This is a genomic window from Actinomadura sp. NPDC000929, from assembly GCF_040492065.1.
GTDB classification, from domain to species: Bacteria; Actinomycetota; Actinomycetes; order Streptosporangiales; family Streptosporangiaceae; genus Spirillospora; species Spirillospora verrucosospora.
Genome location: NZ_JBEUPA010000013.1, coordinates 1 through 55655, shown reverse-complemented (window position 1 = coordinate 55655; position 55655 = coordinate 1). Strand labels below are relative to the sequence as shown.

The 55655-nt window shown below is 72.8% G+C and carries 55 protein-coding genes; 34 read left to right on the top strand and 21 right to left on the bottom strand.

What is annotated here, in order from left to right; translation table 11 throughout:
• Positions 1–94 precede the first annotated feature (94 nt).
• A complete protein-coding gene (bagB, locus tag ABWI04_RS07645) occupies positions 95–1252 on the bottom strand; it encodes an ATPase BagB (protein ID WP_345178934.1) in 1158 nt (385 codons plus the stop codon).
• Positions 1253–1328: 76 nt separating this feature from the next.
• Entirely contained in the window at positions 1329–2324 is a 996-nt protein-coding gene (gene bagA / locus ABWI04_RS07640; protein WP_345178936.1) for an ATPase BagA, read from the bottom strand.
• A gap of 238 nt (positions 2325–2562) precedes the next feature.
• Between bagA and ABWI04_RS07635 the strand changes: the two genes are divergently transcribed.
• Complete coding sequence (locus ABWI04_RS07635; RefSeq protein ID WP_353831881.1) at positions 2563–3609, top strand: slipin family protein; 1047 nt, start codon at positions 2563–2565, stop codon at positions 3607–3609.
• A 10-nt stretch (positions 3610–3619) separates the two neighbouring features.
• On the opposite strand, the gene ABWI04_RS07630 is transcribed toward ABWI04_RS07635, so the two are convergent.
• A complete protein-coding gene (locus ABWI04_RS07630; RefSeq protein ID WP_353831880.1) occupies positions 3620–4858 on the bottom strand; it encodes an MFS transporter in 1239 nt (412 codons plus the stop codon).
• An 82-nt stretch (positions 4859–4940) separates the two neighbouring features.
• Here ABWI04_RS07630 and ABWI04_RS07625 point away from each other — a divergent pair, with 82 nt between their 5' ends.
• A complete protein-coding gene (locus ABWI04_RS07625; RefSeq protein WP_353831879.1) occupies positions 4941–5459 on the top strand; it encodes a MarR family winged helix-turn-helix transcriptional regulator in 519 nt (172 codons plus the stop codon).
• A gap of 15 nt (positions 5460–5474) precedes the next feature.
• On the opposite strand, the gene ABWI04_RS07620 is transcribed toward ABWI04_RS07625, so the two are convergent.
• The gene (locus ABWI04_RS07620; RefSeq protein WP_353831878.1) at positions 5475–6422 is read right to left on the bottom strand and encodes an NADP-dependent oxidoreductase; all 948 of its coding nucleotides are present in this window, start codon (positions 6420–6422) and stop codon (positions 5475–5477) included.
• 128 nt (positions 6423–6550) lie between these two features.
• On the opposite strand from ABWI04_RS07620, the gene ABWI04_RS07615 reads away from it, so the two are divergent.
• Complete coding sequence (locus ABWI04_RS07615; protein ID WP_353831877.1) at positions 6551–7015, top strand: winged helix-turn-helix transcriptional regulator; 465 nt, start codon at positions 6551–6553, stop codon at positions 7013–7015.
• Here ABWI04_RS07615 and ABWI04_RS07610 read toward each other — a convergent pair.
• A complete protein-coding gene (locus ABWI04_RS07610; protein WP_353831876.1) occupies positions 6966–8165 on the bottom strand; it encodes an FAD-dependent monooxygenase in 1200 nt (399 codons plus the stop codon). The two genes, ABWI04_RS07615 and ABWI04_RS07610, sit on opposite strands and share 50 nt — an antisense overlap.
• Positions 8166–8326: 161 nt before the next feature.
• Between ABWI04_RS07610 and sp36 the strand changes: the two genes are divergently transcribed.
• Genes sp36 through ABWI04_RS07590 form a run of 4 tightly spaced genes read left to right on the top strand, consistent with a single transcriptional unit; the run spans position 8327 to position 10829 of the window.
• Positions 8327–8482 (top strand): Sp36 family protein, encoded by a 156-nt coding sequence (gene sp36, locus ABWI04_RS07605; protein ID WP_345178951.1) that lies wholly within the window; start codon positions 8327–8329, stop codon positions 8480–8482.
• Positions 8483–8536: 54 nt separating this feature from the next.
• Entirely contained in the window at positions 8537–8998 is a 462-nt protein-coding gene (locus tag ABWI04_RS07600) for a RidA family protein (RefSeq protein ID WP_345178953.1), read from the top strand.
• A gap of 48 nt (positions 8999–9046) precedes the next feature.
• Complete coding sequence (locus ABWI04_RS07595; RefSeq protein ID WP_353831909.1) at positions 9047–9901, top strand: NUDIX hydrolase; 855 nt, start codon at positions 9047–9049, stop codon at positions 9899–9901.
• Between the two features lie 4 nt (positions 9902–9905).
• A complete protein-coding gene (locus ABWI04_RS07590; RefSeq protein ID WP_353831875.1) occupies positions 9906–10829 on the top strand; it encodes an MBL fold metallo-hydrolase in 924 nt (307 codons plus the stop codon).
• Positions 10830–10855: 26 nt separating this feature from the next.
• Here the strand turns inward: ABWI04_RS07590 and ABWI04_RS07585 are convergent, their stop codons facing one another.
• The gene (locus tag ABWI04_RS07585) at positions 10856–11542 is read right to left on the bottom strand and encodes a Crp/Fnr family transcriptional regulator (protein WP_067483689.1); all 687 of its coding nucleotides are present in this window, start codon (positions 11540–11542) and stop codon (positions 10856–10858) included.
• A gap of 231 nt (positions 11543–11773) precedes the next feature.
• Here ABWI04_RS07585 and ABWI04_RS07580 point away from each other — a divergent pair, with 231 nt between their 5' ends.
• A complete protein-coding gene (locus ABWI04_RS07580) occupies positions 11774–12466 on the top strand; it encodes a TetR/AcrR family transcriptional regulator (protein ID WP_345178958.1) in 693 nt (230 codons plus the stop codon).
• Here ABWI04_RS07580 and ABWI04_RS07575 read toward each other — a convergent pair.
• From ABWI04_RS07575 to ABWI04_RS07565, 3 genes are read right to left on the bottom strand one after another with little or no spacing between them, the layout of a single operon-like run.
• Positions 12453–13817 (bottom strand): alpha/beta hydrolase, encoded by a 1365-nt coding sequence (locus ABWI04_RS07575; RefSeq protein WP_353831874.1) that lies wholly within the window; start codon positions 13815–13817, stop codon positions 12453–12455. The two genes, ABWI04_RS07580 and ABWI04_RS07575, sit on opposite strands and share 14 nt — an antisense overlap.
• Positions 13818–13841: 24 nt before the next feature.
• Entirely contained in the window at positions 13842–14399 is a 558-nt protein-coding gene (locus ABWI04_RS07570) for a carboxymuconolactone decarboxylase family protein (protein ID WP_345178961.1), read from the bottom strand.
• Complete coding sequence (locus ABWI04_RS07565) at positions 14396–15277, bottom strand: SDR family NAD(P)-dependent oxidoreductase (RefSeq protein WP_345178962.1); 882 nt, start codon at positions 15275–15277, stop codon at positions 14396–14398. Before ABWI04_RS07565 ends, ABWI04_RS07570 begins: the two co-directional genes overlap by 4 nt.
• A gap of 148 nt (positions 15278–15425) precedes the next feature.
• On the opposite strand from ABWI04_RS07565, the gene ABWI04_RS07560 reads away from it, so the two are divergent.
• A complete protein-coding gene (locus ABWI04_RS07560) occupies positions 15426–16868 on the top strand; it encodes a sigma-70 family RNA polymerase sigma factor (protein WP_353831873.1) in 1443 nt (480 codons plus the stop codon).
• A 12-nt stretch (positions 16869–16880) separates the two neighbouring features.
• Here the strand turns inward: ABWI04_RS07560 and ABWI04_RS07555 are convergent, their stop codons facing one another.
• Positions 16881–18146, bottom strand: a complete 1266-nt coding sequence (locus ABWI04_RS07555; protein WP_345178964.1) for a PucR family transcriptional regulator — start codon at positions 18144–18146, stop codon at positions 16881–16883.
• Positions 18147–18266: 120 nt separating this feature from the next.
• On the opposite strand from ABWI04_RS07555, the gene nth reads away from it, so the two are divergent.
• The 3 genes from nth to ABWI04_RS07540 all read left to right on the top strand — a co-directional run bounded on the left by nth (position 18267) and on the right by ABWI04_RS07540 (position 21177).
• Positions 18267–19007, top strand: a complete 741-nt coding sequence (gene nth / locus ABWI04_RS07550) for an endonuclease III (RefSeq protein WP_345178966.1) — start codon at positions 18267–18269, stop codon at positions 19005–19007.
• 56 nt (positions 19008–19063) lie between these two features.
• Positions 19064–19765, top strand: a complete 702-nt coding sequence (locus ABWI04_RS07545) for an NUDIX hydrolase (RefSeq protein WP_345178967.1) — start codon at positions 19064–19066, stop codon at positions 19763–19765.
• 215 nt (positions 19766–19980) lie between these two features.
• The gene (locus ABWI04_RS07540; RefSeq protein WP_345178968.1) at positions 19981–21177 is read left to right on the top strand and encodes a MarP family serine protease; all 1197 of its coding nucleotides are present in this window, start codon (positions 19981–19983) and stop codon (positions 21175–21177) included.
• Here the strand turns inward: ABWI04_RS07540 and ABWI04_RS07535 are convergent.
• The 5 genes from ABWI04_RS07535 to acs all read right to left on the bottom strand — a co-directional run bounded on the left by ABWI04_RS07535 (position 21174) and on the right by acs (position 26450).
• Positions 21174–21626 carry a DUF309 domain-containing protein gene (locus ABWI04_RS07535; RefSeq protein ID WP_353831872.1) on the bottom strand — a complete coding sequence of 151 codons (453 nt, stop codon included), beginning with the start codon at positions 21624–21626 and terminating at the stop codon, positions 21174–21176. The genes ABWI04_RS07540 and ABWI04_RS07535 overlap by 4 nt on opposite strands.
• 19 nt (positions 21627–21645) lie before the next feature.
• On the bottom strand, positions 21646–22569 hold the full coding sequence (locus ABWI04_RS07530; protein ID WP_353831871.1) for an alpha/beta fold hydrolase: 924 nt from the start codon (positions 22567–22569) through the stop codon (positions 21646–21648).
• A gap of 8 nt (positions 22570–22577) precedes the next feature.
• Positions 22578–23009, bottom strand: coding sequence for a phage holin family protein (locus ABWI04_RS07525; RefSeq protein WP_345178972.1), 432 nt, complete (start codon positions 23007–23009; stop codon positions 22578–22580).
• A 13-nt stretch (positions 23010–23022) separates the two neighbouring features.
• The gene (gene nhaA, locus ABWI04_RS07520; RefSeq protein WP_353831870.1) at positions 23023–24246 is read right to left on the bottom strand and encodes a Na+/H+ antiporter NhaA; all 1224 of its coding nucleotides are present in this window, start codon (positions 24244–24246) and stop codon (positions 23023–23025) included.
• Positions 24247–24482: 236 nt separating this feature from the next.
• Positions 24483–26450 (bottom strand): acetate--CoA ligase, encoded by a 1968-nt coding sequence (acs, locus tag ABWI04_RS07515; RefSeq protein WP_345178975.1) that lies wholly within the window; start codon positions 26448–26450, stop codon positions 24483–24485.
• A gap of 250 nt (positions 26451–26700) precedes the next feature.
• Between acs and ABWI04_RS07510 the strand changes: the two genes are divergently transcribed.
• The 11 genes from ABWI04_RS07510 (at position 26701) to ABWI04_RS07460 (ending at position 36499) form a co-directional block, all read left to right on the top strand.
• Positions 26701–27492 (top strand): Fic family protein, encoded by a 792-nt coding sequence (locus ABWI04_RS07510; RefSeq protein WP_353831869.1) that lies wholly within the window; start codon positions 26701–26703, stop codon positions 27490–27492.
• A 31-nt stretch (positions 27493–27523) separates the two neighbouring features.
• The gene (locus ABWI04_RS07505) at positions 27524–28141 is read left to right on the top strand and encodes a pentapeptide repeat-containing protein (protein WP_353831868.1); all 618 of its coding nucleotides are present in this window, start codon (positions 27524–27526) and stop codon (positions 28139–28141) included.
• Positions 28142–29050: 909 nt separating this feature from the next.
• Positions 29051–30124: a septum site-determining protein Ssd gene (gene ssd / locus ABWI04_RS07500; protein WP_345178979.1), complete on the top strand. Its 1074-nt coding sequence runs from the start codon at positions 29051–29053 to the stop codon at positions 30122–30124.
• Positions 30121–31290, top strand: a complete 1170-nt coding sequence (locus tag ABWI04_RS07495; RefSeq protein WP_345178980.1) for a TadA family conjugal transfer-associated ATPase — start codon at positions 30121–30123, stop codon at positions 31288–31290. Before ssd ends, ABWI04_RS07495 begins: the two co-directional genes overlap by 4 nt.
• A gap of 338 nt (positions 31291–31628) precedes the next feature.
• Complete coding sequence (locus ABWI04_RS07490; RefSeq protein ID WP_353831867.1) at positions 31629–32324, top strand: type II secretion system F family protein; 696 nt, start codon at positions 31629–31631, stop codon at positions 32322–32324.
• 317 nt (positions 32325–32641) lie between these two features.
• Positions 32642–33226 carry a type II secretion system F family protein gene (locus ABWI04_RS07485; RefSeq protein ID WP_353831866.1) on the top strand — a complete coding sequence of 195 codons (585 nt, stop codon included), beginning with the start codon at positions 32642–32644 and terminating at the stop codon, positions 33224–33226.
• A gap of 86 nt (positions 33227–33312) precedes the next feature.
• On the top strand, positions 33313–33507 hold the full coding sequence (locus ABWI04_RS07480; protein WP_173394687.1) for a DUF4244 domain-containing protein: 195 nt from the start codon (positions 33313–33315) through the stop codon (positions 33505–33507).
• An 11-nt stretch (positions 33508–33518) separates the two neighbouring features.
• Positions 33519–33863: a TadE family type IV pilus minor pilin gene (locus ABWI04_RS07475; RefSeq protein WP_345178985.1), complete on the top strand. Its 345-nt coding sequence runs from the start codon at positions 33519–33521 to the stop codon at positions 33861–33863.
• Positions 33864–33934: 71 nt separating this feature from the next.
• On the top strand, positions 33935–34450 hold the full coding sequence (locus ABWI04_RS07470) for an Rv3654c family TadE-like protein (RefSeq protein WP_353831865.1): 516 nt from the start codon (positions 33935–33937) through the stop codon (positions 34448–34450).
• A gap of 161 nt (positions 34451–34611) precedes the next feature.
• Complete coding sequence (locus ABWI04_RS07465; RefSeq protein ID WP_353831864.1) at positions 34612–35877, top strand: hypothetical protein; 1266 nt, start codon at positions 34612–34614, stop codon at positions 35875–35877.
• 250 nt (positions 35878–36127) lie between these two features.
• Entirely contained in the window at positions 36128–36499 is a 372-nt protein-coding gene (locus ABWI04_RS07460; protein WP_353831863.1) for a hypothetical protein, read from the top strand.
• A 5-nt stretch (positions 36500–36504) separates the two neighbouring features.
• On the opposite strand, the gene ABWI04_RS07455 is transcribed toward ABWI04_RS07460, so the two are convergent.
• Complete coding sequence (locus ABWI04_RS07455; protein ID WP_353831862.1) at positions 36505–38814, bottom strand: DEAD/DEAH box helicase; 2310 nt, start codon at positions 38812–38814, stop codon at positions 36505–36507.
• A gap of 247 nt (positions 38815–39061) precedes the next feature.
• On the opposite strand from ABWI04_RS07455, the gene ABWI04_RS07450 reads away from it, so the two are divergent.
• The 6 genes from ABWI04_RS07450 (at position 39062) to ABWI04_RS07425 (ending at position 44317) form a co-directional block, all read left to right on the top strand.
• A complete protein-coding gene (locus ABWI04_RS07450) occupies positions 39062–39415 on the top strand; it encodes an STAS domain-containing protein (RefSeq protein WP_021597910.1) in 354 nt (117 codons plus the stop codon).
• Positions 39416–39431: 16 nt separating this feature from the next.
• The gene (locus tag ABWI04_RS07445; RefSeq protein ID WP_345187320.1) at positions 39432–39881 is read left to right on the top strand and encodes an ATP-binding protein; all 450 of its coding nucleotides are present in this window, start codon (positions 39432–39434) and stop codon (positions 39879–39881) included.
• 387 nt (positions 39882–40268) lie between these two features.
• Complete coding sequence (locus ABWI04_RS07440) at positions 40269–40460, top strand: hypothetical protein (RefSeq protein WP_353831861.1); 192 nt, start codon at positions 40269–40271, stop codon at positions 40458–40460.
• Positions 40461–41040: 580 nt separating this feature from the next.
• On the top strand, positions 41041–43566 hold the full coding sequence (locus ABWI04_RS07435) for a sodium-translocating pyrophosphatase (RefSeq protein WP_353831860.1): 2526 nt from the start codon (positions 41041–41043) through the stop codon (positions 43564–43566).
• 129 nt (positions 43567–43695) lie between these two features.
• Positions 43696–43836, top strand: coding sequence for a hypothetical protein (locus tag ABWI04_RS07430; protein ID WP_345187328.1), 141 nt, complete (start codon positions 43696–43698; stop codon positions 43834–43836).
• A gap of 10 nt (positions 43837–43846) precedes the next feature.
• Positions 43847–44317 carry a SixA phosphatase family protein gene (locus ABWI04_RS07425; protein ID WP_345187330.1) on the top strand — a complete coding sequence of 157 codons (471 nt, stop codon included), beginning with the start codon at positions 43847–43849 and terminating at the stop codon, positions 44315–44317.
• 4 nt (positions 44318–44321) lie between these two features.
• Here the strand turns inward: ABWI04_RS07425 and ABWI04_RS07420 are convergent, their stop codons facing one another.
• The 5 genes from ABWI04_RS07420 to ABWI04_RS07400 all read right to left on the bottom strand — a co-directional run bounded on the left by ABWI04_RS07420 (position 44322) and on the right by ABWI04_RS07400 (position 50963).
• Positions 44322–46571, bottom strand: a complete 2250-nt coding sequence (locus ABWI04_RS07420; protein ID WP_353831859.1) for an FUSC family protein — start codon at positions 46569–46571, stop codon at positions 44322–44324.
• Positions 46572–46633: 62 nt separating this feature from the next.
• On the bottom strand, positions 46634–47836 hold the full coding sequence (gene serB / locus ABWI04_RS07415; protein ID WP_345187334.1) for a phosphoserine phosphatase SerB: 1203 nt from the start codon (positions 47834–47836) through the stop codon (positions 46634–46636).
• 63 nt (positions 47837–47899) lie between these two features.
• Complete coding sequence (locus ABWI04_RS07410; protein WP_345187337.1) at positions 47900–48943, bottom strand: S-adenosylmethionine:tRNA ribosyltransferase-isomerase; 1044 nt, start codon at positions 48941–48943, stop codon at positions 47900–47902.
• Positions 48940–50271 carry an MFS transporter gene (locus tag ABWI04_RS07405; protein WP_345187339.1) on the bottom strand — a complete coding sequence of 444 codons (1332 nt, stop codon included), beginning with the start codon at positions 50269–50271 and terminating at the stop codon, positions 48940–48942. Before ABWI04_RS07405 ends, ABWI04_RS07410 begins: the two co-directional genes overlap by 4 nt.
• A 23-nt stretch (positions 50272–50294) precedes the next feature.
• A complete protein-coding gene (locus tag ABWI04_RS07400; RefSeq protein WP_353831858.1) occupies positions 50295–50963 on the bottom strand; it encodes an SDR family NAD(P)-dependent oxidoreductase in 669 nt (222 codons plus the stop codon).
• Positions 50964–51177: 214 nt separating this feature from the next.
• Between ABWI04_RS07400 and ABWI04_RS07395 the strand changes: the two genes are divergently transcribed.
• From ABWI04_RS07395 to ABWI04_RS07375, 5 genes are all read left to right on the top strand, one after another.
• Complete coding sequence (locus ABWI04_RS07395) at positions 51178–52317, top strand: GAF domain-containing sensor histidine kinase (RefSeq protein WP_353831857.1); 1140 nt, start codon at positions 51178–51180, stop codon at positions 52315–52317.
• Positions 52314–53015 carry a response regulator gene (locus ABWI04_RS07390; protein WP_345187347.1) on the top strand — a complete coding sequence of 234 codons (702 nt, stop codon included), beginning with the start codon at positions 52314–52316 and terminating at the stop codon, positions 53013–53015. The genes ABWI04_RS07395 and ABWI04_RS07390 overlap by 4 nt, the downstream gene beginning before the upstream one ends.
• Positions 53016–53051: 36 nt before the next feature.
• Complete coding sequence (locus ABWI04_RS07385; protein WP_345187349.1) at positions 53052–53837, top strand: PP2C family protein-serine/threonine phosphatase; 786 nt, start codon at positions 53052–53054, stop codon at positions 53835–53837.
• A 530-nt stretch (positions 53838–54367) separates the two neighbouring features.
• Positions 54368–54712 carry a DUF2752 domain-containing protein gene (locus ABWI04_RS07380; protein WP_345187352.1) on the top strand — a complete coding sequence of 115 codons (345 nt, stop codon included), beginning with the start codon at positions 54368–54370 and terminating at the stop codon, positions 54710–54712.
• A gap of 88 nt (positions 54713–54800) precedes the next feature.
• Positions 54801–55517 carry an RDD family protein gene (locus tag ABWI04_RS07375; protein WP_345187354.1) on the top strand — a complete coding sequence of 239 codons (717 nt, stop codon included), beginning with the start codon at positions 54801–54803 and terminating at the stop codon, positions 55515–55517.
• Positions 55518–55655 lie beyond the last annotated feature (138 nt).

Below are 55655 nucleotides of genomic sequence, written 5' to 3'. Positions count from 1 at the left end.
CGAACCGCCGCCGTTCCGGATCGAACCGCGAGGAGCCGGATTCCGAGGCCGGTGAAAGCCTCGGATACGGCGAACGGGCCAGGGTCCCCCGGCGTCAGGCGGCGCTGGGAGACGCGGCGGGTCCGGCGAGGTCCTCGCCCACCTGGCGCAGGCCGTCGAGGTCGTGGACGTCCTCCGCCTGCGCCGGGACGGCCGTGACCGGCACGGTCGGGTGCGTGGACGCGAAGTGGTCGCGGAGGCGCTCCTCGCGGGCCGCGAGCTGCAGGCGGTCGGTGTGCAGGCGCAGCAGGGCGGCGGTCAGCGCGTGCTCGCCGCGCTCGTCCAGCGTCTCGGCGGCGGCCTGGCTGCGGGCCGCGGACAGGACGTCGCCGGCGGACTCGTGGACGCGGTTGACCACGAGGCCGGCGAGCGGCATCCGCTCCTCGGCGAGGCGCTCGACGAAGTAGGACGCCTCGCGCAGGGCGTCGGGCTCGGGCGCGGCGACGACGAGGAACGCGGTGCCCGGGGTCTGCAGGAGCTTGAACGTCTTCTCGGCGCGCTCCCGGAAGCCGCCGAACATGGTGTCGAAGGCGGCGACGAACGTCTGCACGTCGCGCAGCAGCTGGACGCCGAGGACCTTGTTGATGACGCCGGTGAACACGCCGAACCCGGCGCTGATCACCTTGACGCCGAAGCGGCCGCCGGTCTTGGCCGGGGCGGCGAGGAGCTTCATGAAGCGGCCGTCGAGGAACCGGCCCATGCGCTCGGGGGCGTCCAGGAAGTCCAGCGCGTTCCGGGACGGCGGGGTGTCGACGATGATCAGGTCCCAGGCGCCGGAGCGGTGCAGCTGCCCGAGCTTCTCCATCGCCATGTACTCCTGCGTGCCCGACAGGCTGGACGACAGCGACTGGTAGAAGGGGTTGGCGAGGATCTGCTTGGCCCGGTCGGGGTCGGCGTGCGCCTCGACGATCTCGTCGAAGGTCCGCTTCATGTCGAGCATCATGGCGTGCAGCTCGCCGTCGCCGTCGATGTCGATCCGGCGGGGGTTGTTGTCGAGCTCGGACAGGCCCATCGACTGCGCGAGGCGGCGCGCCGGGTCGACGGTGAGGACCACGACGTCCCGGCCCCGCTCGGCGGCGCGGACGCCGAGCGCGGCGGCCGTGGTGGTCTTGCCGACCCCGCCCGACCCGCAGCACACGATGATCTTCGTGCGCGGGTCGTCGAGCAGCCCGTCGACGTCGAGCACCGGTGGGGTCCTGCTGGTCTGGCTCATCGGTTCACCTCTGCCGGTCGGTCCCCGCCCGCGCGGGGGGTCAGCCTCACCCAGGAGACGCCGCGGACGGGCGCGGTCATGCGGCGCCCTGGTCGCGGAGGGCGGCGGCCAGGTCGTAGAGGCCGGCCAGGTCCATGCCGTCGGAGAGCAGGGGGAGGGTGTAGCGGGGCCGGTCGACCGAGTCCAGGCGCTCCTTCTCGCGGCGCTGGAGGGCGGTTCGGCGGGCGTGGTCGGCGGCCTCCCCGGCGAGGACGGCGGCGATCGCCTCGGCGTCGTGCTCCAGGCCGGCGGCCTTCACGCCGCGGACGATCTCGTCGGTGTCCAGGGACCCGGCGGCGGCGACGGCGAGGTCGTCCTCGCTGAGGACGGGCTGGTGCTCCATGTTGACGATCACGCCGCCGACGGGGAGCCCGACCGCGGTGAGGTCGCGGATGCCGTCCATCGTCTCCTGGACGGGCATCTCCTCCAGGAGCGTGACGAAGTGCACGGCGGTCTCGGGGCTCCGGACGACCTTCATCACGGTGTCGGCGTGGTTGCGGACGGGGCCGACCTTGGCGAGGCCGGAGACCTCGTCGTTGACGTTCAGGAACTTCGTGATGCGGCCGGTGGGCGGGGCGTCCATCACGACGGCGTCGTAGACGAACGAGCCGTCCTTCTTCTTGCGGCGCACCGACTCGGACGTCTTGCCGGTGAGGATGACGTCGCGCAGGCCGGGGGCGATGGTGGTGACGAAGTCGACGATGCCGAGCTTGGTCATCGCCTTCCCGGCGCGCTTGAGGTTGTAGAACATCTCGAGGTACTCGATGAGCGCCTCTTCGGTGTCGATGGCGAGCGCGTGGACGTCCCCGCCGTCCGGGGCGACGGCGACGCGGCGCTCCTCGTAGGGCAGCGGCGGGCAGTCGAAGAGCTGGGCGATGCCCTGGCGCCCCTCGACCTCGACGAGCAGCACCTTGCGGCCGCCTGCGGCCAGGGCAAGGGCGAGGGCGGCGGCGACGGTCGTCTTTCCCGTGCCGCCCTTGCCGGTGACCACATGGAGGCGTACGCCGTCCCAGTCGGTGTCTCTCGCGCTCACCCGATCGACCATATCGTTCACTCGTCAAACACTTGAGAGGGCGGTCGCCCTCATGCAAGTGATCCCTGACACGGTTCCCCCCGCCCCGACGCTGTCATTCGGCCTGCCCGCGCGGTTAGCTTGAAAACGTGAGCCGTGCGATGGACGGTTCCGTCCGGACCCTGACGGGTCCGGACGCCCGCCGGAGCTCCGGGGGCGCCTCCCCGGGCCCGGGCCCTCATGGGAAAGAGGTGCCGTGATGATAGCGGTAGCCCTGGTCATCCTGCTCGTCGTCGTTGTCGGCGGCCTGATCGTCTTGGCGTCGTCCGTCCGCGTCGTGCAGCAGTTCGAGCACGGGATCGTGTTTCGGTTCGGGCAGGTCCAGCGGAACGGGCAGATGCGGCCCGGCGCGGTGCGCACGCCGGGCCTGACGGTGATCGTCCCGATCGCCGAGCGCATGCAGAAGGTCAGCCGGCAGACGATCACGATGGGGGTGCCCGGCCAGGACGGGATCACCCAGGACAACGTGAGCGTCCGCGTCGACGCGGTCGTCTACTTCCGGGTGATCGACCCGGTGAAGGCGATCGTGAACGTGCACAACTACGGGTACGCGATCTCGCAGGTGGCGCAGACGTCGCTGCGGTCGGTGATCGGCCAGGCCGACATGCAGGAGCTGCTCGGCGAGCGCGAGAAGATCAACATGCGGCTGCGGGCGATCATCGACGAGATCACCGAGGGACCGTGGGGCATCCTGATCGAGCGCGTCGAGATCAAGGACGTGTCGCTGCCGGAGGGCATGAAGCGGTCGATGGCCCGGCAGGCGGAGGCGGAGCGGGAACGCCGCGCCCGCATCATCACCGCGGACGGCGAGTTCCAGGCGTCCAAGCGCCTCGCCGCCGCCGCGGAGATCATGTCGCAGGACCCGGCCGCTCTGCAGCTGCGCCTGCTGCAGACGGTCGTGGAGGTGTCCGCCGAGAAGAACAGCACGCTGGTCATGCCGCTGCCGGTGGAGATCCTGCGCTTCTTCGAGCGCGCTGCCGGAGGCCCGGGACGCTCCGGGGACGGAGACACGGACGGTGGCGAGAGCAGGCTCGACCTCGGCGAGCGGCTCGCGAGGGCCGAGGCGGAGCTGGCCAAGGCGGCCGAGCGGCCGTCGACGCTGGAGTCGGCGGAGGACGTCCCGCCGGTCATCGGGCTGGACGAGCCGAAGCGCGGCCGGTCCGAGGTGGCCGCGCCGCAGGAGGAGCAGCGGCGCGGCATCGGCGGAGGTGAGCGGGAGACCCCGGAGCAGCAGCCGCCCCGCTGACCCGCCGCTGTCACCGGGCCTGCGGCGAAGGTGAGGGCGTCACGGCTTCCGGCGCGATCTCGGGCATGGTCAGGCGCCGGACGCCCGGCACCGCGGCCGTGCCCAGGCAGGCGGCGCCGACCAGCGCGGCCGCCGTCCACAGCGGGACGGAGGGGCCCCACGCCGAGGCGGCCCACGGGGCGAGCGCGTAGCCGAGGGGCGCCGCGGCCAGCGACAGCAGCCAGTCATAGGACGTCACCCGGGCCAGCGCGTGCGGCGGGATGCTCATCTGCACGACGGTCTCCCAGGTGGGGTTGAGGACGCCGAGGCCGGTGAGCGCCAGCCCGTACGCCGCGACGAGCAGGGGCGCGGGCGCGGCGGCCGCGAACAGGGCGAGGGGCAGCGCCAGCGCGGCCAGGCCCGCGTTCGCGACGAGGACGGGCCGGCGCGGACGGAAGCGGGCGGCCAGCAGCGCCCCGGCGAGGAGCCCGGCGGCGCCCGCCTGGACGGTCGCGATCCACACCCCCTCGCCGCCGAGCCGTTCGACGGCGAGGGCCGGGCCGAGGGTGAGCAGGACGGCGGACGTGCCGTTCCAGACGCCGTGCGCGATCAGGCTCGTCCAGTACCAGTCGCGCGAGCGGACCTCCGACCAGCCCTCCGCCAGGTCGGCTCGCAGCGATCGTCGCGGGATGGGGACGTTCCGGACGCGCGCCAGGGCGAGGAGCGCCGCGCTCGCGGCGAACGACGCCGAGTCCAGCAGGAACGTCCAGCCGGGGCCGACGGTCAGCACGAGCGTGCCGGCGAGGGCGGGCCCGGCGAGGCGGGTGGCGCCGTTGGCGACGCCCATCAGGGAGTTGGCCTTCTGGAGTCCGGACGGCTCGACGGTGCCGGCGATCAGGGGCGAGATGGTCGGCGTCTGGAAGGCGGAGGCCGCGCCGCCGATCACCTGGGCGGCGGCGAGGTGCCACAGGCGCGGCTCGCCGCTCAGGAGTTCCAGGGCCGCGAACAGCTGCGCCGCGGCGCCGGCGAGGTCGGTGGCGAGGGCGACGCCCCGCGCGTCGAGGCGGTCGGCGAGCACGCCGCCGAGGGGCAGCAGGAGCAGGCGCGGCACCATCGCGCAGCCGAGCACGAGGGCGAGCGCGGACGTGGAGCCCGTGGCCCGCAGGACGGCGAGGGCGAGCGCGGCGGGGACGGCGGCGTCCCCGGTCAGGGACAGGACGCGGGCGGCGAACAGCAGCCGGAAGTCCCGGCCGCGCAGGGGGTGGGTCATGGCCGGACAATGTAGTTCGTTGACGAACTAATCGGCAACGAATTATTCCCCAACGAATCAAGCCACCGACTACGATCCCCGCATGGGAGACAGGGACCGGACCGACGAGCACGTGGAGCGGTGGGCGCCGATCGTGCCCGCCCTCGATCCCGACATCGAGGGCGCCGTGACTCGGATGATCTTCTTCGTCAAGCACATCCGGCGGATGAAGGAGGAGCTCCTCGCCGCCTCCGGCCTGCAGCGGCACGAGTTCGACACGCTGCACGCGCTCGCCGGCCGGCACGGCACCGCGGCCCCCTCCCTCCTCGCCGCCGACCTCGCCATGCCCCCGAACTCGATCACCGGCCGGCTGGACGCGCTGGAGCGCCGCGGCTTCGTCCGCCGGTCCCCGTCCGCGACCGACCGCCGCCGGGTCGTCGTCGAGCTCACCCCCGCCGGACGCTCCGCCTGGCGCGACGCGATGGACGGCCTGGGCGTCGAGGAGACGCGCCTGCTCACCGCCCTCGACCCCGCCGAGCGCCGCACCCTCTCCGACCTCCTCCGCCGCGTCATGCTCCGCGCCGAAAACCCCGCCGACCCCCCGACGAGCCCTCCGGCCTAAAGCCAGTGGAGGGTCCTACGGGGTGAGGACCAAGCGGCCACGTAGGGCGCCTGCTTCCAGGCGTTTGTGGGCCTTGGGGGCCTCGGTGAGGGGGAGGGTGTCGGCGACGCGGGGGGTGAGGCCGCCCTTGTCCGTGAGTGCGGCGAGCATGCCCAGCTGCGCGGCGTCCGCGCGTATCCACACGTTGTGGACGGTGGTTCCGCGCAGCGGGAGCGGGGTGGCCGGACCGCCGTTGACCGCTGCGAACGTCCCGCCGTTCCGGACGGCGTCGAGGGCCGCGACCGAGAGGAGGGCGGCGTCCAGGGCGCCGTCCACACCGCCCGGTACGAGCGCGCGGACGGCGTCTCCCAGGTGCGCGCCGCGCGGAACGAACATCTCCGCGCCGAAGCCGCGCACCAGCGCCTCGTCGGACGCGGAGGCCGTGGCGACGACGCGCAGGCCGCGGTGGGCCGCCAGCTCCACCGCGTAGCCGCCGACGGCGCCCGCGGCTCCCGTGACGAGCAGCGTGGCGCCCGGCGGCAGAGCGAGGAGGTCCAGGGCCTGCAGGGCGGTCAGCCCGTTCAGCGGGAGGGTCGACGCCTCGGCGGCCGGGACCGACCGCGGCGCGGGCGCGACGGCGTCCGCGTCCAGGACGATCGCGTCCGCGTAGGCGCCCAGCGGCACGTCGAGCCGGTCCTTCAGGCCGATGACCTCGTCGCCGGCGGCGATGCGGGTCACGCCCTCCCCGACCGCGTCGACGGTGCCGGCGACGTCCCAGCCGATGCCGACCGCGGGCCGCGAACCGAACGGCGGCATCAGCCCGGCGTCGGCCAGCGCTCCGGAGCGGGTCGCGGCGTCGACCGGGTTGACCGCTGCCGCCGCCACCCGGATCCGCACCTGACCGGGCCCCGGGACGGGAACCGGAACGTCGGCGAGCTCCAGCGCGTCGGGCCCGCCGGGTGTCCTCACGATGATCGCGCGCATGGCAGAACCTTCTGTACGAAGTGGGTGGGTGTGCGGGGGATCCCGCACCGGCAACTGTCGCCGGAACAGCCGCGGGCCGGAAGAAGTTACTTCGGAGTGCGTTCGGTACCCGGAGGTGAGCCCGCGGCATGGCCACGATGACGGCGGCGGAGCGTCGCGAGCAGGAGAAGGCGGCGTTCGAGGCTTACATGGACGGATGTCCCACTCATCAGCTGATGGGGATCATCGGCAACAAGTGGAGCATGCTGGTCCTCACGGAGCTGGCGCGCGGCACTCGCAGGTACGCCGAGGTCAGCAGAGCGCTCCCGGGCGTCAGCGCGAAGATGCTCACGCAGACGCTCCGCTCCCTTGAGCGAGACGGACTCGTGGCGCGCAGCGTGACCCCGTCCGTGCCCGTCCAGGTCGAGTACACCCTGACCCTGCTGGGCGAACGGATCGTGCCGCTGCTCACCTCCATCAAGGAGTGGGCCGGCCGCCACATCGACGAGATCAACGCGTCGCGCGAGCGGTACGACGGAACTCCCGAGCGCGGCGGGGACCCGATCACACGGTGTGAGGCGCCCGGCGCGGCTCCGGGTACTCCCTCAGCTTGATCGCCGTGGCGGCCTGCGTGGTCAGCTTGTCGAGGAGCTTGATGAACGGGCCCGCGGTCAGCAGCCGGTAGACCGTCGTGCGGCGGCGCAGCGCGCGCTCGTTCTTCGGTGCGAAGAACGGCCCGACCCCGCCCGCGACCCGCTGGCACGCCGTCGTGAACTTCCTGATGCGCTCCTCGTAGGCGGGGAACGCGGCGCGGTGGTCGCCGTCCGCGGCGGCCAGCTCGCCCGCGAGGACGTAGGCGCACACGACCGCGAGGCCCGTCCCCATCCCGCCGCAGGTGGCGCCGTAGCCGGCGTCGCCGAGCAGGGCGACCCGCCCCTTCGTCCAGGCGTCCATCCGGACGATGCTGATCGAGTCGCAGTAGAAGTACGGGGCCTCCCACATGTCGCGCATCAGGGCGCCGGCGTGCCAGCCCATGCCGGCGAACCTCTCGGCCAGCGCCCGCTTCTGGGCCTCCTGGTCGCGGCGGTGCGGCTCCAGCTCGTCGTCGGCGAAGACGCACATGACGTTCGCGCCGGTTCCGCCGCGGGTCGGGTACACCGACACCCCGCGCCCCACTTCGCTGTAGAGCTTGCCGGTGCCGATGCCGAGGCGGTTCGGCGCCTCGAAGATCGCGACGTGGTAGCCCGAGTCCCGGACGAACCGCGACTCGTCGCCGAACGCGAGCCGCCGGACGTTCGAGTGCAGCCCGTCCGCGCCGACGACCAGGTCGAACGTGCGCGGAGCCCCACGCTCGAAGGTGACGTGGACGCCGTCGGCCGTCTCGGTCATGGACGCGATCGAGTCGCCGAAGACGTACCTGGCGGAGTCCCGGGTCAGCTCGTACAGGAGCTCGGCGAGGTCGCCCCGGTGGATCTCCACGTCCCCGCCGGTGAACGAGTCGGGCAGGGCGACCCGCGTCCGTCCTTCGGCGTCGATCAGGTCGAGCGCGCCGCCGTGGGTCTGCCTCCGCCGGATCTCGTCCAGGACGCCCATCTTCTCCAGCACCCGCAGGTGCACCTCGCCGCGGAAGTCGACGGCCTGCCCGCCCGGCCGGATCGCCTCCGCCCGCTCCACGACGGTGACGTCGTACCCGTACCGCGCCAGCCAGTAGGCCAGGGACGGGCCCGCGATGCTCGCACCCGAGATCAGCACGCTCTTGCTCATCGTTCTCTCCGTTCGTCGTTGCCGTCGAGCAAGAGATTCGCGACCCGCCCTGACCGACCCCGCACCACCGGCTGACCGCCTCCCCGCCGGTCCGTCAGCGCACCGGGGCGGGGGGCGGGTTCGAGCGGGGTCCGGGTATGGCGATCGCTAGGGTGAGGGCCATGAAGAAGTGGGAGTACGCGACCGTTCCGCTGCTGGTGCACGCGACCAAGCAGATCCTCGACAACTGGGGCCAGGACGGGTGGGAGCTCGTCACCGTCATGCCGGGGCCGAACCCCGAGAACCTCGTCGCCTACTTCAAGCGCGAGATCGAGTAGCGGCGCCCTGCCGGAACAGCCCCGTCGTAAGGACCTCAACGAGGAGGAATGGCGATGAGCACGCCTGAAGAGCGGATCCGCGAGCTCGGCATCGAACTGCCGGAGGTCGTCCCGCCGGTCGCGTCCTACGTGCCGACGGCGCGGACGGGGTCGCTCGTCTACACCGCGGGCCAGATCCCCCTGGTCAAGGGCGAGCTGGGCGTCACCGGGAAGGTGGGCGCGGAGGTCAGCGCGGAGGAGGCGACCCGCCAGGCGCGGATCTGCGCGCTGAACGCGATCGCGGCGCTGAAGGCGGAGGTCGGCGAGCTGTCGCGGATCGTGCGGATCGTGAAGGTCGTCGGGTTCGTCGCCAGCGCGCCGGACTTCCACGGCCAGCCGCAGGTGATCAACGGGGCGAGCGACCTGCTGGCCGAGGTGTTCGGGGACGCGGGCCGGCACGCGCGCAGCGCCGTCGGCGTCGCCGTCCTGCCGCGCGACGTGCCCGTCGAGGTGGAGCTGATCGCCGAGGTGGCGTGAGCCTCCGGGCTTGACGGAACGCCATTCGGTATGTCCGAATGGCTCGCCATGGGGATCACCAACGGACTCAAGCTGCCCGAGTCGTTCCGGGGGCAGGTCGAGGACATCCTGGAAGGCCGGGCCGAGCCGGCGCCCGCCAAGGACGCGGCGACCGTGGTCGTGCTGCGCGACCACGACGAGCACGGGCTCCAGGCGTTCATGCTGCGCCGCGTCCGGTCGATGGCGTTCGCGCCCGGCGCCTACGTGTTCCCCGGCGGCTCGGTCGACCCGCGCGACGGGGAGGCGGCGCTGGCGTGGTCCGGGCCGCCCCCCGCCGAGTGGGGCCGGGCGTTCGGCGCCGACGAGACGCTGGCCCGCGAGCTGGTCTGCGCGGCGGTCCGGGAGACGTTCGAGGAGACGCTCGTGCTGCTCGCCGGCCCGACCGGGGAGACGGTCGTGGACGACACGCGCGGCGACGACTGGGAGGCCGACCGGCAGGCGCTGCTGGACCGCTCCCAGTCGTTCGGGGGGTTCCTCGACCGGCGCGGCCTCGTGCTGCGCTCCGACCTGCTGCGCCCGTGGGCGCACTGGATCACCCCGAAGATCGAGCGCAGGCGCTACGACACCCGGTTCTTCGTCGCCGCGATGCCGGCGGGGCAGCGGGCCAGGGACGTCAGCACCGAGGCCGACCAGGTCGCCTGGGTGAGCCCGGCGGAGGCGGCCGAGCGGGCGGCGCGCGGCGAGTGGACGATGCTGCCGCCGACCGTCGCGACGCTGGCGGAGCTCGCCGGGTTCGCCACGGTCGCCGACGTGCTCGCCGCGCGGCGCGAGATCGTCGTGCAGGAGCCGGTCGCCGAGATCATCGACGGCGACGCCTACCTCGTCCTGCCCGAGGGCGTCGCGCGGCACTACCCGCAGGGCTGAGGAGATGGCCCGCCGGGTGCCGCGGAGCCAGGCCGTCCTGTGGCGGCTGGCGGGCACGTCCGCGCTCCGGAGGCTGGAGCGCCTCGGCTGGAACCCGGCCCGCCACCCCGATCGCGCCTCGGGCAGGATGGGGGACATGACGGAGATCGACGGGATGGGTACCGAACGAGCCACCTGCGTGCTCGCCCCGAACCCGTCCGCCATGACCCTGGACGGCACCAACACCTGGATCATCGCGGAGCCCGGCGCCGCCGAGGCCGTCGTCGTCGACCCCGGGCCGAAGGACGCCGTGCACCTGCGGCGCGTCCTGGAGACGGTGGAGGCGCAGGGGCGGCGGGTCGGTCTCGTCCTGCTCACGCACGGGCATCCCGACCACTCGGCGGGCGCCGGGAAGTTCGCGAAGATGGCGGGAGGCGGGGTCGGGGTGCGGGCGCTGGATCCCCGGCACCGGCTCGGCGACGAGGGCCTCGCGGAGGGCGACGTCGTCACCACGGGCGGTCTGGAGCTGCGGATCCTGGAGACGCCGGGGCACAGCGACGACTCGCTGACGTTCTGGCTTCCGGCCGACGGCGCCGTCCTCACCGGCGACACCGTCCTCGGGTACGGGACGACCGTGCTGGAGGGGAGGCTCGGCGACTACCTCGGGTCGCTCGACCGGCTCCGCCGGTTCTCCGCCGACCGGGGGGCCGCGACGATCCTCCCCGGTCACGGGCCCAAGCTGGACGACCCCGTCGCCGTCCTCGACCACTACATCGACCACCGCCGCGAGCGCCTCGCCCAGGTCGAGGCCGCCGTCGCGGCGGGCGCCCGCACGGCGCGGGAGGTCGTCGAGCGCGTCTACGCCGACGTGGACCGGTCGCTGTGGCCCGCGGCCGAGTGGTCGGTCCAGTCCCAGCTCGACTACCTCGCCGAGCGCGGGGCCGTCTGACCCCTCCCGCGCGCTTCGGGTCTCGCCTACTTCGAGCGCTTGCGGAGGCGCTCGATGTCGAGGATCACGACGGCGCGGGCCTCGATGCGCAGCCAGTTGCGCTGGGCGAAGTCGGCGAGGGCCTTGTTGACCGTCTCGCGGGACGCGCCGACGAGCTGCGCCAGTTCCTCCTGGGTGAGGTCGTGGTGGACGTGCAGGCCCGCCTCCGACGGCTGGCCGAAGCGCTCCGCGAGGTCGAGCAGCGCCTTGGCGACGCGCCCGGGCACGTCGGTGAAGACCAGGTCGGCCATCACGTCGTTGGTCTTGCGGAGCCGCTGCGCGAGCGCGCGGAGCAGCTGCACGGCGACCTCGGGGTGGCCGGTGAGCCAGGGCCGCAGGTCGTCGTGGCCGAGCCCGGCGAGGCGGCACTCGGTGACCGCGATGGCGCTCGCGGTGCGGGGGCGCGGGTCGAACAGCGACAGCTCGCCGAACATCTCGCTCGGGCCGAGCACGCTCAGCAGGTTCTCGCGCCCGTCCGGCGCCGTCCGGGTGAGCTTGATCTTTCCTTCGAGGACGACGTAGAGCCGGTCCCCGGTCTCGCCCTCGTTGAACAGCGTCTGTCCGCGGGCGAGACGCACCTCGGTCACGTTGGCGCGCAGCGCCTTGGCACCCTGCTCGTCGAGAGCCTCGAAGAGCGGGGCTCTGCTCAGAACGTCCACGTCGCGATCGGTCACGCTATTCCTCCTCGAACACCTACTTGCCTAGTGTGACGTACGTCCCACCGCGTACGTGAAGGCAGGGTCACGGCGCGCCGAAACGCGGGACCAGGGGTGATCCGTCCCGGGGGGCGGCCCCGGTCCCGTTCGCCCAGTGTACGGACCACCGGGTGAATGCCGTCACACCGGTCTCATCGCCCGTTACGGGATGGCCCGGGCAGGGAAGCAGCCGTGCCTTAACCTGAGCGGATGCAGACGTCCGAGTCCGGGCCCACACCGCGCCGCCTCCCTAGGGGGCGCCACGCGCTGTCGCGCGCGGAGGTCGAGCGGGTGCACCGGGACCGGCTGTGCGGCGCCATGGCGCAGGCGATGGCGGAGAAAGGGTACGTCGGCACGTCGGTGGAGGACGTCCTGAAGCGGGCCCGGGTCTCCCGGCAGAGCTTCTACGCGCTGTTCTCGTCCAAGCTCGACTGCTTCATGGCCGCCTTCGACCAGGCGGGCCTGCTGCTGTTCCTCCAGTTGCAGGAGGCGATGCAGAGCGAGGGCGACGCGGCCGGACAGGGGACGGCGCAGGGCGAGGCCGACGCGGTCGGCGAGGCCGACGCGGCCGAACGGTTCGAGCGCGTCTTCACCGCCTACCTGGAGGCGCTCGCGGCCGAACCCGCGTACGCGCGGCTGTTCCTGGTGGAGGTGTTCGCGGCGGGCCCGGAGGCCGTCCGGCGGCGGACGCGCGTCCAGCGCGACCTGGCGGCGAGCCTCGCCGACCTCATGGGTGTGACGGGCGACAGCGGCCGGTTCGCGTGCGAGGTCGTCGTGGCGGCGGTGAGTTCGATGGTGACCCCGGCCGTGGCGGCGGGCGACCTGGAGGCGCTGCGCGCCATCAGGGCCCCGGTCATCGAGCACGTGCGGCTCCTGCTGCGCTCGGGCGTCATGGACGGCTGATCCGCACCAGCGTGGTCGCGGCGCCGCGCGCGGGCGGGAGGGTGAGCGTGAGCCGCCCGGAGGGCCCGGCGGAGGTCCTGATGACCTTGTGCGTCCTCCCGCGCGCCACGTCGATGACGACGCGGGCGCCGGGACGGTAGGACGCGGGGGTCGTGACGGTGGCGGTCCCGGCGGCGCGAAGGGCGAAGCCCGCCGCGGAGGCGTCCGTCAGCGCGCTGAACTGCCGGGCCTCCGGCCGCTTGAGCGAGACCGTCCAGCCCCACTGCGTCCGGGCCGCGTCGATCGACCGGTAGGAGATCTTCGCGGGCGGGCGCGGCGGGGCGGCGAACGTCCGCGTCAGCGGGCCGATGTGCCGCCGCAGGTCGCGGGCCCAGTACGGGAAGGTGTGGGTGCCGAGCAGGCGGTCGTCGTAGTGGCTGGGGATCTCCAGTGCCTCCAGCCGCCGGTGGAAGCTGGCCGTCGAGGCGTGCGTGAGGGCCTCGATGCCGATCGCGGCCGGGTCGGGGACGGGCGGGTCGAGCGGACCCGGGACGCCGGCGGCGGTGTGGAGCGCGAGCCGCATCCCGCGCAGGTTGGGCGCGAGGGTCGCGGGGTCGTGGCCGCGCCAGTTGATCGCGTCGGCCAGCCGCGAGCCGAAGATCGCGTCGGGGTGCACGCCGTCGCCGACGGCCGCGACGTAGGAGACGACTCCGGCCGCGCCGACGGAGACGACCGGGTCGTAGGCGATGTCGGGCGCGCCCGAGAACGAGGCGGCGGACACGAAGAGCTCGGGGTGGCGGGCGGCGTAGCTCATCGCCCCGAATCCGCCCTGCGACAGGCCGGCGACGGCCCGGCCCTCCCGGCGGGGCACGGTGCGCAGGTTCCGGTCGATCCAGGGGATGAGCTGGGTGACGTGGAAGGTCTCCCACCTGGACGGCCCGAGTGCGGTGCGCGGGTCGGCCCAGTCGGTGTACCAGCCGCCGCCGTCGCCGTCGAAGCCCCCGTCCGGCATGACGGTGATCAGCGGCCGCCCGGCGGTGGTCCTCTCGGCGTCGCCGCGCTCGATCCAGTCGGAGGCGCGTCCGGACGTCCCGTGGAACAGGTAGAGGACGGGGAAGCGGGCGCCGGGACGCCGGTCGTAGCCGGTCGGCAGCAGGACGCGCACGTCCACGGCCCGTCCCAGCGCGGCCGTGCTGACGCGCAGCGCGTACTGGCGGTCGTCGACGCGCCGCACGTCCACGACATGGATGCCGCCGGAGTCGGTGAAGCGGACCGCTCCTCCGGCGGCCCGTCCGGCGGCGCGGGCGGGGACGGCGAGTCCCGTGGAGGCCGCGGCGAGGGTCAAGGTGATCGCGAGGACTCGGATGCGCAAGGGGGACCTCCTCGGACGTGCCGGTCAGCGGCCGCCGGCGGGGCGGCGGGGGCGGTCGGGCTGGACGCGCAGCGCGGTGATCACGGTCGCGAGCATCTCGTAGTGGGCGGCGAGCATGGTCAGCTCGACGCACTCGCCCTCGGTGAGGTGGGCGCGCAGCCGCGTCCAGGTCTCGTCGTCCAGGTCCCGCTCGGCGTGGAGGCGGTCGACGGCGGTGAGGACCGCCCGCTCGCGCGGCGTCCACCCGTCGGCGTCCGGGCCTGCCTTGAGACGCACCACGTCCGGCTCGCGCACGCCCGCGCGGCGCGCGAGCCGGACATGGTGGCCGAACTCGTACTGGCAGTCGCGCAGATGGGCGACGCGCAGGATCACCAGTTCGGTCTCCCGGCGCGGGAGGGTGCCGCCGGGCATGAGCCGTCCGGCGAACCACAGCCAGCCGCGGAACAGCCCGCGGCGGCGCGCCAGGGTCAGGAGGAGGTTCGGCGGCCCGGTCCCGGCGGCCCGGCCCGCGGCGCGGCAGGCGAGCCAGTTGACCACTCCCACCTCGCGGACGCCGCCGGGAGTGGCGCGGGGGACCGTCACCGATCGGGGTCCGGCTGCGGCGTCGTCAGCTCCACCCGCTCGTTCCTGGCGATCTCCAGGATGTCGCGCAGCCCGCGCTGGACGAGGTGGTCGGCGACCGGCTGCACGGCCATCCGGACCGGCAGGACGGCGCCCACCCACCAGGGGGCGACGATCCGCCTGGACCGGCGGGCGATCCCGCGCTCCAGCGCGTCGATCCCGACCTTCAGCGGCGTGACGCCGAAGGCCAGGCCGGTCCGGGGCGACGCGTCCATCAGGGCGGACGCGGCCTCGGTGCCGAACCCGCGGCGCGTCATGTCGGTGTCGAGCTCGGCGAAGTACGCGACCCCGGCCTTCCCGCCCCACGGGCGCAGTTCGGCCCGGAGCGTGTTGCCCAGCGCCTCCACGGCGGCCTTGGACGCGCTGTAGGCGCCCAGCAGGGGCGCGTTGACGGCGGCGGCCAGGGACGACACCGCCAGCGCGTAGCCGCGTTCGTGGCTGAGGTGGGGTCCGGCGGCGCGGAGCGTGTTGTAGACGCCCAGCACGTTCACCCGCAGGCTCTGCTCCATGACGGACGGGTCGCCGCCTATGACGGGCATCTGCGCGGCCACGCCCGCGTTGGCGACGACCACGTCCAGGCCGCCCAGTTCCCGGACGGCGCTTTCGACGACGTCCTCGACCGTGCCGCGGTCGGTCACGTCGCACGTCCACCAGGGGGCCGTCCCGCACCGGTCGGCGACGTCCGCGAGGAGGCCGGGCTCCAGGCCGGCGAGCGCCACGCGCGCGCCGTGCTCGTGCAGCCGGGCGGCGAGCGCCGCACCGATGCCCCGCGCCGCGCCGGTGATCAGCACGCGCCGTCCGGCGAGGGTCGCCGTCCAGCGGGACGAGTCCAGGATCATGCGGTGACCATAACACTGGAGAACAGCTCTGTCTTTTTAAGATTGCCTACAAATCCCCGTAATCCGGGCGCGTGTCGGGTGTCTCCTCCTGCGGTGAGCAAGCGGTCTCCGAAGGTTGTGGTGAGATGCGTGCCTTGGGTTGGATGGCGTGGTGGTAGCGGGCGTGGGGACGCGGCCGGACGCCGACCTTCTGGCGGCCGCCGCGAAGGGCGACGACGAGGCCTCCGACGAGCTGTTCAGGCGGCACCACACGGCGGTCCTGCGGTACGCGCGCGGGCTGGTCCGCGACCAGCACCTCGCCGAGGACCTGACGAGCGAGGCCTTCACGCGCACGTTCGCGGCGATGCGCCAGGGCGCCGGGCCCCGCGACGCGTGCAGGCCCTACCTCTACACCGTCGTGCGGAACACGGCCACGGACTGGGCGCGCGGCGCCCGCCGCACCGTCGTGACCGACGAGGTCGCCGAGTGGGCCTCGGACTCCGAGGACGAGCCGCCCGACGTCGACGAGCTCGACGCGCTCGTCCGCGCCTTCCGGTCGCTGCCCGAACGGTGGCAGACCGTCCTCTGGTACACGGTCATCGAGGAGGAGCCCGTCGGGCAGGTCGCGGAGCTGCTCGGCATGGAGAAGGGCGCGGTCTCCCAGCTCGCGTTCCGGGCGCGCGAAGGGCTCCGGCAGGCGTTCCTCGTCGCGAGCTCCGGGGGACGTCCGGAATGCGCGGAGTTCACCGCCCAGCTCGCGGCGAGCGTCCGCCGCCCCGGCCGCCGCCGCAGCCGCGCCCTGCGCCGGCACCTGGAGTCCTGCGAGGAGTGCAGGCGGGCCTCCAAGGAGATGACCGACCTCAACGGGCGGTTGCGGCGCGCTCTGCCGATCGGCGCCGTCCTGCTGGGGGCGCCGTCGGCGCCGCTCGGCTCCCTCGCTCCGGCGGCCTCCCTGCCCGGCTGGTCCCTTCCGGCCGCGGTGGCCGGCGGCGTCGCCACCGGCATCGCGATCATCCTGTTCACCACGGTCGGCGGCGGTCCGGGCGAGGACCCGCGCGCCGCCCCGCCACCCGCGACGCCCACCCCGGCGAGTTCGGCTCCGGCGGACGTCGCCCCGCCCGACTACACCGTCGGCACCCGCTCCCCCGAAAGCGGCGGCCGGGTCCCCGGCGGCGCCGGCGGCGATGGCACGGCGTCCGGCGCGGGTCCCTTCCGCGTGCGGAACACGACGCTGCAATCGTGCCTGGCGCCCAGCGGGACGTCGGTCGTGCAGCGCTCCTGCACCGACTCGGCGACCGGGTGGAAGCGCAAGAACACAGGCGGCGGCTTCACGCTGACGAGCAGCTCCACAGGGCGATGCCTGAGCCGCGGGACGCCCGCCGCGGGCGTTCCCTGGGAGGGCGGAAGCGAATACACGGTCGTCATGGCCCCCTGTGGGGGCGCGAACCAGGTCTGGAAGCTCGTCCGATTCGCGCCGTCCGTCTACCGGCTGGCCAACGGCGACGGCTACTACCTCCAGGCGAGCTGGTCGGGCCTGAAACCGGTGACGCTGAAGCCGTCCTCCTACGCGGGCATGGCGGCTCAAGGCTGGGCCGTCGAAGCCGCAGGCTGACCCCATCGGCGGTCACCCGTAGCCCAGGCGTTCGCGCGGGGCGGACGGTTCGGCGCCGGCCTCGGCGTTGAGGGCGAGCCACGCGCGCAGCGCCATGTGGAGCTCCAGCCGGTCCGACGTCGCGTGCACGGCGTCCCCGAACAGGTCGTCGAGCTGCCGCAGCCGGTACCGGACGGTCTGGGGGTGCAGGTGAAGGTGACCGGACACCTCCGTGGCGTTGAACCCGTGCTCCAGGCAGGCCAGCAGCGTCTCCACGAGCCGGTAGCGCTGGGCGGGACGCGCGTTCAGCAGCGGGGCGAGCCGGCGCGCGATCACCTTCTCCACCAGCGCCCGCTCCCGCATCATCACCAGGATCGGCATGTGCCGCTCGGCCGGGATGGGAGCCGCGCCGCCGATCAGGCCCTGGCGGGCCAGCGCCAGGGTCTCGCGCGCCAGCCGCAGGGACGTCGCGACGTCGCCGATCCCGACCGCCGGGCCGATCGCGGCCGTCCAGCCGTGCAGCTGCCGCTCCAGCATCCGCGCGCGGCCGGGGCCCTCCGGGTCCGGGACGATCAGGCAGGGCTCCCCCAGGTGCAGGCCCGGCAGGACGTCCGGGGGCAGCGACGGGTGCCGGGCGTCGGGGCCGTCCTCGCGGAGGGCGACGACCGCTAACGTGCGCGGCAGCGCCCAGTCCGCCTCGCGCGCCGCCCCCCTGAGGTCCGCCGCGGAGGCTCCGTTCAGCAGCAGGTCGAGCAGGTGCCGCCGGCGGTCCCGGAGCGCTCCCGCCGCCCGCGCGGCGGCGTCCGCGTGGCCCTCGGCGACGATCGCCGCCAGCTGGTTCAGGTAGTCGAGCGCCGCGTTGGCGATGGCCGCGATGATCGCCGGACTCGTCCGGTAGCCCATCCGCTCGGCGTGATCGGTGAGCCGCTCGACGGCCAGGCCCGTCCCGATCCGCGTCGCCGCCTGCCAGGAGTCCAGCGTCCGCCCCTCGCTGGCCTCGCCGACGCCGATCTGCCGCCAGAACTCCACGACGTCGGCCGACGGGGCGGCGGGGTCGGCCATCAGGTCCAGGAAGTGCCCGATGGCGCACTCCGTGCCCAGCTGGACCGCCTTGGCGTAGCGGGGATCGTGCGGCCGGACGAACTCCGGCAGCCGCCTCTCGATCCGGCGCACCGCCTCCGCCGCGATGCCGGGAACGTGCTCGCGAAGGTCACCCGCGATCCGGGCGGCGCCCTCGAACGACAGGTCGAGCTCGATCCGGCGCACCGGAAGGCGGACCACCTGGCTGAGGTCGGACATGAGATCTCCTTCGGGGAACGTCGTGCCCGGAGAGACGGCCCGCCCCCGCGCCGATTACGCGGATCGGCGCGACTTTCTCGTTCGGCCGGAACCGGGCCGCGAGGCTTTAGGCTGGCCGGTATGGCGACGGAGGCGTCCCCGAAGGCGCGGGCTCGGAAGTGGAAGGACGAGACGAGGCTGGGGCTGGTGCGGCGGGCGCGCCGGATCAACCGGATCCTGGCCGAGACGTACCCTGACGCCCACTGCGAGCTGAACTTCGGCACCCCGTTCCAGCTGCTGGTCGCGACCGTTCTCTCAGCCCAGACCACCGACATGCGGGTGAACCTGACGACGCCCGCGCTGTTCGCCAAGTACCCCACCCCGGAGGACCTGGCCGCCGCCGACCCCGAGGACGTCGAGGCGATCCTGAAGCCCACCGGGTTCTTCCGCGCCAAGACCAAGTCGGTCATGGGGCTGTCGGCCGCGCTCCGCGACCGGTTCGACGGCGAGGTCCCCGGGCGCCTCGAAGACCTCGTCAAGCTGCCCGGCGTCGGGCGCAAGACGGCCAACGTCGTCCTCGGCAACGCGTTCGACGTCCCCGGCATCACCGTCGACACCCACTTCGGCCGCCTGGCCCGGCGCTTCGGCTGGACGACCGAAGACGACCCCGTGAAGGTGGAAGAGGAGATCGGCTCCCTCGTCCCGCGCAAGGACTGGACGATGCTGTCCCACCGGCTGATCTGGCACGGCCGCCGCATCTGCCACGCGCGCCGTCCCGCCTGCGGCGCCTGCCCGGTGGCGCGGCTCTGCCCGTCCTTCGGCGAGGGGCCGGTGGACGAGGAGACGGCGCGCAAGCTCGTCAAGCCCGGACCGTTCTCGTGAGCGGTTCTCCCGGCCGTCCCGGGAAGGAACGGGAACGTTCCGGAGTTGGGATCCACGTGACCGACGCCACCCCCGACTGCCCCGCCTGGCTCGACCGCTTCCGATCGGAGGCGCCGAGACTGCCCGTGCCGCCCGTGTTCCGGCCCGCTCCCTCCGCCCGCGCCGCCGCCGTCCTGATCCTGTTCGGCGACGGTCCGAGCGGCCCGGACGTCCTGCTCACCGAGCGCGCCGCCACCCTCAACAAGCACGCCGGGCAGCCCGCCTTCCCCGGCGGCCGCATCGACCCCGGCGACGACGGCCCGGTCGCGGCGGCGCTGCGCGAGGCGTGGGAGGAGGCCGGCGTCGAGCCGTCCGGCGTGGACGTGCTGTGCACGCTGCCGGAGCTGTACCTGTCGCACAGCGAGCACCGGGTCACGCCCGTCGCCGGCTGGTGGCGCGAGCCGTCGGAGGTCGCGCCCGGCCATCCCGGGGAGGTCGCGACGGTCGCGCGGGTCCCGATCAGCGAGCTGGTCGACCCGGCGAACCGGCTGATGGTGAGGCACCCCTCCGGGATCAGGGTCGGCCCCGCGTTCCAGGTCCGGGACATGCTCGTGTGGGGGTTCACGGCGGCGATCCTGACCCAGGTGCTGGGCGCGGGCGGCTGGGACCGGCCGTGGGACACCTCCCGCGTCGAGGACCTGCCCGAGGACGTCGTGAACCTCGCCGCCCGCGACCGAGGGGCCCGTGACCGAGGGGTGGACGTCGCCGCGCGCGACTGAACGGTGAACCTCGCCTTACGCGGCCGAGGCGTCTCGTCGTTTCCCACGAAAACGCCCACCCGCGCGGCGAGGGCTCGTGCGCAGGTCAGGTGGCAGTTCGCGGTGGACACGGCCGTCGCCGCTGTCCCGCGTCACCCTCGGCGGCTATCCGGCACGCCCCAAACTGGTCCATCGAGGGGACGTGAAGCAGCGGCGCGGCCCTATACGGTGAAGCGGTGCTGCACGACCACATTCTCGACCTGATCCTGCTCGTGCTCGTCGTGCTGTTCGGAGTCTCGGGCTACCGGCAGGGCTTCATCGTGAGCCTGCTGAGCTTCGTCGGCTTCGTCGGCGGCGGCGTCATCGGGGTCCTGATCGCGCCGCCGATCGCCGAGGCCGCGGTGGACGGCGCCGCGCAGCAGGCGCTGCTCGCCATCGTGGTCGCGTTCCTGTCCGCCACCCTCGGCCAGCTCGTCGCCTCGTCCGTCGGCGCCGTCCTGCGCAACCGGGTGACCGGGATGAACGCCCGCACCGCCGACGCGGTCGGCGGCACGTTCGTCAGCGCGCTCTCGCTGCTGATCGTCGCCTGGTTCTTCGGCAGCCTGGTCGCCAACTCCGAGTTCAAGCCCGTCCGGACGCAGGTCAAGGGCTCCTCGATCATCAACGGCATCAACGACGTGATGCCCCCGCAGGCGCAGACGTGGTTCACCTCGTTCCAGGGGTTCGTCAAGAGCAGCGAGTTCCCGCAGGTCTTCAACGGCCTCGGCGGCGAGTCGGTGGTGCAGGTGCCGCCGCCGGACGAGTCCGTCCTCAACACCCGGGGCCTGAAGGCCGCCAAGAACAGCATCGTGAAGGTGGTCAGCACGGCGCCGCAGTGCCAGCGCCGCATCGAGGGCACCGGGTTCGTGTTCGCGCCGCAGCACATCATGACCAACGCGCACGTCGTCGCGGGGGCGCGCGGCTCCTCGGTGGTGGCGACGCTCAACGGCGACACCAACCGCGGGCGGGTCGTGCTGTACGACCCGAAGCGCGACGTCGCCGTCCTCTACGTGCCGGGCCTGAAGGCGCCGGCGCTGGAGTTCGCCAAGGAGGCCCGCGTCCGCGACGACGCGATCATCGCCGGGTTCCCGAAGCAGCAGCCGTTCACGACCGGGGCGGCCCGGATCCGCGCCCGGCAGACGGCGCGCGGGCCCGACATCTACCACTCCGGCCAGGTCAGCCGCGAGATCTACGCCATCCGAGGCAAGGTCGAGCCGGGCAACTCCGGCGGTCCGCTGCTGTCCACCGACGGCCGCGTCTACGGCGTCATCTTCGCCGCGGCCCTGGACACGCCGTCCACCGGGTACGCGCTCACCGCGCAGGAGGTCGCGCCCGACGCGCGCGTGGGCGCCAACGCCACGAAGCCGGTCTCCACGGAGAGCTGCTCCGACTAGTTCGGTGTGAGGCGGAGGGCGATGGGGCCGTCCTGCGGCTCCTTGGCCAGGCTGCGTGTCCGCTGGACGATCCCTTGGACGTCGATGCCGTACGGAGCGGCGTCCTGGTACGGGACCAGCCGGTCGGCGGCGCGGCTGAGGAGGGCCTGGGCGCCACGCGCGTTTCCCCGGCGCAGATGGGTCACCCCTACGGCGACCTGTGCGAGACCCCGCCACAACTCCCGTTCGGGCTCCGGGGCGGACTTCCAGACCGCTTCCAGTACCTCATGGGCATGGAACGGGCGGTCGGCGTCCAGGAGGCGCTGCGCTTCGGCCAGGGCTTCCGCCGGTGGCATGTCGAGCTCGTCCGGCATCGTGGGTATGCCGGCGGCGCCGTGCGGCAGGGGACGTCCGTAGGCGTCCCGTGGGCGTGCGTTGCGTGGGCGTCCCGACTCGTCCCGATCCCGCATGCCTCCACGGTACGCGGGTTCAGCGTTCCGGCCCCGGGTCGGCCAGCCAGTCGAGGAGCCGGGCGTCGAACTCCTGCGGACGCTCCTGGTGGGGGAAATGCCCTGCGCCCTCTATGAGCGTCCAACGGTACGGGGCCTTCACGTAGCGTCCGGAGCCCTGCGCGCTGGCGGGAAGGGTGCACGTGTCGAGCGCGCCATGCACCTGGAGTGTGGCGGCATGGATGGGGGTGCGCATGCGGTGCGCGTAGCGGATGCCGTCTGGGCGGGCCTGGGAGCGGATGAGCCAGCGGTGGTACTCCAGCGCGCTGTGGGCGACCCCAGGGATCTGCACGGCTTTCCGTACGAGCCGCTCGGTGCGCTCGTCCGGCCAGTCCGGCCCTGACCAGTCGTGCAGAAGCTTCCCGACCAGTTCCGCGTCGTCGCGGACCAGGCGCCGTTCGGGCCACAGCGGCACCTGGAAGCCGAACGTGTGGCGCGCCGCCCAGCCCTGCCCGCGCGGGTCGCCGGCGACGGCCCGCCGCAGCCGCAGGGGATGCGGGGCGCCCACCACCGCCAGCCGCTGGACGATCTTCGGGTGGTAGACGGCCATCGTCCAGGCGAGCAGCCCGCCCCAGTCGTGCCCGACGACGGTCGCGTTCGCCTCGCCCAGGGCGCGGACCAGCCCCGCGGCGTCCCCGGCCAGCGTGACCAGGTCGTACCCGCGCGGCGGCTTGTCGCTGCCGCCGTAGCCGCGCAGGTCGACGGCGGCCGCCCGGTAGCCCGCGGCGGGCAGCGAGACGAGCTGGTGGTGCCACGACCACCAGAACTCGGGGAACCCGTGCAGCAGCAGGACGAGCGGCCCCTCGCCGGCCTCGGCGACGTGGAAGCGCGTCCCGCCGGCGCTGACCTGCCGGTGCGTCCACGGCCCGTCGACCTCGATCAGCGACGCGTCGTGCCCGGACACGGCGGCGGTCAGCCCGTCAGTTCGGGATCGCCGGAGTCGCCGCGGTGGCGCAGCGCGGTGAAGTCGTCCTTCAGCGTCCTGCGGGTCCGCTTCGCCCCTTCGATCTTGCGGATGCGGAAGTACCCGATGGCGATCAGGGCCAGGGCGAGGAGCAGGTACACGCCGGCCACGATGAGGAACGCCGCCCAGTGCCAGATCCCGGCGGCCACCAGCCCGTAGGCGAAGGCGATCGACAGCAGGATCACGATCAGCCCGCCGATCAGCGCGGCGATCGTGAACATCACGCTGCCCAGCGCGGCCTTCTTGGCATCGGCCTTCAGTTCCAGCTTGGCCAGGTCCATCTCGGCCCTGATCAGGTCGGAGACGCTGCTGGACGCCAGGGCGACCAGCTCGCCGAGGGACTTGTCCTCGACTCGCTCGCCCGGTAGTGCCTCGGACATATGGCTTTTCTCCTTAGTCCGGGCGCGCGCGCAGACGCACCCTTCTCCGGAAGACGACGGCCGCGGCCGCCGAGGCGAGAACGCTCGCGATCAGGACCGCAGTCGTCACTCTCTCGAATTGTGACGGGTCGGTATAGGCCAAACCGCCGATCAGCAGCGAAACGGTGAAACCCACCCCGGCCAGGAGCGCGACTCCCGCGATCTCGTGCCAGTGCAGATCCTCCCCGAGGGTCGCAAGGCCGAGCCGCACGGCCGTCCACGCCCCGCCGAAGACCCCCACGAACTTACCGACCAGAAGTCCGGCGATCACGCCGAGGGCCACCCGGTCGGTGAACACGGCGCCCAACTGCGCCGCGCCGAGGCCCACCCCGGCCGACACGAAGGCGAAGACCGGCACGGCCACGCCCGCCGAGAACGGCCGCAGCGCGTGGTCGGCGCGCTCGGCGTTCGTCGGCCGCCCGTCCGGCGTCTCCTTCGGGCTGGTGAGCATCCCCAGCGCGACGCCCGCGACGGTCGCGTGGATCCCGCTCCGCTGGAGGCAGTACCAGGCCGCGACGGCGAGAGGCACGTACACCCACGGCGAACGGACGCCCCGGTGCTGGAGCAGCCCGTACGCCACGATCAGCGCCGCGCCGAGCAGCAGCGGCGTCCAGTGCAGGGTGCTGGTGTAGAAGAGCGCGATGATGGCGATGGCGATCAGGTCGTCCACCACCGCCAGCGTCAGCAGGAACGCGCGCAGAGGCGCCGGGCACGAGGTGAACGTCACGGCGAGCACCGCCAGCGCGAACGCGATGTCCGTCGCCGTCGGCACCGCCCACCCGCTGGCCGCGCCCGGCGCGCCCGCGCTCACCGCCAGGAAGATCAGCGCGGGCACCGCCACCCCGGCCGCCGCGGCGATCACCGGCAGCGCCGCGTCCCGCGGATTGCGCAGCTCGCCGTGCGTGAGTTCCTCGCGCAGTTCCAGCCCGGCGATGAAGAAGAAGACGGCGAGCAGCCCGCTCGACGCCCAGTGCTGCACGTCCATGTGGCCGAGGTGCAGCCAGTGCGGGCTGATCTCGAACGTCTGGAGGCTCTTGTAGGCGCCGTCCCACGGCGTGTTGGCCCACACCAGCGCCGCGACCGCCGCGAGCAGCATCACCACGCCGCCGATCGTCTCGGTGCGGAGCGCACTGGCGACCTGGAGGCTGTAACGGACGGTCGGACGGAACGGCCACGTTGCTGCAACGCGGCGTTTCACGGGCGGGCGCGCCATAGAGAGAACCCCTGGGAAAGCGGCGGACGGCTGAAGGGCCACGGCCCGCACGATCACTACGGGACGTCCCTGCCGACCAGACTTCCCGGCGCACCTAGGGACATTTTACCTGGCCCGCCCAGTGGGCGGCCCCGTTCCCCCGGCTCGGACGCCCAAACGGCCCGCGCCCGGCGGTGTGCCGGATGCGGGCCGTCGCGTTGGCCGGTGTGCGCCGTGTGGGGTCAGTCGTCCGACTTGGCGCTGGGCAGCTTCTCGGAGATGAGGTCCATCACCGTGCTGTCCGCGAGCGTCGTGACGTCGCCGATGCTGCGGTTCTCCGCCACGTCCCGCAGCAGCCGCCGCATGATCTTCCCGGAGCGGGTCTTCGGCAGCTCCGGAACGATCATGATCTGGCGGGGCTTGGCGATCGGGCCGAGGGTCTTGGCGACGTGGTCGCGCAGCTCCCGCAGGAAGTCCTCGCCCTCGACGTCGCCGCCGGCGTCGCCGCGCGGGATCACGAACGCCACGATGGCCTGCCCGGTGACCGGGTCCGTCGCGCCCACCACCGCCGACTCGGCCACCTTCGGGTGCGAGACCAGCGCCGACTCCACCTCCGTCGTGGAGATGTTGTGCCCGGACACGAGCATGACGTCGTCCACGCGGCCGAGCAGCCACATGTCGCCGTCCGCGTCCTTCTTGGCGCCGTCACCGGCGAAGTACAGGCCCTCGAAACGCGACCAGTACGTCTTGACGTACCGCTCGTCGTCGCCCCAGATCGTGCGGAGCATGCCCGGCCACGGCTCCCGGACCACCATGAACCCGCCGCCGCCGTCCGGCACCGAGCGGCCCTGGTCGTCCACGACGTCCGCGGCGATGCCGGGCAGCGGGCGCATCGCCGCGCCCGGCTTGCCCTCCGTCACCCCCGGCAGCGGGCTGATCATGATGGCGCCGGTCTCGGTCTGCCACCACGTGTCGACCACCGGCGTCCGGTCGGCGCCGATGTTCCTGCGGTACCAGACGTAGGCCTCGGGGTTGATCGGCTCGCCGACCGACCCCAGCACGCGCAGGGACGACAGGTCGTACCGGGCCGGGATGTCGTCGCCCCACTTCATGAACGTGCGGATCGCCGTGGGCGCGGTGTAGAAGATGGACACCTTGTACTTCTGGATGACGTCCCACCAGCGGCCCTTGTCGGGGGTGTCGGGCGTCCCCTCGTAGATGACGCTGGTCGAGCCGTTGGCGAGCGGCCCGTACACGATGTAGGAGTGGCCCGTCACCCATCCGATGTCGGCCGAGCACCAGTAGACGTCCGTCTCCGGCTTCAGGTCGAACACCGCCCAGTGCGTGTACGCGCACTGGGTCAGGTAGCCGCCGCTGGTGTGCAGGATGCCCTTCGGCTTCCCCGTCGTCCCGGACGTGTACAGGATGTAGAGCGGGTGCTCGGAGTCCATGGGCTCGGCGGTGTGCTCGTCGCTCTGCCGCTCGACGACGTCGTGCCACCACAGGTCGCGCTCGTTCTCGACGACCTCCTCGCCCGTGCGCCGCACCACGAGGACGTGCTCGATCGTCGGCGTCTGCGCGACGGCCTCGTCCACGATGCCCTTGAGGTCGGACGGCTTGCCGCGCCGGAAGCCGCCGTCCGCGGTGATGACGAGCTTGGCCTGCGCGTCGTCGATGCGCGTCCGGAGGGCCTCCGCGGAGAATCCGCCGAACACCACCGAGTGGGTCGCGCCGATGCGGGCGCACGCCAGCATCGAGATCGGCAGCTCGGGGATCATCGGGAGGTAGATCGCGACCCGGTCGCCCTTGCGGACGCCCAGTTCGAGCAGGGCGTTGGCGGCCCTGTTCACCTCGCGCTGGAGGTCGGCGTAGGTGAGGGTGCGGGAGTCGCCCGGCTCCCCCTCCCAGTGGTACGCCACCTTCTCGCCCCGCCCGGCCTCCACATGCCGGTCGACGCAGTTGTAGGCGACGTTCAGCTCCCCGCCCACGAACCACTTCGCGAACGGCGGGTTGCTCCAGTCCAGGACGTCGTCCCAGCGCTTCGTCCAGGCGAGCCGGTCCGCCTGCTCCGCCCAGAAGCCCAGGCGGTCCTCGTCAGCGCGCTCGTAGGCGTCGGCCTTGACGTTCGCCGAGGCGGCGAGGTCCGCGGGCGGGGGGAAGCGGCGCGTCTCCTGCAGAAGGTTCGACAGTGTTTCTTGGCTCTGGCTCAACGCGAACTCCTTGCTAGCTCAAGCGGGGGTCGCCCGGTATCCCCACTTCACCAGGTAGGTCCCGGTCCCCACAAGGCCGCGCTCCCGGGTGTCGGGGGGATGGACGCGATCGGTGCTCACGGCTGCGAATCCTGCTTTGTGATGCCCGACACCACGGGCCTTCCCAGCTCCGGGCCGGGGGAACCGTTTCCGTTCCACGCCCTGGTGGGCCGCTGCACGAGCGCTCCGGACGACGGCATAAAGTCAGGCCGTGACCGATGCTCTAGCTGATGTTGCGAACCTTCCCGGCGTCGTCGACGCCGTCGACGAGGCGCGCAAGGCCGTGGACCGGCTGCTCGGCCACCGCGTCCTGCGGCGGCGCAGCGCCGAGGTGTCCACGGAGTCGGCGCTGCGCGGCGCCCGGGCCTCCGCCGTCCTCGACGGCGCCTCGGTCACGCTGGACGAGCTGCGCACCACCGACCACCCGTCCGACCCCGTCGTGCAGGGCGCTCTGCGCGTGTCGGCCGAGCTCGGAACGTTGACCGAGGTCTGGCGCAAGGCACCGCGGCAGGCGTTGGCGCGTTTGCACGTCCTCGCCGCAGCGGACGCGGTCGACAGCGCGGATCTCGGACGTCCCCGCTCTGGCGAGGTTGTCGTGAAGGACGTTCTCGGCCTGGGAGAGCCGCCTTCGCCAGCCGAAGTGGCGGCGCGCCTGGACGTGCTCAGCGGGCTGCTGACCGAACCCACCAAGGCGCCGGCTCTCGTGGTCTCGTCGATCGTGCACGGCGAACTCCTGGCTCTGCGCCCGTTCGGCTGGGGAGACGGGATCGTCGCCCGTGCCGCCCAGCGGCTCACCCTTGTCGCCCGTGGGCTCGACCCCAAATCCCTGGTCGCGCCTGAGGTCGGGCACCTCGAACTCTCCGACGAGTACGCCGAGGCCCTTCGCGCCTATGCGTCCGGTACGTCGGAGGGCGTCGCGCGGTGGATCGTCCACTGCTCCTCGGCGATCGCGGTCGCCGCACGGGACTCGCAGGCCATCTGCGAAGCGTTCATGCGCGGCTGAGGCTGTCGCCCGGTAGGGCCATGCTGGACCTATGGCCGATCGCATGTACGGGCGACCAGCGGCGCCGACGGAGACCACGATCTCGTCGGCGAACTGGGATTCGCGTGACCTGACAGGTGAGCGGCACGACAGCGTCCTGTTCGTGGACGTGGACATGACCGAGGCCAGTGGCGCCGGTGCCGCCTTCACCGACTGCACGTTCCGGGGTGTGCGGTTCAACGCGTCCAGCCACACCGACGGGGCGTTCCTGAACTGCACGTTCGTCCGGTGCGGCTTCTTCGACGCCGCCTTCACGGGCTGCAAGTTCGTCGGCAGCGCGTTCGACGGCTGCACCTACGACCTGATGAAGGTCAAGGGCGGCGACTGGTCGTTCACCGGCCTGCCCGGCGCGGACCTGCGACGAGCCGCGTTCTCGGACGTGCGCATGCGCGAAGCGGACCTCACGGGCGCCCGCTGCGCCGGGGCGGAGCTGCGCGGGGTCGACCTTTCGGGGGCGTCCCTGCACAAGGCCGACTTCTCCGGCTGCGACCTGCGCGGCAGCGACCTGTCGTCGCTGGACCCGTCCAGCGTCGAACTGAGGAACGCGGTGATCGACCCCTACCAGGCGGTCGTCCTCGCGACGGCGCTGGGCCTGGACGTCCGCGGGTAAGGGGTTCGGCGGGGGTGCGGCGCAAGCGAAACGGCGTCCCTGCCGGGACGCCGCCGCTGGACACGTCACACCGGGTTACCAAGCGTGCACCTGTATTCGTCGGATCGGGTCAAGCCCGTCTCGACGCGCCTCCCGCGGCTGGTCGCGCGTGGGTACCCGGCTGCCGTGCCCGGACACTCGGTCCGTATGACCTGTGTACGCCTTATTTGCCCAGATGACAAGCCCCATTCGGAAAACGGCCCGCGGGCGGCGGAGAGGGCGCCGGAGGCGGCTCCGGTCTCCCCGGATGGCGAGGAGGCATATTGCGGACTTCCGCAAACGGCGTTCGGAACGCGAAATTGATCACTCAGGGTAACCATTTCCCTTTGTCGTCGATCATACGAAGGCACGGGAAAGATCTTTAGTTCTCCTGTACGCTCCGACTTCCGTCCCGTTGCACTTCCGGTGCACCGGAACGGGGGCCCAGCCGTGGCCGGGCGGCGCCCAGCGCCGGCCGCTCCGGCGGATCGTCGCCGCCGGGTGCGAAAAATCGCCACGTGCCGGGCGAGTTTGCGGCTCGACGGAACTCTCGACGATCGGGCAGCATATGTTGTATCCGCCTAGACTTGAGTCGGTGAGTTTGCTTCTCCCATAGAGGCGACTTACCCGTGGCTTAGCCTGAACTCCCTGAGACCTTTCTGGGAAAGCGGGCCGGCTCTACCCCCCCGGAGCCGGACCGCCGGCGACCCCCGCTCTCCCCCCCGGCGGGGGTCGCCCTGTCGTGAGGCGGCCGGGCGGTGGCCCCGGGGTGAACGATCCCGCGCCACCGCCCGCCCGCCCCGGCGAAGTTATCCACAGTTCGCGGAACCTTCCCGCCGCTTCCGACGCGCGCCGCAAGGTGGATGTCTCCGAACGTCGAAGGAGCATCCGATGAACCTCACGGCACTGATCGTCACCGGCGACCCCGCGCTCGCCGACGGCCTCCTGCGCCTAGCCGCGGCCGCCGACGCCCACGCCGAGGTCGCCTACGGCGCCGACGAGGCCAGACCCGCCTGGGCCTGGCCCTCCCTCATCCTCGTGGGCGCCGACGTCGCCGAGGACGTCGCCGCCGCCGGCCTCCAGCGCCGCCCGGGCGTCGTCCTCGTCACCGGCGGCGCCGCCCCCGACGCCTACCGCCTGGCCGTGGAGGCCGGCGCCCAGGACGTCGTCGCCCTTCCCGACCACGAGGACTGGCTGATCGACGCCTTCGCCGCCGCCTGCGAGCCCGAGGGTGGCTGGGCCACCGCCCTCTGCGTCGTCGGCGCCCGCGGCGGCGCCGGGGCCAGCGTCCTCGCGACCGCGCTGGGCCTCCGCGCGGCGGGCACGGGCCTGCGCACCCTCCTCGTCGACGCCGACCCGTTCGGCGGTGGCGTCGACCTCCTCCTCGGCCTGGAGTCGCACGAGGGCGTCCGCTGGCCCGACCTGGCCGAACGCCGCGGCCGCCTCAGCACCGCGACCCTCCGCGAGACCCTGCCCGGCACGGGCGACCTGTCCGTCCTGTCCTGGCGGCGCGGCGAGCCCGTCCCGGTCTCCGACGAGGCCGTCCGCTCCCTGTTCGACGCCGCCGCCCGCGGATTCGACCTGGTCGTCGCGGACGTCCCCCGCCATCCCGGCGACCTCGGCCGCGCGGCCCTGCGCGCCGCCGCCGTCACGTTCCTCCTCGTCCCGGCCGAGGTCCGCGCCACCGTGGCGGCCGACGGCCTCGCCGCCGCCCTCCGCCGCGACACCGCCGACCTGCGCCTCGTCGTCCAGGGCCCCGCCCCGGGCGGCATCACCCCCGACGCCGTCGCGGGCGTCCTCGGCCTTCCGTTCGCCGGCTCCTTCGACCGCGACCGCCGCCTCCCCACCGCCATCGACTCCGGCGACCTCGAACGCGCGTGCCGCCGCGGCCCCCTCGCCGACTTCTGCGCCACCGTCCTCGCAGACCTCGCCCTCCAGCCCTACGCCTACCGGGAGGCGGCATGACCGGCCTCTCCGACGCCGTCCGCGACCGGCTCGCCCACACGGGCGGCGAGGCCACCACCGGCCGCGTCGCCGCCGCGCTCCGCGCCGAGGAGCGCCTGCTGGGCGACCGCGAAGTCCTGGCCCTGGCCGACGAGTTACGCGCCGAGTTCGTCGGCGCCGGCCCCCTGGAGCCCCTGCTGCGCTCGCCTGACGTCACCGACGTCCTGGTGAACGGCCCCGACGAGGTCTGGATCGACACCGGCTCCGGCCTGGTCCGCACCGCGGTGCGCTTCCCGGACGAGGCGACCCTCCGTCGCCTGGCCCAGCGCCTCACCGCCGCCGCGGGCCGCCGCCTCGACGACGCCTCCCCCTACGCCGACGCCCGCCTCCCCGGCGGCGTCCGCCTGCACGCCGTCCTCCCACCGGTGGCCGCGACCGGCACCTGCCTGTCCCTGCGCCTCCCCCGCCGCCGCGCCTTCACGCTCGACGAACTCGTCACGGCCCACACCGTCCCGCCCGAGGGCGCCGACCTGCTGGCCGCCCTGATCGATTCCCGAGCGGCCTTCCTGATCAGCGGCGGCACCGGCACAGGCAAGACCACCCTGCTGAGCGGCCTGCTGTCCCTGGCGGACCCGTCCGAGCGCCTCCTCCTGGTAGAAGACTCCGCAGAACTGAAGCCCACCCACCCCCACGTCGTCCGGCTGGAGGCACGCCCGCCCAACACCGAGGGCGCCGGCGGCGTGACCCTGAACGACCTGGTCCGCCAAGCCCTCCGCATGCGCCCCGACCGCCTGGTGGTGGGCGAGGTGAGAGGCCCCGAAGTCGCGGTCCTCCTCCAAGCCCTCAACACGGGCCACGAAGGAGGCTGCGGCACCCTCCACGCCAACACCGCGGCCGACGTCCCCGCCCGCATCGAGGCCCTGGCCTGCGCGGCGGGCCTGACCCGAGAGGCCGTCCACAGCCAGTTGGCCGCCGCGTTGGACATCATCGTCCACCTGGTCCGCGACCCCGGCGGAGGCCGCCGCCGAGTAGCCGAGATCTGCCTCCTCCAACGAGCCCCGAACGGCCTGGTAGGCGTGGTCCCCGCGATCTCCTTCACCGCCTCCGGCGAGACGATCCCCGCCGCAGGCGCAACCGAACTGACCACCCGCCTGAAACCCACCAGCAATGCCCGCGCCTACCCCTAACACCCAAAAAGCCCCCACCCCAAGCCCCACCACTGGCGGCCCCCCTCTGCACGCCGCTTGGACGTGCCGAACACCCACCCCTGAGCCCTCCCGCCTGACCCATTACGAGGCGCCCAATGTCGACCTCCCTGACCGTCCCCTGCGCGGCCGTCTGGATCTACCTGGCACGGGCTCCTGGCACGAGCTCCTCGGCACGGGCTAGTGGCACGGGCCCTAGTAACCCGGGGCCCAGAGCTCGGGGAACGCGGGCTAGTGGTCCGGCCTACCCGTCCTCTGTGGAGCCGCTGCCGTGCGGGCTACTCGAATACCAGCCCGCTCTCCTGCCTGCGAGGTGACTGATGTTGACCGTCCTCGCCGCCTTCTGTGCGGCGGCCGCTGTGTGGACCTACTTGGCGCCCACTCCGGCGGCCCATCGCCTCGATCGCCTGGGCGCCGCACCATCCGGCGACCCGCTGCGTCCGCTGCGCATTAGACTGGAGACCTTCAGGGAACGTCGGACGCTGCCGCAGCGCCGTCGAAGCTCGATCATCGAGCTCTGCGACGCCATGGCCGCCGAGCTGGCCGCCGGCCGGACCCCCGACGAGGCCTTCACGGCAGCGGCCGCCGTCCTCGACCCGCACGTCTCGAAAGAACTGCTCGACCTGCCTCGTCCGCCCCCGGACCACCTGGACGAACTGGCGACGCAGCCAGGAGCCGAAGGTCTTCGCCTCCTGGCGGCCTGCTGGCGCGTCGGCTCCGAACGCGGCGGCACCTTGGCCACCGTCCTGGACGGCCTGGCCGGCGCCCTCCGCGATGAGGAGGCCCAACGCCAGGACGTGTCCGTCCAACTAGCCGGCCCCCGAGCCACGGCGCGCCTCTTGGCCGCCCTCCCGATCTTGGGCCTGGCCATGGCCGCCGCCCTGGGCGCCCACCCCATTCCGTTCCTCTGCACCACCCTTCCTGGCCTCGCCTGCCTGATCACAGGCACGGCCCTCAACGCCACCGGCCTCTACTGGACCCGCCGCCTAGCCAAATCCGCCGAATCACCCCTCTGACCGAGGGGCCACCCCCTGGAAAGCCGCCATGAACGCCCCGAGATCCGTATGGAGCAGGTGAAGTGATGACGACCCTCATGGTCATGCTCTGCGCCGCAGCATCGGGGTTCCTCTTTCCCAAGGGGATCGACGCCTCCACGCGGAGGCTGGTCGGTCAGTTCGGAGGGCCTTCCCCGAGGCATGCAGCTCCCAGACGACGGTTCGCCTGGGCGACAGGTCACGCTCGCCCACGGGGAACGTCCGTCCCAGCCTCGGGGGTGAAGGAGCGGGACGGGCCATCCGAGGCGTCCGGGCGCCGCGACGTCATCCTTCGGCGGGTGGCCGCAGGCGTGGCGGGAGCGTTGTGCGTGGTGCTGCTGGGCGGCCTGGCCGGTGGAGTGATCGGCGTGCTGGTCGCCGCGGGCGTCTGGCTGTCCCTCAGCCGCCTCGGCAGTGGGGAGCGCCGCCGCAGACGGGCACGACTCATCGCCGATCTCCCCGTGGCGGTCGATCTCCTCGCCGCCTGCCTGCGCGGCGGCGCCCCCTGGCACGAGGCGGTCGAAGCGGTCGCGAGCGCGGTGGGAGGCCCGCTCGGCGAGGAGTTGCACGCCGTGTCCGTCCAGATCAGGCTGGGGGCCGACCCCGCGGAGGCCTGGCCGGTCCTGGCGGAGGAGCCGATGCTCGCGCCCTTGGCGCGTGCGGCCGTCCGGGCGGCGTCGACGGGTGCGGCACTGGCCCCGTCCCTCGGCCGCCTCGCCCGCGACCAGCGCCGAGTAGCACGTGCGGCAGCCGCCGCCAGGGCACGAGCGGCGGGCATCCGGGCACTCGCTCCACTCGGCCTGTGCTTCCTTCCCGCCTTCGTCCTCCTCGGAGTCGTCCCGGCCATCGCCGGGATCGCCTCGACGATCCTCCTGCCCTGGTGAGCGGGTTATCCACAGAATGCGGTTCGCCCGTCACCCGGCTTCTCCGCAGAGCAGCCTGGTACCGACCTCGAGCGAAAGGAGCCCCGATGAGGGCATGGAAGACGGTGGTGCGGCGATGGTCCGGCACGTGCAAGGACCGCGGGATGTCCACAGCCGAGTACGCGGTCGGCACCATCGCCGCGGCGGCCTTCGCGGGCCTGCTGTTCAAGATCGTGACCAGTCCCCAGGTGAAGACGATGCTCTTACGAATCATCGAGAAGGCGCTCAATCTGGCCGGCTGAGGGATCGCGGGATGGCCACGGCGGAGATCGCCGTGGCCCTCCCCTCCCTGGTGCTGGTCACCGCGATCGCGCTGTGGGGCGTGAAAGCGGCGTCCGTGCAGCTCGCCTGTACGGACGCCGCCCGAAGCGGCGCCCGGGCGGCGGCCAGAGGCGAGTCCCTCAGCGCCGTCCGCGAGCTGGTGGAGAGCGGGGTCCCCAAGGAGGCGACCGTCCGGCTCCACCGCGACGAGGCCACCGTCCGCGTCGACATCTCGGCCCCCGTAGCCCCCGCCGCCGCGATCGGCCTACCGGCCGTCATCGTCCACGCCCACGCGGCCGCCGAAACAGAACCCAGCGCTCCACCGGTCACCCCATGAGCACGAAGTCGGCACTAACAGGCGGGTGGAAGCAGCAAACCGCGCAAAGGACGGAGCGATGACCGGGGGCAGTGGCCAGGGAGGGGTGGTCAGGGAGGGGTAGTCCGGGGCGGGCGGAGGAGGAGGGCAGTGGGGCAGGCAGTGGGGTCACCGGTGGGGGTGGTGAGGGAGTGGGACGGCGGGTGAAGGTGAGGGGTGGGGATCGGGGGTCCGGGACGGTCTGGGTTTTGGGGTTCGCAGTGCTCGTCTGGGTGGTGGGGGTGGCGGCGGTCCTGGTCGGCGGGGTTCGGGGAGCGCGGCATGGGGGGGAGGCGGCGGCCGACATGGCGGCACTCGCGGGCGCGGCGCGAGTCGTCGATGGGGGCAGGTCCGCCTGTGCGAGGGCCAGGCAGATCGCGAGCGGGTCGGGGGCGCGGATGGTGCGGTGCCGGGTGCGGGGGGAGACCGTCGACGTCTCGGTGGCTGTCGAAGTCCCGATGCTCATGGGGCTGAAGGGGCGGCGGATCGTTTCTCGGGCGAGGGCTGGCCCTGTGGAGCGGGACGGCGTACCCTGGCGCCACATGTCTCGTTGCACTGAGTGTCAATAGAGGCCGGGGAGGGTGCGGAGAATGAAAACACGTTCCTCTTTGTCATCCCCCTGTGACTTTTGCTACCCGGTGGTACGTTACGCTGCCGTAAGCCCGTAGTTATCGTCAGGTGCGGTGCGCCCGGCGGAAGACCGGCGCGAGCTGTCGAAGGGATTGAGGCCGTGACCATCATTCGCAGGATCGGTGCGATCGCGCTCGCGGCACCCCTTGCGATGAGCTTCCCGGTACTCGCCGCCCTGCCCGCGCAGGCGGCCTCGACCAGCGTCATCACCCCGGCGGACGGCGCCGTCATCAGCAGCGGGTCCCAGGTGACCGCGAAGGCGCACTTCGACTTCGCGATCACGATGCAGCTCCGGGTGGACGGCCCCGGGATAGGAGACACGTTCCTCCAGGAGAAGGGCCTTTCCGGCGATATGTCCGGAACCTTCTCGATCAACCGGAATGGTCGCTACAAGGTCTACCTGCTCGGCAAGCAGACCAACCACGTCTACGACTCCAACACCTTCACCGTGCGCATCGCGCCGGCCGCGCCGACCGGCGTGTCCGCCAGCGCGTCCGGCGGCAAGCTCGTCGTGAAGTGGAACCGCGGCCTCGAAGACGACCTCACCGGCTACGCGCTCGCCGGTTCGGGCGTGAAGTCCAAGTCCGGCTCGCTGAACTCCCTCTGCTCGGGAACGAACTGCTCCGCCACCCTGTCGCTGACCAGGTCCACTGGCGCGGCGTCCGTGGGCGTCAAGGCGATTCGGTCCACGGGCACGGGCGGCTCGCTCTACTCAGGCATCGCATCGGCGACCGCCTCGCTGGGAGGCGGGACCGGTTCCGCCCCAGGCAGCGGTTCGGTGCCGTCCCTGCCGTCCGGCGGTTCCGGGGTCCCCAGCACCGGGACGCCGCTGACCCCGTTCAACAACAACTCGCCGGTCACCCTCCCGTCCGTCCAGCCGGACGGCGCGACGCCCGGGTTCACCTACCCCGCGCCGCAGATCGCCACCGACTCGCCGAAGGCCCAGAACATCGCGGCGACCGACCGGCTCCAGTGGGGCAAGAGCGTCGGCATCGCGCTGGTCCTGCTGATCGTCGCCGCCCACCTCGGGACCTGGACGCGCCGCCTGCGCGTCGCCCAGGCGGGCACGAGCAGCAACGGCATGGCGGCCCGCATCGCACGCAGCGGCACCGGCCGCAGGCGGGTGAGCAAGTCGCGCGAGCAGATCGCGCGCGCCGAGGCCCTCGCCAAGACCGCGCCAGTGGTGGCGGCCGGAGCCAAGGGGGCACGCTCCTCCAAGCGCGCGACCCGCACGGCCGTCCTCGACTCGAAGCCGAAGGCCGGCCGCCGTCCCGCGACCCTCGGCAAGCCCTCCGGCGGAGTGAACGTCCGCCTCGCCGACTCCGGCACGAAGACGAAGCCCAAGCGCGGCCGCCGCCGCAAGTAGCTTCTCTCGACCACCGGACCCCGCCGGGCCTGTCCGTCCGGCCGGCTTTGCTCGCGTGTTGGGGGTGTGGTTTCTCCGGCGGTGGGTGGGGTTCGGTGGGTGGGAGTTGGTGGTGGGGCTGGCGGGGGGTCGGGGCAAGGTCTAGGCTGCCTTGCCAGTCGGATCGTCTGGCTTGTCCGGCAATGCGGTCCGTCGTCCGAGACCTCGGCCCCGTCCTGCACAGGGGCCCGATGGAGAGGGGACCCTCCGCATGATCTTCCTGGGACTGCTCGTCGCGCTCGCCGCCGGAGCGGTCGGCGTCGCCGTGGTGCTGGACAACCCGGACGCGGCCCAGCTGACCGTGTTCGGCGACGAGGTTCCCGGGGTCACCTCGCAGTGGCACGTCTTCATGGCCGGCGCCGTCGTCGCCATCGTGTTCATGGCGGGGATGATGGTCGCGTCGCTGGGGTTCCGGCGCACGATGAACATGCGGCGGGAGCTGCGGGACCTGCGGGACGAGCACGAGGAGTCCCTGCAGACGCTGGAGATGGAGCGGCGCAGGCTGCAGCAGGCGCTGGCCCAGGCCCGGCGCGGGATGGACGACCAGGCCTCCGTCCCCGCCCAGCGCGTCGCGCCCAACTGACCTCGCTACGCCGGTGCGTCGTGGAGGAGGACGGCCAGAAGGTCGAGGGCGCCGCGCTTGTCCAAGGGGTCGTTGCCGTTACCGCATTTGGGGGACTGGATGCAGGACGGGCAGCCTGAATCGCACTCGCAGGACGCGATGGCTTCGCGGGTAGCGCGTAGCCAGGCGGCGGCGTCGCCGTAGCCGCGCTCGGCGAACCCGGCGCCGCCTTCGTGGCCGTCGTAGACGAAGACCGTGAGCAACCCGGTATCGGGATGGACGGCGGTGGAGACGCCGCCGATGTCCCAGCGGTCGCACGTGGCGAACAAGGGGAGCAGACCGATCGAGGCGTGTTCGGCGGCGTGGGCGGCGCCTGCCAGGTCGAGGTCGTCCAGACGCGAGATCTGGGCTTCGGAGAGGGTCCACCATACGGCGCGGGTTCGGAGGGTCCGTGGCGGCAGGTCCAGGGGCTTCTCGCCGAGCATCTCCCCTGTCTGCAAGCGGCGCATCTGGTAGGCGACCACCTGGCGGGTGACTTCGACGGTTCCGAAGCTGAGGGTGGCCTCGCCCCAGGAGACCGAGCGGAGCGGCTCCACGATGCTGATGTCGGTGACGTCGCGGGCGGTGGTCGAGTAGTCGGGGTCGGCCGCCTCGACGAGCGCGACGGAGTCGTCCAGGTCGAGGGTCTGGACGATGAACGACTCGCCCTGGTGGATGTAGACGGCCCCGTCGTGGACGGTGGTGTGCGCGGACGGCTCGTCCACGGTGCCGAGGAGCCGTCCGGTGGACGCCTCGACGACCTGGATGGGGGCGCCGCCCGCGCCCCGGATGTCGGCGAGGTCGCAGGCCCTGTCGCGGCGCGTCCAGTACCAGCCGGCGGGACGGCGGCGCAGGAGACCGCGCCGCACCAGGTCCGGCAGGAGGTCGGCGGTCGCGGGCCCGAAGAGCGGGAGGTCGTCCTCGGTGAGCGGCATCTCGGACGCCGCCGCGCACAGGTGAGGTTCGAGCACGTAGGGGTTGTCGGGGTCGAGCACGGTGGCCTCGACCGGCGTCCCGAAGATCGCCTCGGGATGGTGGACGAGGAAGGTGTCGAGCGGGTCGTCGCGGGCCACCAGGACGGACAGGGCCGCCTGCCCGGAACGTCCGGCGCGTCCTGCCTGCTGCCAGAGGGACGCGCGGGTGCCCGGCCATCCGCACACCAGGACCGCGTCGAGCCCGGAGACGTCCACGCCGAGCTCCAGAGCGTTCGTGCTCGCCAGACCTATGATCGAGCGCGAGCGCAGGGCGGCCTCCAGGGCGCGCCGTTCCTCGGGCAGATACCCGGCCCGGTAGGCGGCGACCTGGTCGGCCAAGCCGGGGGCTACCTCGTGCAGAGCGCGCTTGGCGCTGAGCGCCACCGACTCTGCGCCGCGCCTGGACCGGACGAAGGCAAGTGTCTGGACACCCTCGACGACAAGGTCTGCCAAGAGGTCACCGGCCTCAGCGGTGGCCGTACGGCGAACGGGCGCGCCTTGCTCACCGCGCAGGTCCGTCAGTGGCGGTTCCCACAGGGCGAACGTGGCGGGCCCCCGCGGCGAGGCATCCTCGTCCACGGCCACTACATCGAGACCGGTGAGACGGGACGCGGCCGTAGCGGGCTCCGACGCGGTGGCCGAAGCGAGGATGAACGTGGGCGACGCGTGATAGCGCCCGCACACCCGGCGCAGGCGGCGCAGAACCTGCGCGACGTGCGACCCGAAGACCCCGCGGTACCCGTGGGCCTCGTCAATGACGACGTAACGGAGGCGGCGCAGAAAGGACGACCACCGGGCATGCCCGGGAAGGATCGACCTGTGCAGCATGTCTGGGTTGGTCATCACGTAGTTGGCGTGCTGCCGGACCCACGTCCGCTCGTCCTGCGGCGTGTCGCCGTCGTAGGTCGCCGCGCGGACCCGGGTGAGGCGCAGCGCGCGGAGAGCGCGGAGCTGGTCGGCGGCCAGGGCCTTCGTCGGCGAGAGATAGAGAACCGTCCCCTCGTGGCGAGGGTTCTCGTCGCCCGCGTAGATCGCCTCGACGCAGGGCAGCAGGTAGGCGAGCGACTTGCCGGACGCCGTCCCTGTGGCGATGATCACAGAGCGTCCGGCGCGGGCGTGCTCGGCCGCGGCGGACTGGTGCTCCCAGGGGGACTCGATGCCGGCGGCGGCCAGCCGCTCCACCAGCAGCGGCGGCGACCAGGAGGGCCACGCGGCCCGGCGCCCCTGACGTGCCGGAACGCTCTCCACATGGGTGATTCGTTCGCGTCGTCCGGGGTCGGCGAGCAGCCGGTCCAGGGGAGTTGAGGATCTTTGGGCGCCCATCAGGTTTTCAGTGTGCCAGCCGGGGCAAAACTACGGGAACGCCCCGGCGCCGGAGGGCCCGTTCCCCCTGCTCTGACCCTGAGATCAGCAGGTCAGACGGGATGGCGCGAACTTTCGCCCGTGTGGGCGATTACGCGCGTACACGACGCCGGAGCGTGGTTGAATCACGGCGAAGTCTCGGCGTTCGGCGCCCTGCCCATGGGGCCGGACGGCGGGATCGGATAGCTGCACGGCGCGTGGAGGATCTGTGGATCTGAAGGTTAACGACTACACCACCGACGATGGCCTCACCGTCATCAACGTGGAGGGCGAGATCGACGTCTACACGGCGCCGAAGCTTCGCGAGAAGCTCATCGACCTGGTGAACAAGGGCAAGTTCCACCTGCTCGTGGACATGGAGAAGGTGGAGTTCCTCGACTCGACCGGTCTCGGCGTCCTCGTCGGCGGGCTGAAGCGGGTGCGCGCCCACGACGGGTCGCTGGAACTCGTGTGCACCCAGGAGCGCATCCTCAAGATCTTCCGGATCACGGGGCTGACCAAGGTCTTCGGCATCCACGACTCGATCGCCGAGGCCGAGGAGAAGCGCAAGGGCGCCAAGTAGGCGGCCCGCGACTCAGATGTCGACCGTTGAACTGTCCTTCAGCGCGCTGCCCGTCCACGTCCGGACCGCCCGGCTGATCGTCACCGCCGTCGCCCGTCGCAGCGGCGTCGCCGAACCGCTGCTGGACGAGGTCCGGCTCGCGGTCGCCGAAGCGTGCTCCCGGGCCGTGGAGGCGCACCGCCGGCACTGCCCGGACGAACCCGTCCGCCTCGAACTGCGCGGCGAGAAGGGCCGCTTCGAGGTGATCGTCAGCGACACCGTCCCCGGCGACCTCCCGCCGGAGGGGCTCCCCGCAGCCGCCGAGGACGAGGGAGCGGACGAGTTCGAGTACGGCCTGGGCGAGGGCACCGCTGAACTGGGTCTGGCCGTCATCGCCGGGCTCGCCGACGACGTGGAGATCGCCAACACGCCGAAGGGGGTCCAGATACGGATGAGCTGGCCGGCCGAAGCCGAGGCGACCATCTAGACGCGCCCGCGCCACCGCGACCAAAGGCCCCGCCCCGGCGGGGCCTTTGTAATGCCTTTTTCTCCTCCTTCGGGCCCTGGCGGCCCTCCATCGTCGATAAAGGCGGGCGATCGCTGGCATCGCTTCGTCTCGCCTTGGCGGCTCGCTGCGCGATCAGGTTCTCGCTTCGCTTGAACCTGCCTTCGGACGCGATCGCGGCTCCTCAGCTTGTTGCGTGGTTGCGGTGGTGGCTGAGGTTGTCGCGGCGGCTGTCACCGTGCTTTTTCTGCTGGTCCGTCTCGGAGGCCGCTGCCTGCTGCTGCGGACGTGCTGGCGCGTCCTGTCGATGCTGAGACGACCGACCTGGGGGTCTGGCCGGTCCCGGGCGTTCTGGTGATCTTCCGCCCGATGTCCGCCGAGGAGATCGACTTCGATGTCGACCTTCGCGAGCTGCGGGGCCAGGCAGGAGTGGACGTCCTCTGCCGGTTCCTGACCGCCGTGGGGCGTCGTCTGGGCAAGCCGGTGGTCATGACGTCCGAAGGGGACCACGGAAACCCATGCTCGGGTTCGATCCCGTCGCCGAGCGCGTGGTGCTCATGACGGACCCGCCGTCCAGCTGACCGCCGCGGCCGCTCGGGGGGCGCCGTCGCGGAGCCTCCCCTACAGCACAGCTGGCTGGGGTGCGGGGCTGGTTGTCGGCCAGGGGGTGGAGCGGTGCGCCGAGGTTGGTTACTGCGTGTGAGCGCGGTCGGGGACGGGTGGGGGCGGTGGGGTTGGGGGTGTGGGATTCTCTTGTGATCGTCGGATGTTGTCCCGATTTGGGTCTAGACATATTCCGTGTTAATGCTTAGCTTGAATGCGGACGCCGGTGGTCGTGCCGAGGTGCTGGTCATGCCCCGTGCCCGTCAAGGTATCGGCGGGGTAATGAATGGCTGGCCCGGTCTGACCTGGGACGATGCCGCCCGATCGGGCCAATGGGTCAATTTCTGGCGTATCGCGTGTTTCATTTCGGCGACATCTTCATGAAGGGCGTCGCGGCCTTAACATTCGACTTACGCGTGCGTAGACTCCCGGCACCCGCGTTGCCGTGCGAGGCGTTCGAAATCGTGACTCGTTGGGTACGCGGTAAAGATCGCTTTTATCTCGGTCGCGATCGCAACGCCCCTGTCGAGGAGGACGGATGCCCGGGTTTTCCCTGTCAGACCCGGCCAGCGCTGAAGTGGATCTCGGCGGCGGCGACCTTTCCCTGGTCGTCGTCGTCGCCGTGGTCGCACTGCTCGCACTGGCCGTCGCCGCGGGTCTCGTACGCGACGTCCTGGCCGCCGGCCAGGGCACCGCCAAGATGCAAGAGATCGCGCGCGCCGTTCAGGTGGGCGCGGGCGCCTATCTGAAACGCCAGTTCCGGACGGTCGCGATCTTCGTGGTCCTGATCCCGCTCGTCCTGCTGCTCCTGCCCGCCGACTCCACCAGCGAGCGGATCGGCCGGTCCGTCTTCTTCGTCATCGGGGCGATCTTCTCCGCCGTCACCGGGTTCACCGGCATGTGGCTGGCCGTCCGGGGCAACGTCCGGGTCGCCGCGGCCGCCCGCGAGGAGGGCGGCGAGAAGGTCGCGATGCGGATCGCCTTCCGCACCGGCGGCGTCGCGGGCATGTTCACCGTCGGGCTCGGCCTGTTCGGCGCCGCCGTCGTGGTCCTGGCCTACCAGGGCGACGCGCCGAAGGTGCTGGAGGGCTTCGGCTTCGGCGCCGCGCTGCTCGCCATGTTCATGCGGGTCGGCGGCGGCATCTTCACCAAGGCCGCCGACGTCGGCGCCGACCTGGTCGGCAAGGTCGAGCAGGGCATCCCCGAGGACGACCCGCGCAACGCGGCGACGATCGCCGACAACGTGGGCGACAACGTCGGCGACTGCGCCGGCATGGCCGCCGACCTGTTCGAGTCGTACGCGGTCATGCTCGTCGCGGCGCTGATCCTCGGCACCGCGGCGTTCGGGAACCAGGGCCTGGTGTTCCCGCTGATCGTGCCGATGATCGGCGTGATCACCGCGGTGATCGGCATCTTCGCGGTGGCGCCCCGCTCCGGCGACCGGTCCGGGATGACCGCGATCAACCGGGGCTTCTTCATCTCCGCCGCGATCTCGGCGGTCCTCGTCGCGGTCGCCGCGTTCGTGTATCTGCCCTCGTCCTTCGCGGAGCTGGACGGCGTCCGCGACAAGGCCATCGCCGGCCTGGACGCCGACCCGCGCTGGGTCGCGCTCGGCTCCGTCCTGATCGGCATCGTGCTCGCCAGCGCGATCCAGCTGCTCACCGGCTACTTCACCGAGACCAACCGCAAGCCGGTCAAGGAGGTCACCGACAGCGCCCGGACGGGTCCGGCCACCGTCATCCTGTCGGGCATCTCGCTCGGCCTGGAGTCCGCCGTCTACACCGCGCTGGTGATCGGCGCCGCCGTGTACGGGGCGTTCCTGCTCGGCTTCGGCAACACCACCGTCGCGCTGTTCGCGGTGGCGATGGCCGGCACCGGGCTGCTCACCACCGTCGGCGTGATCGTCTCGATGGACACCTTCGGGCCCGTCTCCGACAACGCCCAGGGCATCGCCGAGATGTCCGGGGACGTCCAGGGCGAGGCCGCCTCCGTGCTGGAGCGGCTGGACGCGGTCGGCAACACCACCAAGGCCATCACCAAGGGCATCGCGATCGCGACGGCGGTGCTCGCCGCGACCGCGCTGTTCGGCTCGTTCCGCACGACGGTGATCGCGGCGCTCGCCGGCGCGTCGAAGGACGCCAGGAACGCGATCGGCGCCGACTTCCTGAACTTCAACCTGTCGATCGCGAGCCCGAACGTGCTGATCGGGCTGATCATCGGCGCGGCCGTGGTGTTCATGTTCTCCGGCCTGGCGATCATGGCGGTGGGCCGCGCGGCCGGCCGGGTCGTGGTCGAGGTGCGCGAGCAGTTCCGCACCAAGCCCGGGATCATGGACTACACCGAGAAGCCCGACTACGACCGGGTCGTGGACATCTGCACCCGGGACGCGCAGCGCGAGCTCGCCACCCCGGGCCTGCTGGCCATCATGACGCCGATCGCGGTCGGCTTCGCCCTCGGGTACGCGCCCCTCGGCGCCTATCTCGGCGGCGCCATCGCGGCGGGCGTGCTGATGGCGGTGTTCCTCGCCAACTCCGGCGGCGCGTGGGACAACGCGAAGAAGCTCGTCGAGGAGGGCCACCTCGGCGGCAAGGGCAGCGAGGCGCACGAGGCCACGATCATCGGCGACACGGTCGGCGACCCGTTCAAGGACACCGCCGGCCCCGCCATCAACCCGCTGATCAAGGTGATGAACCTGGTCGCGCTGCTGATCGCGGACGCGGTGGTGACCTACGCGGGCAACACGCTGCTGCGCGTCGGCGTCACCGTGTTCTCCGTCGCTGTCGTCGTCGCGGCGATCGTGATCTCCAAGCGGCGCGCCGACCCGATCGGGGAGTCGTCCTCCGACCCCGCCGTCGAGGGAGGCAGGCCGGGGCCGGACGCCGCGAAGAGCGGCGAGGCCGCGGGGGCGTTGGACAAAGGAGCGCCGGAGGAGGCCAAGGTCGGCGCCGAAGGCGCCGCGGGGGGCGCGGGGGGTCGACCCCCCTCGAACAGCGGCGTAGGGGCCGACTCGGCCGGGGCCAAGGCCGAGACGGACGCCGAGGAGTCGTCCGCGGGCAAGTCCTGACCGTCTGAACGCGAGGGGCCGGTGGCTTTGTGCCACCGGCCCTTCCGCGTTTTCCCGGGGGCCCGTCCGACCACTCCGGGCCCGGTCGTACGCTGTCCGGGAGGGACGGGACGTCCCTCCCTCGACCCAGTGGAGCGATCTCGGGAGGCGGCCGTGGCGAGCGGCGGCAAGCGGGCGATGTCGGGGCCCAAGGGCTTCGCGATCGTGATCGGCGGAATGTTCGGCATCATGCTCGTGCTGTGGACCCTGGCGGCCCTCGCGGCCCCCTAATGTGGCGCCCATGCCCACGCTCATCGTGCTCCGCCACGCCAAGGCCGAAGCCGGTCTCGGCATACCCGACGTCGACCGCAAACTCACCGATCGCGGGCGCCGGGACGCGACCGCGGCCGGAGACTGGCTGCGCGCGAACGACCTCGTCCCGGGGCGGGTGCTGTGCTCGCCCGCCGCGCGGACCCGGGAGACCCTGGCGCGCCTGGCGCTCGACGCGGAGACCGCCTTCGAGCCCGGCATCTACGACAACGATCCCGACGGGCTCCTCGCCCTCGTCTCCGAGGCTCCGGACGAGGCCGGCACGCTCCTGCTGGTCGGGCACAACCCGTCGGTGCACCACCTCGTCCACGACCTGACGGGCCAGGCCCCCGACGCCTTCCCCACCTGCGCCCTCGCCGTGATCGACCTGCCTCCGGGCGGCTGGGCCGACGTCCGGCCCGGCCTCGGCACGCTGCGCACCGTCCGCACGCCCAAGGACTGACGGCTCACGGGCGCGATTCGGCGGCCTCCAGGGACGACGCGATGACCTGGTTCACGTCCCGTCGCAGCTCCCCGATCGTGTAGCGGGTCCCGGAGACCTGCAGCAGGGCGTGCCGCAGCGGGGTGAGCTCGTCGGGGCCGACGCCCTCCTTGATCTCCGCGCGGCGCCGCCGGGTCAGCGTGGACAGGTAGGAGTCGAGCTCGGCGAGCTCGTCGGAGAGCTCCTCGACGGGCGCGCCGGCCTCCGGGTCGCGCTCCCCCGGCTCCTCCAGCAGGCCGGCCGCCTCCTCCAGCTGGTCGGCGAGGCGGTCGAGGATCTCGGGGATCGGCCCGGTGTCCACGGCCCGCTCGCGGGACAGCTTCGCGACCGCGACGAGGTGATCGCGGGCGCGGTGCGCGGCGGCCACGGCCCTGCGCAGCAGGTCGATCAGGTGGAGGTCGGGCACCCGCTCGTGGCCGAGCCGGGTCCGGGTCTCGTCGACCGCCTCCGCCGCCCGCTCCGCCGTCACGATCGCGTCGTGCGGCAGCCGGGTCCGCTCCCCGGCGAGGACGTCCGCCGCCGCCCGGACGAGCCTGGCGTGGGTGCGCAGGAGCCGTTCGAGCTGGCCGGGCATCCGTTCGAGGTGCCCGGCGGGCCACAGCAGCAGGACGGCGAGGTAGGCCATGAGCGACCCGGCCAGGGTGAGGCCGATCCGCTCGCCGGCGGTGCGCCAGTCCGCGGGCGCGGAGAAGTCCAGCAGCATCATCGCCAGGGGCGTCCCGAACAGGGCCCAGTAGGCGAAGTTCACCGACCGCATCGCGAACCCGGCCCCCGCGAAGCAGAACGCGATCACCGCGACGGTGGCCTGCCCGGGCGCGAGCGTCAGGATGACCGCGGCGACGGCGGCCCCGGCGGCGGTGCCCCCGACGCGCTGGACGAGCCGGTCCACGGTCTCGCCGTAGGTGGCGCGCAGGCTCAGCATCGCGGTGATGGTCAGCCAGTGGCCGTGCGAGATCCCCAGCGAGGCGGCGAGAGCCATCGACACGACCGCCGTCACGTACACCCGCGCCACCTGCCGGAACGTGGGGGAGCGCGTGCGGACGGCGCGGGCGACCCGGTCCCAGGCGGGCATCGGGTCGAGCGTGCCCGGCATCCGCGGCGCGGCGAACCCGATGCGCAGGCCTCCCGCGACGAGGCGGCGCAGGGAGGCGACCTCGCCGGCGATGCGGTCGACGGAGCGGCGCACCTGGCCGATCAGCGCGACCGCGACCAGGTCCTCGTCGCCGGCGAGTCCGGCGCGCCTGATCTGCTCCGCGGAGCGGACCATCCGGCGGACGGCGGCGGACTCCTCGCGGCCGAGCGGCGCCTCTCCCGCCGTGGCGAGCGCCCCGGCCAGCAGCCGCAGCCGGGCGGCGAGCGCGGAGATCGCCGTCTGCGTCTCCATCTCCCACTCGCGGTCCGGCGGGTAGTTCTTCGCCGCCTCCAGGACGGCCTGGAGCGTCACCGTCTCGTGCAGGATGCGCCCCAGCGCGTCGATCACCCGCTCGGGCCTCGCGGGTTCGTTCCCCGCCCGCCCCGACCGGTACAGCTCGTAGGTGGCGCGCGCCGCCGTCAGCGACTCCGACGCCGCGCGCCGCTTGGCCTCCCAGTCGGGGATGCGGGTGACCGCGAGCAGGTCGGGGTTCGTCAGCTCGACGGCGTCGAGGGGACCCGCGTCGCGGGCTCCGAGGTCCTGCGCCACGGCGTCCAGCGCCTCGGCGACCGCGTACGCGGACTCGCTCAGCGCCTCCCGCAGCGGCCGCAGCCGCCGCGCGGGCCACGGCGCCAGCAGCAGCGCGGCCGTGAGCAGCCCGCCCACCAGCTCCAGCAGGCCGATGTTCACCACGTCCGCGGACGGCGGCCGGACGGCGCTCAGCAGCACCGCGAGCCCCGCCGTCGACCCGATCCGCGGCACCGCCACGCCGAGCGCGACCAGCGGCGGCACGACGGCCACGGCCGGCCACAGATGCCCGCTGAGCAGCCCGCCCGCCCCGGACCCGACCGCGACGATCAGCACGCCGACCGTGAGGTTGCGCGCCCGCGACCCGTACGGGCCCTCCGGCGCGCGCAGCGCCACGAGATAGGCCCCGAGCGCGATCATGGATCCCTGCGCGGCGTGCCCGTTCAGCGCGCCGACGAGCAGCGGCACGGAGACCGCGAGGGCGGCGGCGAGCCCGTAGAAGGGCGCCGCCTGCCCATGCACCTGGGCGTAAGCCCCCCGCGCCCGCCGCAGCATGAGGCCTGTCTACCCCCAGGCGCTGGGTTTTCCCAGTGGCTGCGACGCCCGGGAACCCCGGGCTATGCCTGGGAGTCTTCGGCGTCGGCGGCTTCCACTTCTTCGCGGGAGATGCCCAGGAGGAAGACGATGGTGTCGAGGTAGGGGACGTTGACGGCGGTGTCGGCGGCCTGGCGGACGACCGGCTTGGCGTTGTAGGCGATGCCGAGGCCGGCCGCCTGGAGCATGTCGAGGTCGTTGGCGCCGTCGCCGATCGCGACCGTCTGGCTGATCGGGATGCCGGCCTCGCGGGCGAAGCGCTCCAGGGCGGCCGCCTTGCCGGCGCGGTCGATGACCTGGCCGGTGACGCGCCCGGTGAGCTTGCCGTTCTGGATCTCCAGGGTGTTGGCGGCGGAGTAGTCGATGCCGAGGTCCTCGACGAGGGCGTCGGTGACCTGGGTGAAGCCGCCGCTGACGATCGCGAACTTGTAGTCGAGGCGCTTGAGGGTGCGGACCATGGTGCGGGCGCCGGCGGCGAGGCGGAGCCGGTCGCGGACGGAGTCGATGGCGGAGGCGTCGAGCCCTGCGAGGAGCGCGACCCGCTCGCGCAGGGACCCCTCGAAGTCGAGCTCGCCGCGCATGGCGGCCTCGGTGACCTTGGCGACCTCGTCGAGGCAGCCGGCGTGCTCGGCGAGCAGCTCGATGACCTCGCCCTGGATGAGGGTGGAGTCGACGTCCATGACGATGAGCCGCTTGGCGCGCCGGTGCAGGCCGCTGTGCTGCACGGCGACGTCGACCCGCTGCTCGACGGCCTCGGCGGTGAGCGCGGCGCGCAGCCCGTCGGGGTCGGCGCCGGAGACGTCCATCTCGATGCAGGTGACGGGGTTCTGGGCGAGGCGCTCGATGCGGTCGATGTTGGCGCCGTGCGCGGAGATCCGCCCGGCGATGCCCGCCATGGCGGCGGGCATGAGCGGGTTGCCGAGGACGGTGACGTGCAGGCGTCCGCTGCGCTTCGGCATCCGCTTGTTGCGCCCGGTGGAGAGCTCGATCTCCATGTCGAGGTCGTTCGCGACGCGTTCGGCGGCGTTCCACACCCGCCCGATGTCGGCGCCCTCGGTGTAGGCGAGCAGGACCCCGAGGACGAGCCGTCCGCGGATCACGACCTGCTCCACGTCCGCCACCGTGAGGGGGAACTGGGAGAGTGTCCGGAAGAGGCGCGACGTGACGCCGGGGCGGTCGCGGCCGGTGAGTGTGATGAGCAGCGTGCGCTCTGCTGACCCGTCCATAGCTGTTGTCAACGGTACCGGCCGCGCCGGGCGTCCCGCCCGCCAGGTCCGGCATGCGAGACGCTATCCGGGAAGGATCAGGTTCAGATCGCCGAATTCGTGCCAGAGGTAGCGCTCGGCGAGGGCGGCCTCGTACGTGGCGTTGAGCAGGTCGCGGCCCGCGATGGCGGTCAGCATCATCAGGTGGGACGACCTCGGCTCGTGCAGGCCGGTGAGGAGGCCGTCCACGGCTCGGACACCGTCCTCGGGGGTCACGACGCGCTCGGTCCAGCCGGAGGACGCCTGGACGCGTCCGGAGGCGTCCACGGCCGTCTCCAGCGCGCGCACGGCGGTGGTGCCGACGGCGATCACCCGGCGGCCCCGGGCCCGGACGTGCCCGACGAGGGCCGCGGTCGGCTCGGGGACGCTGTAGCGCTCGGCGTAGGGCGGCTCGTGGGCCTCGGGGGACGCGACGCCCGTGTGGAGGCTGATCGGGGCGATCAGGACGCCGCGCGACACCAGCCGCGTCACGAGTTCGGGCGTGAAGGGGCGGGCGGCGCTCGGCATCTCCGCGCCTCCGGACGAGCGGTCGTGGGCGAAGGCGGTCTGGTAGGCGGCGACCGGCCAGTCGCGCCGGACGTACCCGTACCTGATCGGGACGCCGTGGCGTCGGAGGTAGGGGACGACGTCGGTGCTCAGGCGCGCCTGCCAGAGCCGGTCGGACACTCCTCGGGCGCGGTCCGCGTGCCGTCCGACGAGGGTGAGGGTGGCGCCGCCGGGCATCGGGATCCACTCGCCGGGGGTGCCTCCGGCGTACGGACGGCCGGCCTTGCCGGCGAGGCGGCGCAGCTCGACGAGCCACAGCCGGTCGTCGGCGCCGGGGACCGGGGTGGAGAAGTGCACGCTGATCCGGTCGAGCCGGACGGCGGCGGGCAGCGTGGCCGAGGTGTTGACGACGAGCAGGTCGCCCGGGTCGAGCAGGCCCGGCAGGTCGCGGAACGCGTGGTGGGAGACCTCGCAGGCGGCGCGCCGGGAGACGAGGAGCCGGACGCCGTCGCGGGCCCGGCCGCGTGCCTCGGGCGGCTCGTGCGCCTCCAGCGCGGCGGGGAGGGTGAAGTCGACGGTCATGTCCGGACCTCCAGGCGGAGAGCGGCGATCACGCCGAACGCGGCGATCGCGGCGAACAGCGCCCCGGCGACGGCGAGCCCGACGTCCAGCCGGGCGGCGCCGAAGCCGGTGACCAGCGCGCCCGCGACCCCGACCACGAGGGACGAGCCGAGGGTGTCGCTGATCTGCAGCGCGGAGGAGTTGACGCCCTGCTCGTCCTCGGCCGACAGGTCGAGCAGCAGGACGGAGAGGCTGCCGATCGAGAAGCCCATCCCGGCGCCGCCGACGATCCACGCGGGGGCGGCGAGCCAGCCGGAGAACTGAAGGGCGACGGTGGCGAGGACGATCCCGGTGGTGACGAGCACGGCGCCGAGCAGGGCGTAGAACTCGCGGGGACGCTCGGAGCGGCCCTGGATCTGGGACGCCGCCGACCAGCCGAGCGCGCCGACCGTCAGGACGATCCCCGCCTGCGTGGCGCTGAAGTCGTGCAGCCGGGTCAGCGCCAGCGGGATGAAGACGTCGGTGCCGAAGAAGGCCCCCGACAGCAGGCCCCTGACGAGGATGACGCTCGGCATCCCGCGGCGGAGCCGGAGCGTTCCGGCGGGCACCAGGCGGGGCAGCCCGAAGGCCAGGCCCGCGAGGCCGACGAGCACGGCCGGCAGGAGCTTCCAGTCCGCCCCGTCGAGGCCGTAGAGGAGGACGCCGGTGCCGGCGGCGACGCCGAGGGCGGCCGGGTACCGCGACCTGCCGGGGGCCCGGGCGGCGCCGGAGGGCGCGATGCCGCGCAGCACGGGGAGCAGCATCAGCGCCGGCGGGATCACCAGCGGGACGAGGCCGAGGAACACCCAGCGCCAGCCGGCGTGCTCGGCCAGGGCGCCCCCGGCCGCCGGGCCGACCAGCGACGGCAGCACCCAGGCGGCCGACAGCGCGGCGAACACCCGGGACCGCAGGTCCTCCGGGTAGACGCGGGCGATCACCACGTAGAGGGCGACGAGCGGTACGCCCGTGCCGAGGCCCTGGACGGCGCGCCCGGCGACGAACACCCACATGGACGGCGCCGCGCCCGCGATCAGGAGCCCGGCGACGAACACGGCGAGCCCGAGCAGGAAGGGCCGGGTGGGGCCTGACCGGTCGACCCAGCCGCCGGCGAGCACCGTGGCCAGCAGGCTGGTGATCAGGGTCGCGCTGAAGCCCCACGCGTACAGGGACAGGCCGTCCAGATCGTTCGCGACGACCGGCATGACGGTCCCGACGGCCATGCTCTCGAACGCCAGCAGCGTCACGACCAGGACGATCCCGAGCGTCGCGGCCCGGAACCCGGTGCCCAATATGCCCTGCTTTGTTGTCACCTGATCATGATCAAGGACGGTGGTCATCGCGCGGCCGCCAGGTCCGCCGCGCGGTGGCGCCCGCTCGGAAGGCGGCCGGAGACGAGCCGGTGCAGCGCGGCGGCGGCCTCCTCGGGAGGCGGGGCCGCGTCCGCGTCCTCGCCCGCGGCGCGGAGCATCGCGGTGTTCATCTCGCCCGGGTCCGCCCACCACACCGCGACGTCGGGCTCCTCGGCCGCGAGGACGTTCGACAGCTGCTCCAGCGCCGCCTTGGACGCTCCGTAACCGCCCCACGTCTCGTAGTCCTCCACGGCCGCGTCCGACGTGATGTTGAGGATCGCGCCGCGCCGCTCCCGCAGGCCGGGCAGGACCGCCTGGATCAGCGCGAGCGGCGCCACGACGTTCGTCGCGAGCGTGTCCGCGAAGGCGTCCGCGGGAAGCGAGGCGAGCCGGGGCATCGGCGTCGGGCCGAGCGTGCTCGCGTTGTTGACGAGCAGGTCGAGCCCGCCTGCGACCGCGCGGGCGAGGGCGGCCCGGTGCGCGGGATCGGCGACGTCCCCGGGGATCGCGGTCGCGCCGGTCTCGGCCGCGACCGCGGAGAGCGGGCCGGCGTCGCGGGCGTCGACGACGAGGGTCCAGCCGTCCCGGGCGAGGGTGCGGGCGAGCGCCCGGCCGAGGCCGCGGGAGGCTCCGGTGATCAGTGCCGTCTTCATGCCCTCGACGCTAGGGACCGGCGCGCCCGGCGGCATCGGCCGACGGGTCCACCGGGGGCTCGTCGGATGGTCCTAGGACCGGCGTCCCGCGCCCCGGGGAGGGGCACCGCGGCACGTACTCCCGCCGGCTGATTCGAGAAGACCCGCCTAGAGAGTACGGTCTTCACATGCGGGCGCCGAGGGGCGCCCGGACGGGGGAGGACGAGAGGCCGGAATGGCGACGGACGAGGGCTGCCGCGGCGACCAGGGCGCGACCCTGCACGCCGTCAGTTCCGCCGTGCTCGCCGTGACCCGCCACCTGTCCGTGCACGAGGTGCTCCAGGTGATCGTCCGGGCGGCGGCGCAGCTGCTGGACGCCCGCTACGCGGCCCTCGGCGTGCCCGACGACGAGGGCTCGTTCGCCGAGTTCGTCGTCGAGGGCGTCTCGGAGGAGGAGTGGGAGCGGATCGGCCCGCTGCCCCGCCAGCACGGGATGCTCGCCGCGATGCTGAAGAGCGACGCGCCGAAACGGCTCGGCGACATCCGCAAGGAGGCCGAGTTCGAGGGCTGGCCGGTCGCGCACCCCGTCCTGAAGGACTTCCTCGGCGTGCCGATCCGCGACGGCGATGACGTTCTCGGCATCGTCTTCCTGGCCAACAAGCGCCGTCCCGGCGGCTTCACCCAGGACGACGAAGACCTGCTCACCCTGTTCGCCGCGCACGCCGCGATCGCGATGGCGAACGCCCGCCTCTACGAGCACAACCGCGAGCTCACGGTCGTCGCCGAACGCAACCGGCTCGCCCGGGAGTTGCACGACGCCGTCGCGCAGAAGCTGTTCTCGCTGCGGCTGACGGCCCGCACCGCCTCCGCGCTGGCCGAACGCGACCCGGTCCGGACCGTCCGGGAGCTCGAACAGGTCGAGCGGCTCGCCGCCGAGGCCCTCGCCGAACTGCGCGCCGTCATCTTCGAGCTGCGTCCCACCGACCTGGCGGACGGCCTCGTGGCGTCGCTGCGCAAGCACGTCGAGGTGCTCGACCGCGCACACGAGTCCAACGTCCGCCTCTGCGCCGACGAAGCGATCGTCCTGCCGGAGGAGCACGAGGCCGTCGCCTTCCGCATCACCCAGGAGGCCCTCTACAACGCGCTGCGCCACGCCCGGGCGAACACCGTGCAGGTCCGGCTCCGCACGGAGGACGAACGGGCCGTCCTGGAGGTCTCGGACGACGGCGCGGGGTTCGACGCGTCCGAGGTGGAGCCCCAAGGCGGGCTGGGTCTTACCTCCATGCGCGAGAGGGCGTACTCGATCGGCGGCGAACTCGCGATCGAGGCCGCGCCCGGCGGAGGCACGACGGTCCGGCTGGAGGTGCCGCTGTGAGCGCCGCGCGCGGGCCGATCCGGGTCCTGATCGCCGACGACCATCCGGTCGTCCGGCAGGGACTGCGGACCTTCCTCGGCATCCAGGACGACATCGAGGTCGTGGGCGAGGCCGAGGACGGCACGTCGGCCGTGACACTGGCCGAATCCCTGGAGCCCGATATCGTGCTCATGGACCTGAAGATGCCGGGCGCCGACGGCCTGACCGCGCTGGCGGAGCTGCGGGCGCGCGGCGTCGCCGCACGGGTCCTCGTCCTGACCAGCGTGACGGAACGCGGGCACGTGCTGCCGGCGGTCCAGGCCGGGGCGGCCGGGTACCTGTACAAGGACGTCGACCCGCAGGCGCTCGTCCAGGCGATCCGGGCGGTCCACGACGGGCACGTCCTGTTCGCGCCGGACGCGGCCGAGGCGATGCTGCGGAACGGGACGGCGGGTGACGCGGGACGGGACGACCGCGGCCTCGCCGCGCTGACCGAACGGGAACGGGAGGTGCTCGTGCACATAGCGCGGGGCAGGTCGAACCGGGAGATCGCCCGCGCCCTCGTGGTGTCCGAGAAGACGGTCAAGACGCACGTCAGTAATCTGCTCATGAAACTGGGAGTCCAGGATCGGACGCAGGCGGCGCTCTACGCGGTCCGGCACGGTGTCGGAAACACGAGTGCCGCCGGGGAAACCGGGAAGACCAACGCCCGCGGCTGATACAACTCCTCTGACAGGATCGTCATCGAAATTGGTATGAACGTAGCAATCAGGTACGCAGCAGGCAGCGACATCGGGTGCAACCGGGAGAACAACGAGGACTCCGGGTACGCCGGTGCGCGGTTGATCGCGGTCGCGGACGGCATGGGCGGGTATGCCGGCGGCGAGGTCGCGAGCTCGACCGTGATCGGCTCACTGCGCTCGCTGGACGCCGACGCCCACAAAGACGATCTTGTCGACATGCTGGGTCGCGCCGTGGCCGAGGCCAACGAGAAGTTGCGCATCGTCCGGGAGGAACGCCCCGACCTGAGCCGGATGGGCACCACGCTCACCGCCATGCTCTGGTCCGGCGAGTCCGTCGCGCTGGCGCACGTCGGAGACTCGCGCGGCTACCTCCTGCGCGACGGCGAGCTCTTCCAGATGACGCAGGACCACACCATGGACGAGCTGCTCAAGGCGGAGGCCGAGCAGGCCGGCCAGCAGGCCGATCCCGCCGAGACGTCCCGGCTCTCGCACGTGCTGTACCGCGTGCTGGACGGGCGCGACGACCGCGAGCCCGACCTGCGGCTGCGCGAGGCCCGTCTCGGCGACCGGTACCTGCTGTGCTCGGACGGCCTGAGCGGCCCGGTCGACGCGCAGAAGATCTACGAGGTGCTGTCCGCCGAGGCCGACCCGCAGCGCGCCGTCGACCGGCTGATCGAGATGGCCCGCGACAACGGCGGCCCCGACAACATCACCGCCGTCATCGCCGACGTCGTCGAGGCCGAGCACCTGTCCGGCTCCGAGGAGCCGGTCGTCGTCGGCGCCGCCGCCCAGGCCTGACGCCCGCCCGGCCCCGCACCCCGCGGGCCGGACGCCGGACCCGGCCCGACGCTCCTCGGGCCGGACGATCCTTCGGGCCTCGATGCCCCCGGGCCAGGCGCGATGCGCCGTTCCGCCCGCCCGCGCGCCACGCCGCGCCCTCAGAATGCCGCGCCGTTCTCCCCGGTCCCCGGCGCATCCCCGGCCTCGCCCCGCCCGCGCGCACGTCCCGTTCGCCGCACGCCCCGCACCGGACGATTCATTCATGCTCGGAACGCGAAAGAGTGCCCATGTAGCAGGTGATTTGTCCTACTCTTGCCCCAGAGGTGGTGTAGCCGAGCACTGAGTAACGGTCTGACACCGGATCGTTGCCCGGACTTGACCCGCCTCCGGGTGCACCCGATATACGGGTCACTCACCTGTATGTCATCGAGGCGGAGGATTCGTTGGGGGGAGCGCCCGGGGCGGCGTCCGCCGGTGCACCGCGAGGTGCTCTCGGGGGAATCGTCAGCCGGACCCTCACCGCAGCGCGGCACGGACCCCAGGGTGCGGTGCTGCGTGTCGCGGCGATGGCCGTCGCGGCCATCGGCGCGTCATGGATCCACCGCGTGAACGACCCCGGCGTGCTCTGTCCCCTGCGGGCGCTCACCGGAATCCCGTGTCCCCTGTGCGGGGGCACGACCGTGTTCATCGAGTTCGGCTCGGGCCGTCCCGGCCAGGCCGTCCTCGCGAACCCGGTCGCGCTCGCCGGCGCCGTCGCCGTCGCCGCCGCACCGCTGGGGCTGGGTGAACGGTGGTGGGCACTCCAGCCGAAGACCCGTGCCTGGATGCTCGGCACCGCCCTCGTCGGGTCGGAGCTGTGGCAGCTCGTCCGGTTCGGTGTTCTGCGGGTTTGAGCCGCGGTCGGTCCTCGGTCAGACTTGCGGAGCCCACCGGGTCCGGCGGGCGTCACATAACCACAGGGTCAATCAATAAGGAGCAAGTGTGGGCAACCCCTACGACCCGTACGGTCAGCAGCCGGGCTACGGGCAGCAACAGCCCGGGTACGGCCAGCAGCCCCCGGCCCAGCCCGGTTACGGCCAGCCCGGCGGGCAGCCCGGCTACGGTCAGCCCCCGGCGCAGCCCGGTTACGGCCAGCCCCCGGCCCAGCCGGGCTACGGCCAGCCCCCGGCGCAGCCCGGGTACGGCCAGCAGCCCCCGGCCCAGCCCGGCTACGGCGCCCCGTCGGGGCCCTCGCAGCCCGGCTACGAGGTGCACCACCACCACTACGGCTCGGGCGGCCAGCTCGCCGAGTGGGGCTCGCGCGCCGGCGGCTACATCATCGACTACCTGATCTTCGGTGGTCCGGTGTTCGTGCTGTACATCCTGATGATCATTCTCTCCAGCTCGGGCAGCTCGGGCGCGGCGCTGTTCGGCCTCCTGCTCATGCTGATCGGCGCGGCCATCTCCATCGCGGGCGGCCTGTGGATCTGCTACCAGGAGGGCACCACCGGCCAGTCCATCGGCAAGCGGCAGATGGGCATCCGCCTCGTCAGCGCGCAGACCGGCCAGCCCATCGGCTTCGGCATGGCCTTCGTGCGCAAGATCGCGCACGTCGCCGACAGCTTCCTGTGCTACATCGGCTTCCTCTGGCCGCTGTGGGACGAGCGCAAGCAGACCTTCGCCGACAAGATCTGCAACACCATCGTGGTCCGCGCCTGACCCACGACCCACGACAGCGGGGCGCCCCACCCGGGACGCCCCGCTTCGCTGTCCCGACCCGGTGCCCTCCGCTTCGCTAGCGCTTGGCTCCGGGCACCGGGGAAGTTTCTTTGTGGGGGGGCGACCCCCCCCACGCCC

What these genes read in the sequence shown, in the direction of transcription:
- ABWI04_RS07410 (WP_345187337.1), bottom strand. Translation starts at nt 48,943, where the DNA reads ATGACCGTCGACTTCACCCTCCCCGCCGCGCTGGAGGCGCACGAGCCG.
- ABWI04_RS07440 (WP_353831861.1), top strand. Translation starts at nt 40,269, where the DNA reads ATGTCCGCCGAGGAGATCGACTTCGATGTCGACCTTCGCGAGCTGCGG.
- bagB (WP_345178934.1), bottom strand. Translation starts at nt 1,252, where the DNA reads ATGAGCCAGACCAGCAGGACCCCACCGGTGCTCGACGTCGACGGGCTG.
- ABWI04_RS07565 (WP_345178962.1), bottom strand. Translation starts at nt 15,277, where the DNA reads ATGATCCTGGACTCGTCCCGCTGGACGGCGACCCTCGCCGGACGGCGC.
- ABWI04_RS07445 (WP_345187320.1), top strand. Translation starts at nt 39,432, where the DNA reads ATGTCGACCGTTGAACTGTCCTTCAGCGCGCTGCCCGTCCACGTCCGG.
- ABWI04_RS07425 (WP_345187330.1), top strand. Translation starts at nt 43,847, where the DNA reads ATGCCCACGCTCATCGTGCTCCGCCACGCCAAGGCCGAAGCCGGTCTC.
- ABWI04_RS07395 (WP_353831857.1), top strand. Translation starts at nt 51,178, where the DNA reads ATGGCGACGGACGAGGGCTGCCGCGGCGACCAGGGCGCGACCCTGCAC.
- ABWI04_RS07505 (WP_353831868.1), top strand. Translation starts at nt 27,524, where the DNA reads ATGGCCGATCGCATGTACGGGCGACCAGCGGCGCCGACGGAGACCACG.
- ABWI04_RS07590 (WP_353831875.1), top strand. Translation starts at nt 9,906, where the DNA reads ATGGCCCGCCGGGTGCCGCGGAGCCAGGCCGTCCTGTGGCGGCTGGCG.
- ABWI04_RS07475 (WP_345178985.1), top strand. Translation starts at nt 33,519, where the DNA reads ATGGCCACGGCGGAGATCGCCGTGGCCCTCCCCTCCCTGGTGCTGGTC.
- ABWI04_RS07435 (WP_353831860.1), top strand. Translation starts at nt 41,041, where the DNA reads ATGCCCGGGTTTTCCCTGTCAGACCCGGCCAGCGCTGAAGTGGATCTC.
- ABWI04_RS07460 (WP_353831863.1), top strand. Translation starts at nt 36,128, where the DNA reads ATGATCTTCCTGGGACTGCTCGTCGCGCTCGCCGCCGGAGCGGTCGGC.
- ABWI04_RS07455 (WP_353831862.1), bottom strand. Translation starts at nt 38,814, where the DNA reads ATGGGCGCCCAAAGATCCTCAACTCCCCTGGACCGGCTGCTCGCCGAC.
- serB (WP_345187334.1), bottom strand. Translation starts at nt 47,836, where the DNA reads ATGGACGGGTCAGCAGAGCGCACGCTGCTCATCACACTCACCGGCCGC.
- ABWI04_RS07535 (WP_353831872.1), bottom strand. Translation starts at nt 21,626, where the DNA reads ATGCGGGATCGGGACGAGTCGGGACGCCCACGCAACGCACGCCCACGG.
- ABWI04_RS07630 (WP_353831880.1), bottom strand. Translation starts at nt 4,858, where the DNA reads ATGACCCACCCCCTGCGCGGCCGGGACTTCCGGCTGCTGTTCGCCGCC.
- ABWI04_RS07620 (WP_353831878.1), bottom strand. Translation starts at nt 6,422, where the DNA reads ATGCGCGCGATCATCGTGAGGACACCCGGCGGGCCCGACGCGCTGGAG.
- ABWI04_RS07615 (WP_353831877.1), top strand. Translation starts at nt 6,551, where the DNA reads ATGGCCACGATGACGGCGGCGGAGCGTCGCGAGCAGGAGAAGGCGGCG.
- ABWI04_RS07600 (WP_345178953.1), top strand. Translation starts at nt 8,537, where the DNA reads ATGAGCACGCCTGAAGAGCGGATCCGCGAGCTCGGCATCGAACTGCCG.
- ABWI04_RS07635 (WP_353831881.1), top strand. Translation starts at nt 2,563, where the DNA reads ATGATAGCGGTAGCCCTGGTCATCCTGCTCGTCGTCGTTGTCGGCGGC.
- ABWI04_RS07595 (WP_353831909.1), top strand. Translation starts at nt 9,047, where the DNA reads ATGGGGATCACCAACGGACTCAAGCTGCCCGAGTCGTTCCGGGGGCAG.
- ABWI04_RS07625 (WP_353831879.1), top strand. Translation starts at nt 4,941, where the DNA reads ATGGGAGACAGGGACCGGACCGACGAGCACGTGGAGCGGTGGGCGCCG.
- ABWI04_RS07420 (WP_353831859.1), bottom strand. Translation starts at nt 46,571, where the DNA reads ATGCTGCGGCGGGCGCGGGGGGCTTACGCCCAGGTGCATGGGCAGGCG.
- ABWI04_RS07495 (WP_345178980.1), top strand. Translation starts at nt 30,121, where the DNA reads ATGACCGGCCTCTCCGACGCCGTCCGCGACCGGCTCGCCCACACGGGC.
- sp36 (WP_345178951.1), top strand. Translation starts at nt 8,327, where the DNA reads ATGAAGAAGTGGGAGTACGCGACCGTTCCGCTGCTGGTGCACGCGACC.
- ABWI04_RS07555 (WP_345178964.1), bottom strand. Translation starts at nt 18,146, where the DNA reads ATGTCCGACCTCAGCCAGGTGGTCCGCCTTCCGGTGCGCCGGATCGAG.
- ABWI04_RS07580 (WP_345178958.1), top strand. Translation starts at nt 11,774, where the DNA reads ATGCAGACGTCCGAGTCCGGGCCCACACCGCGCCGCCTCCCTAGGGGG.
- ABWI04_RS07400 (WP_353831858.1), bottom strand. Translation starts at nt 50,963, where the DNA reads ATGAAGACGGCACTGATCACCGGAGCCTCCCGCGGCCTCGGCCGGGCG.
- ABWI04_RS07480 (WP_173394687.1), top strand. Translation starts at nt 33,313, where the DNA reads ATGAGGGCATGGAAGACGGTGGTGCGGCGATGGTCCGGCACGTGCAAG.
- ABWI04_RS07385 (WP_345187349.1), top strand. Translation starts at nt 53,052, where the DNA reads ATGAACGTAGCAATCAGGTACGCAGCAGGCAGCGACATCGGGTGCAAC.
- ABWI04_RS07490 (WP_353831867.1), top strand. Translation starts at nt 31,629, where the DNA reads ATGTTGACCGTCCTCGCCGCCTTCTGTGCGGCGGCCGCTGTGTGGACC.
- ABWI04_RS07610 (WP_353831876.1), bottom strand. Translation starts at nt 8,165, where the DNA reads ATGAGCAAGAGCGTGCTGATCTCGGGTGCGAGCATCGCGGGCCCGTCC.
- ssd (WP_345178979.1), top strand. Translation starts at nt 29,051, where the DNA reads ATGAACCTCACGGCACTGATCGTCACCGGCGACCCCGCGCTCGCCGAC.
- ABWI04_RS07525 (WP_345178972.1), bottom strand. Translation starts at nt 23,009, where the DNA reads ATGTCCGAGGCACTACCGGGCGAGCGAGTCGAGGACAAGTCCCTCGGC.
- nth (WP_345178966.1), top strand. Translation starts at nt 18,267, where the DNA reads ATGGCGACGGAGGCGTCCCCGAAGGCGCGGGCTCGGAAGTGGAAGGAC.